43 protein-coding genes (1 of these 43 running past the window's edge) are annotated in these 57,671 nt (G+C 70.5%); 23 read left to right on the top strand and 20 right to left on the bottom strand.

The features are described from left to right. From ABD481_RS37940 to ABD481_RS37925, 4 genes are all read left to right on the top strand, one after another. Nucleotides 1–978 carry the 3' portion of a cytochrome ubiquinol oxidase subunit I gene (locus tag ABD481_RS37940; RefSeq protein WP_344670706.1) on the top strand. 423 nt of this gene lie to the left of the window's left edge, so the window shows 978 of its 1,401 coding nt (coding positions 424–1,401); the start codon falls outside the window, past its left edge; it ends in the stop codon at nucleotides 976–978. Between the two features lie 103 nt (nucleotides 979–1,081). Further along, nucleotides 1,082–2,218: a cytochrome d ubiquinol oxidase subunit II gene (gene cydB, locus ABD481_RS37935; RefSeq protein ID WP_344670705.1), complete on the top strand. Its 1,137-nt coding sequence runs from the start codon at nucleotides 1,082–1,084 to the stop codon at nucleotides 2,216–2,218. Then, on the top strand, nucleotides 2,215–5,586 hold the full coding sequence (gene cydD / locus ABD481_RS37930) for a thiol reductant ABC exporter subunit CydD (RefSeq protein ID WP_344670704.1): 3,372 nt from the start codon (nucleotides 2,215–2,217) through the stop codon (nucleotides 5,584–5,586). Before cydB ends, cydD begins: the two co-directional genes overlap by 4 nt. A gap of 38 nt (nucleotides 5,587–5,624) precedes the next feature. Beyond that, complete coding sequence (locus ABD481_RS37925; RefSeq protein ID WP_344670703.1) at nucleotides 5,625–5,753, top strand: hypothetical protein; 129 nt, start codon at nucleotides 5,625–5,627, stop codon at nucleotides 5,751–5,753. 146 nt (nucleotides 5,754–5,899) lie between these two features. Here ABD481_RS37925 and ABD481_RS37920 read toward each other — a convergent pair whose 3' ends face one another. Then, complete coding sequence (locus ABD481_RS37920) at nucleotides 5,900–7,789, bottom strand: putative Ig domain-containing protein (RefSeq protein ID WP_344670702.1); 1,890 nt, start codon at nucleotides 7,787–7,789, stop codon at nucleotides 5,900–5,902. Nucleotides 7,790–8,322: 533 nt separating this feature from the next. Between ABD481_RS37920 and ABD481_RS37915 the strand changes: the two genes are divergently transcribed. Then, nucleotides 8,323–8,796 (top strand): DoxX family protein, encoded by a 474-nt coding sequence (locus tag ABD481_RS37915; protein ID WP_344670701.1) that lies wholly within the window; start codon nucleotides 8,323–8,325, stop codon nucleotides 8,794–8,796. A gap of 122 nt (nucleotides 8,797–8,918) precedes the next feature. Here ABD481_RS37915 and ABD481_RS37910 read toward each other — a convergent pair whose 3' ends face one another. Continuing rightward, the gene (locus ABD481_RS37910; protein ID WP_344670700.1) at nucleotides 8,919–10,070 is read right to left on the bottom strand and encodes a nucleic acid/nucleotide deaminase domain-containing protein; all 1,152 of its coding nucleotides are present in this window, start codon (nucleotides 10,068–10,070) and stop codon (nucleotides 8,919–8,921) included. On the opposite strand from ABD481_RS37910, the gene ABD481_RS37905 reads away from it, so the two are divergent. The 5 genes from ABD481_RS37905 (at nucleotide 10,053) to ABD481_RS37885 (ending at nucleotide 16,757) form a co-directional block, all read left to right on the top strand. Beyond that, complete coding sequence (locus ABD481_RS37905; RefSeq protein ID WP_344670699.1) at nucleotides 10,053–10,772, top strand: sigma-70 family RNA polymerase sigma factor; 720 nt, start codon at nucleotides 10,053–10,055, stop codon at nucleotides 10,770–10,772. The two genes, ABD481_RS37910 and ABD481_RS37905, sit on opposite strands and share 18 nt — an antisense overlap. A gap of 138 nt (nucleotides 10,773–10,910) precedes the next feature. Beyond that, the gene (locus ABD481_RS37900) at nucleotides 10,911–12,485 is read left to right on the top strand and encodes a DUF4331 domain-containing protein (RefSeq protein ID WP_344670698.1); all 1,575 of its coding nucleotides are present in this window, start codon (nucleotides 10,911–10,913) and stop codon (nucleotides 12,483–12,485) included. Between the two features lie 86 nt (nucleotides 12,486–12,571). Continuing rightward, a complete protein-coding gene (locus tag ABD481_RS37895; protein WP_344670697.1) occupies nucleotides 12,572–13,912 on the top strand; it encodes a tetratricopeptide repeat protein in 1,341 nt (446 codons plus the stop codon). Then, nucleotides 13,912–15,534 carry a HoxN/HupN/NixA family nickel/cobalt transporter gene (locus tag ABD481_RS37890; RefSeq protein WP_344670696.1) on the top strand — a complete coding sequence of 541 codons (1,623 nt, stop codon included), beginning with the start codon at nucleotides 13,912–13,914 and terminating at the stop codon, nucleotides 15,532–15,534. Before ABD481_RS37895 ends, ABD481_RS37890 begins: the two co-directional genes overlap by 1 nt. 56 nt (nucleotides 15,535–15,590) lie before the next feature. Then, nucleotides 15,591–16,757, top strand: coding sequence for a helix-turn-helix domain-containing protein (locus ABD481_RS37885; protein ID WP_344670695.1), 1,167 nt, complete (start codon nucleotides 15,591–15,593; stop codon nucleotides 16,755–16,757). Here ABD481_RS37885 and ABD481_RS37880 read toward each other — a convergent pair whose 3' ends face one another. The 6 genes from ABD481_RS37880 to ABD481_RS37855 all read right to left on the bottom strand — a co-directional run bounded on the left by ABD481_RS37880 (nucleotide 16,758) and on the right by ABD481_RS37855 (nucleotide 24,882). After that, entirely contained in the window at nucleotides 16,758–18,458 is a 1,701-nt protein-coding gene (locus tag ABD481_RS37880; RefSeq protein ID WP_344670694.1) for a caspase family protein, read from the bottom strand. Nucleotides 18,459–18,576: 118 nt separating this feature from the next. Beyond that, nucleotides 18,577–19,146 carry a carboxymuconolactone decarboxylase family protein gene (locus ABD481_RS37875; RefSeq protein ID WP_344670693.1) on the bottom strand — a complete coding sequence of 190 codons (570 nt, stop codon included), beginning with the start codon at nucleotides 19,144–19,146 and terminating at the stop codon, nucleotides 18,577–18,579. A 166-nt stretch (nucleotides 19,147–19,312) separates the two neighbouring features. Then, a complete protein-coding gene (locus ABD481_RS37870; protein WP_344670692.1) occupies nucleotides 19,313–21,721 on the bottom strand; it encodes a glycoside hydrolase family 38 N-terminal domain-containing protein in 2,409 nt (802 codons plus the stop codon). After that, nucleotides 21,718–22,611, bottom strand: coding sequence for a carbohydrate ABC transporter permease (locus ABD481_RS37865; RefSeq protein WP_425559389.1), 894 nt, complete (start codon nucleotides 22,609–22,611; stop codon nucleotides 21,718–21,720). The genes ABD481_RS37870 and ABD481_RS37865 overlap by 4 nt, the downstream gene beginning before the upstream one ends. Then, the gene (locus ABD481_RS37860; protein WP_344670691.1) at nucleotides 22,608–23,498 is read right to left on the bottom strand and encodes a carbohydrate ABC transporter permease; all 891 of its coding nucleotides are present in this window, start codon (nucleotides 23,496–23,498) and stop codon (nucleotides 22,608–22,610) included. Before ABD481_RS37860 ends, ABD481_RS37865 begins: the two co-directional genes overlap by 4 nt. Nucleotides 23,499–23,595: 97 nt before the next feature. Further along, nucleotides 23,596–24,882, bottom strand: a complete 1,287-nt coding sequence (locus tag ABD481_RS37855) for an extracellular solute-binding protein (protein WP_344670690.1) — start codon at nucleotides 24,880–24,882, stop codon at nucleotides 23,596–23,598. A 165-nt stretch (nucleotides 24,883–25,047) separates the two neighbouring features. On the opposite strand from ABD481_RS37855, the gene ABD481_RS37850 reads away from it, so the two are divergent. The 7 genes from ABD481_RS37850 to ABD481_RS37820 all read left to right on the top strand — a co-directional run bounded on the left by ABD481_RS37850 (nucleotide 25,048) and on the right by ABD481_RS37820 (nucleotide 34,442). After that, the gene (locus tag ABD481_RS37850; RefSeq protein ID WP_344670689.1) at nucleotides 25,048–26,103 is read left to right on the top strand and encodes a LacI family DNA-binding transcriptional regulator; all 1,056 of its coding nucleotides are present in this window, start codon (nucleotides 25,048–25,050) and stop codon (nucleotides 26,101–26,103) included. A 230-nt stretch (nucleotides 26,104–26,333) separates the two neighbouring features. Beyond that, complete coding sequence (locus ABD481_RS37845; protein WP_344670688.1) at nucleotides 26,334–29,228, top strand: glycosyl hydrolase family 95 catalytic domain-containing protein; 2,895 nt, start codon at nucleotides 26,334–26,336, stop codon at nucleotides 29,226–29,228. Nucleotides 29,229–29,316: 88 nt separating this feature from the next. Then, a complete protein-coding gene (locus tag ABD481_RS37840) occupies nucleotides 29,317–30,906 on the top strand; it encodes a CocE/NonD family hydrolase (RefSeq protein ID WP_344670687.1) in 1,590 nt (529 codons plus the stop codon). A gap of 54 nt (nucleotides 30,907–30,960) precedes the next feature. Beyond that, nucleotides 30,961–32,697, top strand: coding sequence for a class I mannose-6-phosphate isomerase (locus tag ABD481_RS37835; RefSeq protein WP_425559388.1), 1,737 nt, complete (start codon nucleotides 30,961–30,963; stop codon nucleotides 32,695–32,697). Nucleotides 32,698–32,732: 35 nt separating this feature from the next. Beyond that, on the top strand, nucleotides 32,733–33,692 hold the full coding sequence (locus tag ABD481_RS37830) for an ROK family protein (protein ID WP_344670718.1): 960 nt from the start codon (nucleotides 32,733–32,735) through the stop codon (nucleotides 33,690–33,692). Nucleotides 33,693–33,742: 50 nt separating this feature from the next. After that, nucleotides 33,743–34,048, top strand: a complete 306-nt coding sequence (locus ABD481_RS37825; RefSeq protein WP_344670685.1) for an antibiotic biosynthesis monooxygenase family protein — start codon at nucleotides 33,743–33,745, stop codon at nucleotides 34,046–34,048. 211 nt (nucleotides 34,049–34,259) lie between these two features. Then, a complete protein-coding gene (locus tag ABD481_RS37820) occupies nucleotides 34,260–34,442 on the top strand; it encodes a hypothetical protein (protein ID WP_344670684.1) in 183 nt (60 codons plus the stop codon). A gap of 345 nt (nucleotides 34,443–34,787) precedes the next feature. Here the strand turns inward: ABD481_RS37820 and ABD481_RS37815 are convergent, their stop codons facing one another. The 3 genes from ABD481_RS37815 to metX form a co-directional block, all read right to left on the bottom strand. Further along, nucleotides 34,788–35,267: a CoA-binding protein gene (locus tag ABD481_RS37815; RefSeq protein WP_344670717.1), complete on the bottom strand. Its 480-nt coding sequence runs from the start codon at nucleotides 35,265–35,267 to the stop codon at nucleotides 34,788–34,790. 71 nt (nucleotides 35,268–35,338) lie between these two features. Beyond that, nucleotides 35,339–36,676, bottom strand: a complete 1,338-nt coding sequence (locus tag ABD481_RS37810) for an O-acetylhomoserine aminocarboxypropyltransferase/cysteine synthase family protein (RefSeq protein ID WP_344670683.1) — start codon at nucleotides 36,674–36,676, stop codon at nucleotides 35,339–35,341. Beyond that, nucleotides 36,673–38,037: a homoserine O-acetyltransferase MetX gene (metX, locus tag ABD481_RS37805; RefSeq protein ID WP_344670682.1), complete on the bottom strand. Its 1,365-nt coding sequence runs from the start codon at nucleotides 38,035–38,037 to the stop codon at nucleotides 36,673–36,675. The genes ABD481_RS37810 and metX overlap by 4 nt, the downstream gene beginning before the upstream one ends. Nucleotides 38,038–38,139: 102 nt before the next feature. Here metX and ABD481_RS37800 point away from each other — a divergent pair, with 102 nt between their 5' ends. The 3 genes from ABD481_RS37800 (at nucleotide 38,140) to ABD481_RS37790 (ending at nucleotide 40,561) form a co-directional block, all read left to right on the top strand. Then, nucleotides 38,140–38,688, top strand: coding sequence for an OsmC family protein (locus ABD481_RS37800; RefSeq protein WP_344670681.1), 549 nt, complete (start codon nucleotides 38,140–38,142; stop codon nucleotides 38,686–38,688). Between the two features lie 28 nt (nucleotides 38,689–38,716). Continuing rightward, nucleotides 38,717–40,027, top strand: a complete 1,311-nt coding sequence (locus ABD481_RS37795) for an NAD(P)-binding domain-containing protein (RefSeq protein ID WP_344670680.1) — start codon at nucleotides 38,717–38,719, stop codon at nucleotides 40,025–40,027. A 78-nt stretch (nucleotides 40,028–40,105) separates the two neighbouring features. Then, the gene (locus ABD481_RS37790) at nucleotides 40,106–40,561 is read left to right on the top strand and encodes an RrF2 family transcriptional regulator (protein ID WP_344670679.1); all 456 of its coding nucleotides are present in this window, start codon (nucleotides 40,106–40,108) and stop codon (nucleotides 40,559–40,561) included. Nucleotides 40,562–40,607: 46 nt separating this feature from the next. On the opposite strand, the gene ABD481_RS37785 is transcribed toward ABD481_RS37790, so the two are convergent. Next, a complete protein-coding gene (locus tag ABD481_RS37785; protein ID WP_344670678.1) occupies nucleotides 40,608–41,021 on the bottom strand; it encodes a winged helix-turn-helix transcriptional regulator in 414 nt (137 codons plus the stop codon). Nucleotides 41,022–41,114: 93 nt separating this feature from the next. Between ABD481_RS37785 and ABD481_RS37780 the strand changes: the two genes are divergently transcribed. Beyond that, nucleotides 41,115–41,546 (top strand): nuclear transport factor 2 family protein, encoded by a 432-nt coding sequence (locus ABD481_RS37780; RefSeq protein WP_344670677.1) that lies wholly within the window; start codon nucleotides 41,115–41,117, stop codon nucleotides 41,544–41,546. Between the two features lie 221 nt (nucleotides 41,547–41,767). Beyond that, nucleotides 41,768–43,081 carry an NtaA/DmoA family FMN-dependent monooxygenase gene (locus tag ABD481_RS37775; protein WP_344670676.1) on the top strand — a complete coding sequence of 438 codons (1,314 nt, stop codon included), beginning with the start codon at nucleotides 41,768–41,770 and terminating at the stop codon, nucleotides 43,079–43,081. 128 nt (nucleotides 43,082–43,209) lie between these two features. Here ABD481_RS37775 and ABD481_RS37770 read toward each other — a convergent pair whose 3' ends face one another. The 7 genes from ABD481_RS37770 to ABD481_RS37740 all read right to left on the bottom strand — a co-directional run bounded on the left by ABD481_RS37770 (nucleotide 43,210) and on the right by ABD481_RS37740 (nucleotide 52,328). Next, entirely contained in the window at nucleotides 43,210–44,298 is a 1,089-nt protein-coding gene (locus ABD481_RS37770) for a quinone oxidoreductase family protein (RefSeq protein WP_344670675.1), read from the bottom strand. Between the two features lie 75 nt (nucleotides 44,299–44,373). After that, nucleotides 44,374–45,600 (bottom strand): dipeptidase, encoded by a 1,227-nt coding sequence (locus tag ABD481_RS37765; RefSeq protein ID WP_425559387.1) that lies wholly within the window; start codon nucleotides 45,598–45,600, stop codon nucleotides 44,374–44,376. Between the two features lie 15 nt (nucleotides 45,601–45,615). Beyond that, a complete protein-coding gene (locus ABD481_RS37760; protein WP_344670674.1) occupies nucleotides 45,616–47,424 on the bottom strand; it encodes a dipeptide ABC transporter ATP-binding protein in 1,809 nt (602 codons plus the stop codon). Continuing rightward, nucleotides 47,417–48,535, bottom strand: coding sequence for an ABC transporter permease (locus tag ABD481_RS37755; protein ID WP_344670673.1), 1,119 nt, complete (start codon nucleotides 48,533–48,535; stop codon nucleotides 47,417–47,419). Before ABD481_RS37755 ends, ABD481_RS37760 begins: the two co-directional genes overlap by 8 nt. A gap of 2 nt (nucleotides 48,536–48,537) precedes the next feature. Then, nucleotides 48,538–49,617, bottom strand: a complete 1,080-nt coding sequence (locus ABD481_RS37750) for an ABC transporter permease (protein WP_344670672.1) — start codon at nucleotides 49,615–49,617, stop codon at nucleotides 48,538–48,540. Then, nucleotides 49,614–51,272, bottom strand: coding sequence for an ABC transporter substrate-binding protein (locus ABD481_RS37745; RefSeq protein WP_344670671.1), 1,659 nt, complete (start codon nucleotides 51,270–51,272; stop codon nucleotides 49,614–49,616). The genes ABD481_RS37750 and ABD481_RS37745 overlap by 4 nt, the downstream gene beginning before the upstream one ends. 432 nt (nucleotides 51,273–51,704) lie before the next feature. Beyond that, the gene (locus tag ABD481_RS37740; protein WP_344670670.1) at nucleotides 51,705–52,328 is read right to left on the bottom strand and encodes a TetR/AcrR family transcriptional regulator; all 624 of its coding nucleotides are present in this window, start codon (nucleotides 52,326–52,328) and stop codon (nucleotides 51,705–51,707) included. 309 nt (nucleotides 52,329–52,637) lie between these two features. On the opposite strand from ABD481_RS37740, the gene ABD481_RS37735 reads away from it, so the two are divergent. After that, nucleotides 52,638–53,987, top strand: a complete 1,350-nt coding sequence (locus tag ABD481_RS37735; RefSeq protein WP_344670669.1) for an MFS transporter — start codon at nucleotides 52,638–52,640, stop codon at nucleotides 53,985–53,987. Nucleotides 53,988–54,085: 98 nt separating this feature from the next. On the opposite strand, the gene ABD481_RS37730 is transcribed toward ABD481_RS37735, so the two are convergent. After that, the gene (locus ABD481_RS37730) at nucleotides 54,086–56,962 is read right to left on the bottom strand and encodes a PI-PLC domain-containing protein (protein WP_344670668.1); all 2,877 of its coding nucleotides are present in this window, start codon (nucleotides 56,960–56,962) and stop codon (nucleotides 54,086–54,088) included. Between the last annotated feature and the right edge of the window lie 709 nt (nucleotides 56,963–57,671).

Genomic DNA, 57,671 nt, shown 5'->3' with positions numbered 1-57,671 from the left:
TTCATCCTGGCGGCGAACGCCTGGATGCAGCACCCGGTCGGCTTCGTGCTGGATCCGGCCACCCGCAGCGCCCGGCTGACCAGCATCTGGGCCGTGCTCACCAACTCCACGGCGGTCGTCGCCTTCGCGCACACCATCGCCGGCGCGTTCCTGGCCGCCGGCGCTCTGCTCATCACGGTTTCGGCCTGGCACCTGCGGCGCGGGCGCAACACCGACACACTGCGGCCGACGCTGCGCCTGGGGCTGTGGACGGTCCTGGCCGCCTGCCTGGCCACCGCGGTCACCGGTGACATCGACGGCAAGATCATGACTGCGCAGCAGCCCATGAAGATGGCCGCCGCCGAGGCGCAGTACCACACCTCGCAGCCCGCCTCCTTCTCCCTGTTCACCATCGGCTCGCTGGACGGCGACTCGGAGGTCTGGTCGGTGCGGGTGCCCGGCGTGCTGTCCTTCCTGGCCACCGGGTCCTTCCACGGCAAGGTCGAAGGGATCGACGACGTCCAGGCCGCCGAAGTCGCCAAGTACGGTCCCGGCACCTACATCCCGGTGGTGCCGGTGACGTACTGGTCCTTCCGCCTGATGATCGGGTTCGGGATGCTGGCCGGCGCGGTCGCGGCCGCCGGGCTGTGGTTCACCCGCCGCGGCCGGACGCCGGGGCCGGAGCGGCGCTGGTTCTGGCGGTCGGCGCTCTGGTCGCTGGCGCTGGCGCCGCTGGCCGCGAGCTTCGGCTGGATCTTCACCGAGATGGGACGCCAGCCGTGGTCGGTGTTCGGGGTGCTGGCCACGCGCGACTCGGTGTCGCCGACGGTCGGCGCCGCCACCGTCGCCACCTCGCTGATCGTGCTCACGGCGCTGTACGGGGTGCTGGCCGTCGTCGAGGTCGGGCTGATGCTGCGGGCCGCCAAGCACGGCCCGGAGCAGCCCGGGTCGGAGGGCGCGGCCGCCGAGGGCGAGCCGCAGCTCGGATTCGCGTACTGACATCCGGCCGGTACGGCACTCGCCCGGTACGACACTCGCCCGGTACGGCATCCGCCCTGTTCGACATCGGCCCCCTACAGAACCGCCGAACGAGGAGACGACGATGAGTCTGCAAGATTTCTGGTTCACCCTGATCGCCGTGCTGTGGTGCGGATACTTCCTGCTGGAGGGGTTCGACTTCGGCGTCGGGACGCTGTTGCACGTCGTGGGCCGGAACGAGGGGGAGCGCCGCGTCCTGCTGCGGACCATCGGGCCGGTCTGGGACGGCAACGAGGTCTGGCTGCTGGTCGCCGGCGGCGCCACGTTCGCCGCGTTCCCGCTCTGGTACGCCACCCTGTTCAGCGGCTTCTACCTGGCGCTGCTGCTGATCCTGGTCGCGCTGATCGTCAGGGTGCTGGCCATCGAGTACCGGAACAAGGAGGTCGACCCGGTCTGGCGCCGCCGCTGGGACCAGGTGCACACCGCGTCCGCGGCCGTGCCCGCGCTGCTGTGGGGCGTGGCGTTCGCGAACATCGTGCACGGTGTGCCGATCGACGCCGACCACCACTACACCGGCTCGTTCTTCACCCTGCTCAACCCCTACGCGCTGCTCGGCGGCCTGACCACGCTGAGCGTGTTCACGCTGCACGGCGCGGTGTTCCTGGCCCTGAAGACCACCGGTGAGCTGCGGCAGCGGGCCCGCGCGGTGGCGTTGCGGGTGGGTCCGGCCGCCGCCGTCCTCGCGGTGCTGTTCCTGGTGTGGACGCAGGCTGACAAGGGCACGGCCGCCAGCGCGGCGACGGCGGTCCTCGCGGCCGTGGCACTGTCCGCAGGACTGGTCGCGACGCTCAAGAACCGGGACGGCTGGGCGTTCGTCGGCACCGGCACGGCGATCGTCGCCACCACGGCGACGCTGTTTCTCGCGCTGCACCCGGACGTGATGCCGTCCACGACCTCGCCCGCGTACAGCCTGACCGTGGCCAATGCCTCCTCCAGCCACTACACGCTGACCGTGATGAGCTGGGTGGCGGTCGCGTTCACGCCGCTGGTGCTGCTGTATCAGGGCTGGACGTACTGGGTGTTCCGGGCCCGGATCAGCGGTGGGGACGCGCTGCCGCCGATCCTTCGGACGAAGGGTGATGCGAAGGGCGGTGCGAAAGGTAGTACGAAGGGCGGGCCGGGAAGTGCTTCCGGCGGTGCGCCCGAGGGCGCCGTCGACGGTCCTGCTTCGGGCCCGCAGCCGGGGACGAGCCCGGCATGAAGCCCGTCGACCCCCGCCTGGTGCGCCGCGCCGCGCCGGTCCGCGTGCTGCTGGCCGCGCTGACCGGGCTCGGCGTGGCCGACGCCGCGTTGCTGCTGGTCCAGGCGACGCTGCTGGCCGACCTGGTGTCGCGGCTGGTCCTGGCGCCGCACGCGACGGCATCCTTCGTCGCGCCGGTGGCCGGGCTGATCGCCGCGAGCGCCGGGCGCGCGCTGGTCGCCTGGGTCCGCGAGGTGTGCGCGGCGCGCACCGGCAGCCGGGTCAAGGCCCTGCTCCGGCTGGACCTGCTGCGCCGGCTGGCCGCCGGGCCGGCCCGCGCCGCCGACCGGGAGCGCACCGGCGAACTGGCGACGCTGGCCACCCGCGGGGTCGACGCGCTCGACGGCTACTTCGCCCGCTACCTGCCGCAGCTGGTCCTGGCCTGCGTGGTCCCGGTGGTGGTCGGCGCCCGGATCCTGGCGGCCGATCCGCTCTCGGCGCTCATCGTCGGGGCCACGGTGCCGTTGATCCCGCTGTTCATGGTGCTGGTCGGGCTGAAGACGCGGGACCACATGGCCCGGCGTTGGCAGTCCTTGGAGCGGCTCGGCGGCCACTTCCTGGAGGTCGTCGCCGGTCTTCCGACACTGGTCGCGTTCGGCCGGGCAAAGAAGCAGAGCACTGCGATACGACGCGCGGCAGATGCGCACCGGCGCGCGACGATGCGGACATTGCGCGTCGCGTTCCTGTCCTCGCTGGTGCTGGAGCTTATCGCGATGCTGTCGGTCGCGCTGGTCGCCGTCACCATCGGCCTGCGGCTGGCCGGCGGCCACCTGGACCTGCGCACCGGGTTATTGGTGCTGATCTGCGCGCCGGAGGTGTATCTGCCGCTTCGGCAGGTCGGGGCGCGGTACCACGAGGCGGCCGAGGGGCTCGCGGTGGCGGACCGGCTGCTCGGGGAGGCCCGGCAGGCCGGGGACGCCGGGGCGGTGGAAGCAGTCGGGCTCGGCGCCGAGCTCCGGCTGGAAGACGTGCGCGTCGGCCGCGCCGACGGCCGGAACGGTGTCGCACTCAACCTGGTCGCGGCGCCCGGGAAGGTGACCGGCCTGATCGGACCCAGCGGCGTCGGCAAGAGCACGCTCATCCACGTGCTGCTGGGATTCGACCGCCCGACCAGCGGCCGGGTGACGGTCGGCGGCGTGGACCTGGCCGACGCGGACCTCGACCGCTGGCGGGCCCAGATCGCGTGGCTGCCGCAGCATCCGGTGTTGACCGGCGCCACGGTCGCGGAGGCGATCCGCCTCGGTGCGACCAATGAGAACACTGACATAGAGGAGGCTGCGCGCGCCGCGGGGATCGACTTCCCGCTCGACACGCCGCTGGGGCGGGACGGTACCGCGCTGTCCGGCGGGCAGGCGCGACGGGTCGCGCTGGCCCGGGCGATGCTGCGCGACGCCCCGATCGTGCTGCTCGACGAGCCCACGGAGCACTTGGACCCGGAGAACGAACGGATAGTCACGGCCGCTCTGAGTCGCTGGCTGCCGGGCCGGACGACAGTGTTGATCACCCATCGCCCGACGCTGTTGGAACTCTGTGACACGGTGGTCCGGCTCGAACGCGATTCGACGGCGGCGGAGGCCAAGACTGGTGGCGAGCCCGTCCTCGATGCCAAGCAAAATGTCGGCCTGGCAGCTGACTCAATACCCGACGATGTGAAGGCAAGTCCTGCGGGACACGTCCCCCTCCACCTCCGCCGCCGCATCATCCTCGCCGTCGTCCTCGGCTGCGCCGCCGCCCTGTCCTCCGTCGGCCTGGCCGCCTCCTCCGCCTGGCTGATCTCCGAGGCCGCGCTGCGTCCACCGCTGCTGACCCTCCAGGTCGGCATCGCCGCGGTCCAGGCCTTCGGGTTCGGGCGCGCGACGCTGCGCTACGCCGAGCGCCTCGCCGGGCACGATGCCACCCTGCGCCTGCTCGCCGAGCTGCGGGTCCGTGTCTTCCAGGGCCTGCTGCGGCGCGCGCCGGCCGGGATGTCCGGTGTGCGCGGCGGCGATCTGCTCGCGACGCTCACCGCCGATGTCGACGCCGTCCAGGACCTGTTCCTCAAGGTGCTGCTTCCGGCGGCCGCGGCCGGGCTGACCGTGTCAGGGCTCGTTCTCTTCGATGCGCTCACCATCCCCGCTGCCGCGCTGATCCTCGCGCTCGGCGCCGCCGTCGCCGGGATCGTCGCGCCGCTGCTCACCCGCGCGGCCGCCCGGCAGGCTGAAGCCCGGACCCAGAGTGCCCGCGCGCAGCTGAGCGATGACGTCGTCGACACCTTGGCGGCCCTGCCCGACGTCATCGCGTACGGTGCGGCGCCGCAGCGTCTGGCCGACATCGCCGGCGATGACACGCGCCTCGCCGCCCTCGAACGGCGCGGGGCGCTCGCCGGCGGCCTCGGCGCGGCGCTCGGCACGCTCGCCTCCGGCGTGACGACCGCGCTGCTCGCGGCCGTCGCTCTCGGAGCGGTCGACGCCGGACAGGTCTCCGGCCCGCTCGCGGCGGCCGTGGTGCTGGCCGCGCTGGCGATGTTCGAGACGCTGGCCGTGCTGCCCGACGCGGCGCGCGCCGCCGATCGCGGCCGGGCGGCCTGGGCCCGGTTGCAGGGGATCGCGGACGCGCCGCCGTTGGTGCCGGTGCCGGACGCGCCGGTCCCGGTGCGGTGGGGGCCGGACTCAGTGCTCGCATTCGATCACGTGGACGGCCGCTGGCCCGGCGCGGATCGGCTCGCGGTCCGCGACGTGTCGTTCCGGCTGCGGGCCGGCGAGCACCTTCTGCTGACCGGACCCAGCGGCGCGGGCAAGTCCACGATCGCCGCCCTCGCCGCCCGCGGGCTGGATCCGGTGGCCGGGACGGTTCGCGTCGACGGTGTGGACCTGCGGGCCGCCGACCCGGACCGGGTGCGCGACGTCGTCGTGGTCTGCGATCAGGACGCCCATCTGTTCGACACCACGGTGGCCGAGAACCTGCGCGTCGGCCTGCCCGACGCCTCCGAGGCCGAGCTGTGGCGGGTGCTGACGCTGGTCGGTCTGGACCGGTGGGCCGCCGCGCTCCCGGCGGGGCTGGCGACCCCGGTCGGGCAGCTCGGCGACGCCGTCTCCGGCGGTGAGCGCCGTCGGCTGGCGCTGGCCCGGACGCTGCTCAGTCCGGCGCCGGTGGTCGTCCTCGACGAGCCCACGGCCCATCTGGACGCTGATACGGCCCGCCTCGTCGAAGCGAACCTGGCCCGGGAGCTGCGGCATCGGACGGTGCTGCGGATCGGCCACGACGGCGTACGCCATGACGCGGTGACTCGATTCGTGCCGATATTGCGGGCTTCGACCCCTGACGCAACCAGTCTGCGCGGAGCATCCTGAGTAGGGGAGTAGCTGAAGCGTGAGGGAGGGCGAAAGGGATGAAGCGTGAGGAGTTGTGGCTGGGGTTGCTCATCGCCCTGGTGCTCGTGGGGTGGATGCTGAGAGGACAGGCGCCGAATTCGTCCTCGCCGCCGCCGACCCCGGTTCCGGCGGTGGCGACCCGCTGACCAGCCGTTCGGCGAGCCGTGAGGCGGGCGGTTCGCCGGACTGCCGGCTCCAGGAGGGGCCGACCCCCCGACGGAGGGTCGGCCCCGGTTCAGAGCTTTGTCAGTTCATCTCGCGCTCACGCGGTCTTGCGGCCGCGAAACCGCGCTCACGAGGTAGCGACGTCGTCGTACTTCGTGTACGTGGCGTCGCCGGGGTAGTTGTCGTCCCGGCTGGTCAGCGTCAGCGTGTAGCTGTGGCCGGCCGTGATCGACGAGGTCACCTGCTTCCAGCCCGAGGACGAGACGCAGGTCTTGGCCAGCACGGTCTTGGTGGTGCCGGCCGTGTTGTCCTTCAGCGTCGCGGTGGCCCAGTCGTAGGTCACGGTGTCCGGGCAGGTCACGTTGTACCAGAAGCTCAGGGTGCTGTTGCCCGAGGCGGCGGTGAAGGTCTGGGCGATCGACGAGGTGTTGCTCGGGCTGGTGTTGCCGAGCTGCGCCGCGTCCGAGCCGCTGTGCGGGCCCGAGGTGGTCACCGAGGTGACGCCGGAGGCCGTCCAGCCGGACAGGCTGCCGGTCTCGAAGCCGCCGTTGGTGATGGCGTTGCCGCCGCCCCCGGTGGTGCCGACCGACCACGAGAAGCTGGCCGAGCCCGACGAGGGCGTCGAGTCCGAGGCCGTCACCGTCGCGGTTCCGCTGGCCGAGGCCGACGGGGTGCCGGAGATCAGGCCGGTCGAGCTGTTGATCGACACGCCGGCCGGCAGGCCGGTCGCCGAGTAGGTCAGGGTCAGGCCGGCCGAGGAGCTGGCGGTGACCGGGAGGCTGACTGCCGTGCCGACGGTCCAGCTCTGCGTGGGGATCGGGCTCACGGTCACGGTGTCGGTCGAGCCGCCGTGGTTGATGATCGGATGCGAGATCGCGCAGGCGTTGGTGTCGTTGGACCAGCTGGCCTGCTCCGCGTACGTGCCGAAGGAGCCGAAGGATATGTTGGCCGCGCCGCCGGAGGTGCCGGGGGACAGCCACGCGCACTCGTCGGAGTTCTCCTGGCCGTTGTAGGAGGAGCCGGTGTTGTTGGTCCAGCCGCCGGCCGGGTTCTGGTCGGACATCATCTCGTGCCACTCGTGGCCCATGGTGATGGTCCAGCCGTCCAGGGTGCCGGGGCTGTTGACGAAGCCCACGCCGCAGCCGGCGCCGGAGTCCATGTTGTACGGCTGGTTGGAGAACGCGATGTCCCCGTAGGGGGAGGTGACGGCGCCGCCGGTCAGGGTGCTGTCGCCGTTGTAGTCGTGCCAGGCGCAGTACTGGTTCTGGTACTGGTCCGGGTTGGTGCCGTGCGGGGACAGGATCACGTAGTACGCGTCGCGGTTGGCGGCCGCGGTCGTGTTGCCGAAGTGCGCGGCGGCGTTCACGGCCTCCTGGCCCAGCTGGTGGCCGCTGGCCGCGGACGGCGAGGCGGTCGAGGTGTCCTCCCAGACGCCGGCGAGCACGCCGCCGGACTGGTAGTTGACGTACTGCGAGGCCGGCAGGCCGGTCGGGCAGACGACCGCGCCGGCGGCCACGCCCGGGCCGTCGCACCACTGGGTGAGGTCGGCCGACCACAGCTCGCCGTTGGTGCCGATGCCCTTGAACATCTGCTGCGCGGCGCCGGCGGCGCTGTCCGGGTCGCCGGAGAACTTGGCGTTGCCGTTGGCGTCAGTGGTCTGACTGCCCCACTGGGAACCGTAGAAGACGAGGTAGACCTTGCTCTTTCCGCCGTCCTGAACGCCTATGCCGTCGATGCCGCCGCCGTAGGACAGCGTCTCGGGCCCGGTCGTCGCCGGCCGGGCGTGGGCGTTGTCCCAGGACTGCATCTTCTGGTGCTGCTGGAGCGTGGGGATGACCCCGTGGCGGTACGGGTGGCCGGACGAGGGGTTGTACGGGTTGGCCGTCGCACTGGCGTGCGGGGCCGGCGTCGCCGCGGCGACCGCGGCTGTGCCCGCGATGCCGAGGGCGGCGCAACCCGCGACGGCGAGCGCCGTGCGCAGAGCTCGCCGGGAGGCGGGGGTGTGGGGACGGGACACGTGGTCTCTCCGATCTCGGATGGTGCACTGGCGGTGGGGTGGCGCAGTGGTGCCGAAATCCGACGACTGTTCCGGGCGCGCAGGATTGCCGCCGCTCGGAGCGGTGCGTCAATGTGAGAAGAACCCGATGACACGGGCTGGCCAAGAGCGATCTGTCTTGCCAGATGAGAAAGTAGAGAAGATCTCTGCTGACGTCAACGCCGCGATTCGGCAAATTCTGAGTAAAGGCTGTGAAGCCGGAATCTTGATGCGCGGCGCTGTCGCGGCCAGGCCGCGGGAAGGCGGCCGGGAAGCCGCAGAGAGGGGCGCCGCGGGCCGGCGCGAAGCGCCGCGAGGCCGGCGCCGGACCGGTTCCGGGGTGGCGCGGACCGACCGTTCCGACCTCTTGTTTATCAGAATATTGAGCTGTACGTTTTCACGACCGGCACACCGTTTCCCCGCCAGCGGCATCCCAGTCCGCGGGCGGGTCCTCGCATATCCCTCGCATATCCGCCACCTACCCCGGCGGATCAAGACGGAAGTGGTGATGTCGCATGCCCGAGATCAGGTCCCTGCCCCCTATTGGTCTCTCGCTCTACCGGATCGTCGTCGGCTTCCTCATGGCCTGCCATGGGGCCTCCACCCTGACCGGCTTCCCGGTCAAACCGTATGGCGGGCACACCGCCGCCCTGACCGACTGGCCCGACGGCGTCGCCGGGCTGCTCCAACTGGTCTTCGGCGTTCTGGTCGTCCTCGGCCTGGGCACGCGGATCTCCGCGGTCGTCCTGTCCGGGACCATGGCCTACGCCTACTTCTCCGTGCACCAGAAGACCGGGCTGCTGCCCATCGCCAATGGCGGCGAGCAGGCAGCGCTGTTCTCCTGGTCGTTCCTGGTCATCGCGATCGTCGGGGCCGGTCCGCTGGCCCTCGACACACTGCTGGCGCGTCGGCCGGACGACGTGGTCGGCGCCCGGATCAGCCGCTGGCTGAAGCCCTCCGGCCTGCCGAAAGCCGTCGGCCAGGACTGAGCTCGGCGCGTTTGCCTCGTGCGTTGCTCTGCGCGCTGCCTCGCGTGCTTGCCCGGCGCGTTGCCCGGCGTGTTGCCCGGTCGTTCCGGCACTTCGGTGCCGGGGCGGCCGGGCTCTCGGTTTCAGAACCCTGACGCGTCGGTGAACTCGTCGTACTCGGAGTCCGAGTCCGGCGGGTTGTAGCGCCGTCGCCGCCGCTCGGCCGCGTCGCCGCTGAAGGCGTCGCCCTCCTGGTCGCGCCCGATGGGCATGGCTCCCGGGGTCGTGAGTTCGAGACGCTGGCTGTTGTTCGTGATGAACGCGGCCCCGCTCGCCTCGGCCCGCTCGATGATCCAGTTCCTGGCGGCGGTGTGGTGCGCCAGGAACTCCGGCATGAGCCAGCCCGGGTAGAGCACGTCGTGGGTGCCCGAGGCCTCCACCCGGTAGCCCAGCTCGCTGCCGATGAACAAGTTGGTGGCCTGGAAGCCCCACGCGCAGGCGCGGCAGGCCATCTTCACGCCGCCGATGTCGACGGTCCTCGTACCGCGCCGGCCCTGCCGCCAGCGCGCCACCTCGTCGCTGAGCAGCGTCATCTCGCCGTGCTGGGAGCCGTTGCTGCCCTTGCCGACGAACCAGGCCCAGGTGTCGTCGCCGTGCAGGAGGCTGTCCGCGATGGCGGCCAGCTCCGGGTCGTCGCCGTGGACGCGGCCGTATTCGCCCGAGAGCAGGGCTCTGAGCTTGACCCGGTCCTTCTCGTCCCGCGGGCTCAGGTTCAGGCTGTCCCCGTCCTCGTTGAGGTAGCGGGCGATCATGGCCATCGCCTTGGACTTGTCCTTGTCCTTGATCTTCTTGGCGCCCGAGTTGCCGGCGACGCCGATCCGGCCCTCCGGCAGGAGGATCGCGGCTATGTGCGGGGTCTTGATGGCGCTGATGAGGGCGCGAGTGATGCGGTCCAGCATCCGGCGGACCACGGGGTTCGCCGCGGGCTGTTCCGTGTAGGCGTCCTCGTAGTCGCTGAAATCGCTGTCGTACTCGCGCCGCTCCGGCTCCCGAAGCGAGTAGGACTTGGGGCTGCGTTGGACGACGACGGGCCCGGAGGCGCTCGCGGGGCTCGCCGCGCCGATGTCCTGGAGCGCACGACGCTGTGCGGGAGTCGCGGGAGTCGCGGGAGTCGCGGGAGTCGCCTCGGCGGGCGACCGCGCCGCGGTCCGCGCCGTCGTCCGCCTCGGACCGGTCGCGGCGGCTCGCGCGAGCTCGGGCCGCCTGTCAGCCTGCTGATGAGCGTGCGCATGCATATGCCCAGTATCGGCAGGCGCGCCCGGCCGGTCAGGAGCCGATCGGCGGCACGTTCGGGCCGGGCCGGCGCCCTTCCGGCCGCGATCCCACGATCGGGGGATCGTGTCGAATCGGGCAATCCGCCGCGCCGATGGGTTCGAATCGTTGCTGTGGACGCTACTGACGACGGCTTCGAACCGGCTCCGCCCGGCGGTCTGGAGGACGCCGCGGCGTTCGAGCTGGCGACGCCGCACCTGGCCCGGGTGATGGCGGATCAGGCCTTCCGCCTGCTCGGCGATCGCGGACGCGGCGAGGACGTCGTCCAGGAAGCGCTGTTGCAGATGTGGCAGCATCGCGAGCGCTTCGACCCGCGCCGGGGTTCGGTGACCGCCTGGGCGCTGGCCATCGTCCGGAACCTGTCCGTCGACCGGATCCGCCACGATCAGGCGGCGGCGCGCCGGGAGGAACTGTTCGCCGCGCGGGCGAGGCCGGTTCCCTATGACGAAGTCCTGGACGCCGTCGAATGCGTGCTCGAACACGAGCGCGTGCGCCTGTATCTCAGAAGCCTCACCGATCTGCAACGGCAGGCGGTCCATCTGGTCTACTTCGACCGACTCGGAATCGCCGAAGCCGCTGCCCGTCTCGGCATTCCGGCGCCGACTCTGCGCACCCGCCTGCGCGACGCGCGGACAGCGTTGGAGCAGATGCTTCGGATGGAATGATGAATGCTTCCGAACGGGTGAAGAATGTCTATCTCGGCAAACAGTGGAAAAGGTCTGTCACGTATCACAGTCGAGCGCCCGGCAGGGCTTTCGCTGCATTCCCAAGAACTCGTGCACTGATTCGACAGGAACCTACCCATGGCCCGAGCCAGACGCCTTACCCGGATCCTCCCCGGCATCGCCGGCGCCGCGAGCGTCGCGGTGCTGTCCGCCGGCATGAGCGGCGGAGCCCCCACCGCCGCCGCCTCCAGCCACCGCGAAGCGCCGCTGATCGCCGGCGACCCGCAGGTGGACAACACCGACGTGTACGCCTTCTCCAGCCCGGACCGGCCGGACACGGTGACGTTCATCGCGAACTTCTCCCCGTTCCAGGAGCCGGTCGGCGGCCCGAACTTCTACCCGTGGGCCACCGACGCGCAGTACGACATCCACGTCGACTCGCACGGCACCGGCAAGCCGGACCTGACCTTCCGCTACACCTTCACCAACGAGGACCACCGGGGCACCGACACCTTCCTGTACGACAACGGCCCGGTCGCCTCGCTCGACGACCCGCACCTGCTGTTCCGCCAGCACTACAAGCTGGAGGAGATCAAGGCCGACGGCACCAGCACGGTCCTGGTCGCCGACGGCATCGCCGCCCCGTCCGACACCGGCGCGGCGTCCATGCCGGACTACGGCAAGCTGCGCAACCAGGCCGTCACCGGGTTCACCGGCGGGCAGACCCTGGTCGGCCAGGCCGCCGACCCGTTCTTCCTGGACCTGCGCGTCTTCGACCTGCTCTACGGCAAGAACCTGTCGGAGACCGGCCACAACACGCTCGCCGGCTACAACGTCAACACCATCGTGCTCCAGGTGCCCAAGTCCGAGCTGGCCCTGAACCACGACCCGGCGCGCAACCCGGTCATCGGCACCTGGTCCACGGCGCAGCGCCGCACCATGCAGCTGAGCCCCGGCACGCAGACCGCCGCCGGCGACTGGGTCCAGGTCTCGCGCCTGGGCAACCCGCTGGTCAACGAGGTCGTGGTGCCGGCCGGCCTGAAGGACGCCTTCAACGGCCTGACCCCGGACAAGGACCACACCATCGCCCCGGTGGTGCAGCGGGTCCTGGACCCCGAGGTGCCCAAGCTGATCCAGGGCATCTACGGCATCCCGGCGCCGGCCGCGCCGCGCACCGACCTGGTCGAGATCTTCCTCCAGGGCATCGCCAAGGCCACCGGCGGCCCGATCCAGGCCGACCTCAACTCGCAGCTGCTCAACGCCGACGCCGACCACACCGCCTTCACCCCGGCCGAGGAGCTGCGGCTGAACCTGGGCGTCCCGAGCACCGCCCGCCCCAACCGGCTCGGCGTGCTCGGCGGTGACCTGCAGGGCTTCCCGAACGGCCGCCGCCTGGGCGACGACGTCGTCGACATCGCCGTGCAGGCGATGGAGGGCGCGGCGCGCACCGGCAAGATCGTGGCGCCGCTGGCCAACGGCGACGGCGTCAACCGGCCCGACCGGATGGTCACGAACTGCTTCCCGTACCTGGCGCTGCCCTACAACCAGGCCGTCAACAACGTGCACGGGCAGCGGAACGAGGCGCCGGCGCACCCGCAGCAGCACCAGGGTCCCCAGCACCAGGGTCCCCAGCACCAGGGTCCCCAGCACCAGGGTCCTCAGCATCAGGGCGCTCCGCACCAGGGCGGTCTGCTGGGCGGCCTGCTCGGCTGACCACCGGTGAACTCCCGGGTCGCGGCGGTGGGACTCCTTGTGGCGCCGCGACCCGGGTCCTGCTTTTTTCTCCCTGGAGCACTGTGATGAACACGAAGAGGCTCGCCGTCATCGGGGCCGGCACGCTGGTGATCAGCGTGTCGGTCGTGATCGGGCGGGGCGTCGGCGACCCGTTCGGCGACGCGTCCGGCCGGTCCGGGCCCGCCGTGCTGCCGGCCGCCGCCGCCGCGCCCACCGACCACCGCTCGGCGACGGACGCGATCGCCCAGGCCATCGACACGGCCCAGGCCGCGCTGAAGCAGAGCCCTGACGACGCCGCGCAGTGGGCCGCGCTCGGCAGCGCCTACGTCGAACAGGGCCGCGCCACCGCCGACCCGGCCTACTACCCGAAGGCCGACGGCGCCCTTCACAAATCACTGACACTCCAGCCGGCCGACAACCTCACCGCGATGGTCGGCATGGGCATGCTCGCCAACGCCCGCCACGACTTCGCCACCGCCAAGGACTGGGCCGACAAGGCGCTGGCCTTCGCCGCCGCCAACGCTACCGCCGTGGGCGTGCTCGTCGACGCCGACACCCAGCTCGGCGACTACGCCGGAGCCACCGCGGCCGCTCAGCGCATGCTCGACCTGCGCCCCGGCGTCGCCGCCTTCACCCGGGCCTCCTACGACGCCGAGCAGCACGGCCACGAGGCCATCGCCAAGGAGGCCCTCCAACGGGCCCTGGCCGACGCCACCACCCCGGCGGACACCGCGTTCTGCCACCACTACCTCGGCGAACTCGCCTTCAACAGCGGCGATCCGCACACCGCGCTGACCGAATACCGGCAGGCGCTGCACGACGACGCCACCTACACCCCGGCCCTCGCCTCCGCCGCGAAGGCCGAGGCCGCGCTGGGCGACAACGCCGGCGCGCTGCGGGACTACGAGGACGCGACGGCCCGCTTGCCGCTGCCGCAGTACGTGCTCGAATACGGCGAACTCCTGGAATCGCTCGGGCGCTCCGGCGACGCCAAGACCCAGTACGCGGTGCTGGACGCCGAGCAGAAGCTGTTCGCCGCCAACGGGGTCCTGGACGACCTGACGACGGCCCAGTTCCTCTCCGACCACGGGGACCCGCAGCAGGCGGTCGCCCACGCCCGCGCCGAGTGGGGCCGACGGCACAGCGTCCTCGTGGCCGACGCGCTGGCCTGGGCGCTGCACAAGAACGGCCAGGACTCCGAAGCCATCGACTACGCCCGGCAGGCCGCCGCCCTCGGCTGGCCCAACTCGCTGTTCGCCTACCACCGCGGGGTGATCGAGGCGGCGCTCGGCCGGCCGGCCGCGGCGCGCGCCGATCTCGCCGCCGCGCTGAGTATCAACCCTGATTTCTCGCCGTTGCAGGGCCCGCAGGCCCATGCGCTGCTGGCTCGGTTGGGAGGGTCCTGATGCCGGTCGGCGCGCTGGCGGTACGGCGGTGGCTCAGGGGACTCGCCTTCTCGGTCCTGCCGCTGGCGGGCGTCGTCGCCGTCGCGGCACCCGCCTCGGCGCATCCGCTGGGCAACTTCACGGTGAACCACTACAACGGGATCACGGTGCACGGCGACAGCATCGACGACCTCGCGATCGTCGACAGCGCCGAGATCCCGACGTTGCAGGCACGTCAGGGCCGTGACATGTCCTCGGCCGGCGTGCGGCGCTCCTGCCTAGGCGTCGCGGAGCACGTCCAGCTGCGGGTCGACGACCGGCCGGTCGCGTGGCGCGTCACCGGCGGGACGTTCGATCTGGTGGCGGGCGCGGCGGGACTGCCGACGAGCAGGCTGACGTGCACGCTGACCGCGTCCCGGGCGGGCGGGACCCGGATCGCGCTCGCCGACCGTCAGGACCCTGACCGCATCGGCTGGCACGAGATCACCGCCATCGGCGTCGGCCTCGGCCTGACCGGCTCGACGGTGCCGGAGCGGACGATCAGCGACGAGCTGCGGCACTATCCGAACGACCTGCTGGCCTCGCCGCTGGACGTCCGCGACGCGTCGTTCTCCGTCGGCGCGGCGGCCGGGGCACGATCGGCCGGCGCGCGGGGCACCGGACCGGTCGGCTTCGTCGTCGCCCAGGCCGGTCCCGCCACGCGGGCGCTGGAGCGGCTCAACGGGACGGTCGACCGGCTGATCGGGGTGCACCGGCTGACGATCGGCGTGGTGGCGCTGGCGATCCTGCTCGCGCTGGTGCTCGGGGCTTCGCACGCGATGCTGCCGGGCCACGGCAAGACGGTGATGGCCGCGTATCTGGCGGGGCGGGGCGGTGGGGTTCGCGACGCGGTGACGGTGGGCGCGACGGTGACGGCTACGCACACGGCCGGGGTGATCGTTCTCGGGCTCGTGTTGAGCGTGTCGACGCGGTTCGCGGGTGAGAATTTGCTTGCTTGGTTGGGGGTGGTCAGTGGGTTGCTGATCGTGGGTGTCGGTGGTGGGTTGCTTCGGACGGCGTGGCGGGGCCGGGGGATTGGGTTGCATGGGCATGGCCATAGTCACGGGCACGGGCACGGGCACGGGCACGGGCACAGCCACGGGCACGGGCATGGCCACAGCCACAGTGGCCATGGCCATGATCACGGTCAGGGGCATGGCGGTGATGAGCATGACCATCACCATCACGATCACAGCCCTAACCACAGCCCTGACCAGGGCCCTAACCACAGCCCTGACCACAGTCCCGTCCCTTCGGCGCGTCGCCGCGCGCTGATCGGCATGGGCGTCGCCGGTGGCCTCGTCCCGAGCCCGTCCGCACTGGTGGTGCTGCTCGGCGCGGTCGCCCTGGGACGCACCGCGCTGGGCGTCGCGCTCGTCCTGAGCTACGGCCTGGGCATGGCCGCCAGCCTCACCGCTGCGGGCCTGCTCCTGGTCCACCTCCGCAACCGTGTCAGTTCCGCCGGTTCCGCCGGCCGCGCCGGACAGGGCCGGTTCGCGAGGACCAGTGGCTGGCTCAGCAGACATCTGCCGTTGGGCACCGCCGCCCTCGTGCTCGTCGTCGGCCTCGGTCTCGCTTGGCGGTCGTTCCCGGCCGTGATGTGATGCCGGGTGGGGGCGGTCGTGGGTAACCTCCTCACCGATCCGTCGTTGCCCAGGTTGTGCGGCAATCTCCCACTCCACAGGCGGCTGATTCTCTGGGGATCCGGCTCCAGCAGCTGCGCAGGCAGCGCGGCTGGAGCCAACGGCGGCTCGCCGCCGCCGCGATCCTGTCCCACAGCACCGTCTCGCGCATCGAGTCCGGTGCCCTGTCCGGCCCGACGCTGACCGTCCTGTCCCAGTTGGCCGCCGTCCTCGAAGTGCCGGTCTCCGTGTTCGTCGACGCACCGCGGGACCACCCGCCGTCGGAGCACCCGCCACCCGGCCCGGACGCGACAGTGGCGCGGATGACGGAGGCCATGCAGGGCATCCCGACGCAGCGGGGCCACCCCACCGGCGGCGCACGCTCGGCGGGCCCGGAAGCGGCCGAAGCCCTGCACCGCCACCGGATGAACTGCGACTACCTGGCCGCCGGCAACGCCTTCCCAGCCGCCTTCGCCTGCGCGGCGGGCCACGACAACCCGGCGGTGCGAGTCGGCCTGTTCATCGACGGCGTGTTCACCGCCAAAGGCCTCGGCTCCCCCGCGACCGCCTGGATGGCCGCCACCTGGGCCCGCCACGCCGCCGAACGCTCCGGCCACCCCTGCCTGATCGCCGAAGCAGCCTTCACCACCGCCGTCCTCGCCGTGGCCACCCACCCCGCCGACAGCAAGGACCTGGCCGACGAAGCCCTGCGCTTCGACATCACCACACCAGCCCTGGCCGCCGCCAGCGGCATGCTCCACCTGGTACGAGCACTGGCAAGCATCCGCACCTCGACCGACGACGGCACCCGCGACCTGCACACCGCCCACACCCTGACCGGCCCCGCCACCGGCGCCCCCGACCGCCACGGCCTCGGCTTCGGCCCCTCGAACGTCCTCATCTGGCAACTACAACTGGCGCTGGCGGTCGATGACCTGGACGCAGCCTCCTTCGCCGCCTCCCAGGAACCGACCGGCGTCAGCCCGTCCCGCCGCGCAGGCTGGCACCTGCTCCGCGCAGAACTGGACCTACGCATCCACCGCCCCGACGCAGCAGCACGCGCACTGCGGACAGCCTTCGACATCGCGCCGCTGTACGTCGTGACACGCAACGGATTCGCAGCGTTGGCGCGAGCGACGTTGGAGGCCGGATCGTGGACGGGGCCGGCGGGGGAGCTGAGGAGGTTGCTGGAACCGCATCTCTGACTACAGCAGCGCTCCGTCTTTGATCATCGGGCAGGCTTCGAGGAGGCTGACGAGGTGATCGAACTGACGACGCTTGGCGGCGGTCCAGGATGATTTGTTGTGCTCTGACAATGCGCTGGCCACGGCCCAGACGAAGGGGAGGTGTAGTCCCTCAGGGCTGATCAAAGCTGGGTCCACGTTTCCAGATGTGGCTGAGCCGGTGCCGAGGCTGGTGGGGCAAATAAGGCATTGGATGCCCGCTTGGAACGCGGGGTAAAAGAGCACTTTAAGGCGGCTGCATATCTCGAGTAGGAGCGAGGTTCGCGATTGCGATGACAAACGTTCGGCCAGATCGAACTTTGACAGGACAACAACCAGGCTGGAGAGCCTAGCCTTTTGATCTGAACGATCTAGGCCGAAGCGGCTGACAACGGCTGTCAGCCGGCGGAGTAGACTCGCTCGAACATTAGGGGGATCCTCTAGAATCGTTGTTGTGTCCAGAACTACGAAGATCGAGTCTGCCTGCTCCACTTCGTCGTATGGATTATTGGACCCGGGCTCGAAATCCATAGCCCTTTCCTGTATGCCGCCGCTCCGTGGATCCAAGACATTGACAGCCGCCAACGGTTCCTCATCCAGCGACAGTTCGAAGATGAGGCGCCTTCCGTACAGTCCGGTTGGCTCTGGCACTTCGCCGTGATCGACGAGCCTATTCCATGCACCGGCCCAGATATGGTGTTCCTGGGCAGGCAGACAACAGGCGCGCAAAGAGCCCAATCCTCGGGACAACAGCCCGTAGGCACCCAGGATGAGAACTGATTTCCCGTTGCCGTGAGCACCGATCACAGCGACACGTACAGTTGGCACGCTCCCGTCAGCCGCCTGCGGCCACACCCGCTGCGGCGCACGCAGCGACAGCGCCGTCGAACTCTGGCCGACAGGTTGTGGCGGCGGGCTCGGCGGCTGACGACGATGGCGGTTGGGCACCAGCCCGAGGAGTTCGGCAGTAGCGGTGCCGCGTCGTTGTGGCGGCGGGAGCCCTTCAGCCTGCATTTGGTAGTGCAGAACGCGGTAGATGTCGCTGAGGCTGATCATCTCGTCCGCGTCCGGACTGCCGTTGCGCAGGAGATCCAGCAACCGGCCTGTGAACGCGGTGTGGTCCTCGCCGGGGAGAACCTTCGCTGTACGGTTGGCCGGTGCCGATGTCAGCGTGTAGGTGCCTCTGACCTCGACTTGACTGAGCACTGCTCCACCGGCGTCTGCGAGGTTCTCGCCAATGGCGCGGCCGCTGAAGCAACTGTCCAGGATCACCACTCGGGTCGCGGCGCGGCTTTCGAGGAAGACGTCGCGTACCGCGTCGAACGCGAGTGCGGTGAACGCCAGCTCATCAGGGTGCGTTCCGGCCAGCGTCAGAAAGAGCTCGTTACGTCGCGTGCCGAGCATTCCGTGGCCGCTGTAGTAGAACAACAGCAGTTCCTCCGCCTCGGCGGCGGCTTTCAGCAACAGCTTCCCGACCTGCGACACATTGGCGTCCGGAGGCGCGACCAAACAGTGTGCGGGGTCGAAGCCGCCGAGACGTGGATCAGTGAGGACCGCGGCTAGTTCCGTGATGTTGTTCGCGACTGCCGGCAGGTTCGGCAGCAGTGGATTGGTGCCTTCGTACGTCGAAGCGCCCACAAGCACGATGCGAGACCGCGCCGGGTTCACAGACTGCTGGTTCACCGTGCCACCACCACACCACGCCCCCTGCCCGGCCGCCCTTGACGCACGCGCGATTTCAGTATGCCGGGAACAGTCCGGTGCGGTGCGGTGAGCCAGTAAGCCGACGAGCCGGTAAACCCTACGTGCCAGCAGCGCCCGGCACGAGCCGCATCGCGTACCCACCCGCGACGATCCCCTTCGCCGCCTCCTCGTACTGCTCGGGAGCGTCCAGGGCCAGCGTGCCCAAGCCGTCGACATAGCGGTTCGCCATGCAGAACGCGGCGGTGATCAGTACCGTGTCGTGGATTTCGAGGTCGGTCGCGCCCTCGGTGCGCGCCGCTTCGACCATCTCCGTCGTCACCTCGCGTCCGCTCCGCTGCACCGCGGCCGCTATTCGTAGCAGGGCTCGGAGTTTCGGCGAGATCGGTGCGGTGTCGGGGTCGGCGAGGACCTGGCGGACCAGGGGCAGGCCCGCGTCCAGGTGGGTGGCGGCGATCATGGAGTGCGAGTCGCGGCAGAACGTGCATTCGTTGAGGCCGGAGACGTAGGCGCCGATCAGTTCCCGGTCGCCTGCCGGCAGTGAGTGCGGGGCGTGGAGCAGGAGGTCGGTCAGCTCCCCGATGGGCTTGGCGGTCTCCGGCCGGTATCGCATCAGGCCGGCGATGCCGGGGAACTGCTGCTCGTCGACTCGGAGGTCGATGTGCGCCACGACGGTGTCCTCTCGCGAGCTCGGCTCAGTTGCCCATCACGCTAACCGGGGCGTCCGGTGCGGACCATGGCCCGCACCGGAACCGCGCACGATGGAAGACGTTCGGGCGCACCCGGACCGCCCGGCTCCGCCCGGCTCCGCCCGGCTCAGCTCGGCTCCCCGAGCTTCACAACACCCCCCGCGAAGCCCCCCGCCCTCCCCGCGTCACCGGCCACGTCAGCACCGGGCTCCGCAGCTGCGCCGCCCGCCCCGCCACCTCGTCCAAATCCATCCGCCCCAGCGTCAGCAGCCCGTACCGCAGCCGCACCGGGCCGTTCTGCACCTGCGGGAAGTTCGTGTCCCAGTAGTTGTTCGCGATCCAGCTCAACAACAGCGGATCCGCGCCTCGATCAATGGCCTGCGGCGGGGGACCGAAGTGGAAGTCGCCGAACTGGACCAGTGGCGCGTCCGGCGTCAGCAGCGCCACCGCGCCCCGGTCGTCGCCCATCACCGCCGCCGACTGCGCCGTCACCCAGCCCCGGGACGCGTCCGGCAGCTGGTCGGTGTCGAGCGCGACCATCGTGCCCGCGGTGTCGAACGCCGCCTGCCAGCCCGCGTCCATCGCCAGGGGCAGGGCCAGGTAGACGCCGGCCGGTGCGGTGTCGCCGGCCAGGTCGATGTCGACGGTGACGCGGAGCACCGGGTCGAGGGCGTCGAAGACCAGCCGCTGGTGCAGGCCGCGGGTGCCCGGGGCGGCGAAGCGGCGGTGCAGCACGATCTGTCCGGGGCGTTCCTCCACGGTGCAGGACAGGACCCGGTCGGCGGGTTCGCGCAGCGGGGTCCAGGGCTCCCAGCAGGACTCGTCGAGCAGCTCCCGGTCCAGGTCGCGGCGGTAGAAGGCGCGGCGCGTGGGGTCGGCGAGCGGGTCGGGGCGTTCGCGGACGAAGGACAGCAGGTCCAGGCCGGGCCGCGGGCTCAGGATCTCGCGGCCGCCGACCCGGTCGATCAGGGAGCTGATACGGCCGGAGTCCGGGTCGTAGGTCAGCACGTGGAACGGCGACTCGATGACGCCGGTGGCGGCCCGGCGGTCGACCGCGGTGGCGAAGTTCAGCTCGCGGGCCGAGTGGCGCTGGCGGGTCACCCGGTGCGTCGGCCGCTGCGGGAAGGCCGCCGGCGGCAGCTCCTCCAGGGCGATGACCTGCCAGGACCGGGGCGCCAGCTCGACGGCGCCGAACGAGCGCCGCTCCTGTTCGGGCTCCGGCACGCGCCAGGGCCGGTTCTCGTACGCCATCCGGCTCGCCCGGTAGGTGCGCTCGGTGGCCGGCGTCGGCTCGGCGAACCACTCGGCGGGCAGGTCGAGCGCGACCGTGCGGGGCAGGTCCGTCGGGTTGCAGACCAGGACCCCGGCCAGGCCCTTGTCCGCGACCGGGTTTCCGGCCAGCCGCTCCAGGCCGTCCATGACGGCGAACGCCGCCAGCTCGTGCCCCTGGTGCGCCTCGGCCTGCTTCATCGCCTCGATGGCCTGGGCCTGCGGGTTCGCCGGGTCGGTGTTCCAGTGGCTCCAGGTGTGCTCGTCGAACAGGTCCACGTGCTCGGCCGCCTCGGCGACCAGCGCCGGGTCCGCGCGCAGCGCCTCGGCGGCCGCCAGCAGCGGCTTGGCCTGCTGGTTGGCGGCGGTGGCCACCGGCGTGCTGCCGGCGCCCAGGCTCCAGAAGTCGGTCCAGTCCCCGCGCAGGACCGGGATGTCCGCCTCGGGGACCCGCGCGATGCGCTCGCGCAGGTCGTCGAACGTCGCGTACCGGATCCGCGGCCCGCGCTCCTGCTCGTTCCACCGCCGGACCAGGTCCGGCAGGAACGGGTTGGGCGGCGCGTTGTCCCACATGACCGGCGAGCAGGTCGAGGTCAGGTAGACGAACGGCAGCCGGTAGCCGGTGCCGCGCAGCCGCTCGTGGAAGGCGTCCCAGCCGGCGGCCATCCGGTCCACCGAGTCGTCCCAGCTGTTCAGCAACTGGTCGAACATCGTGTAGTGGCTGCCGTTGAAGACCCGCAGCCGTCGCCCCGACGGGGTCTCCCAGTCGAACAGGCCCGGCCGGGGTGCCACCGGCCGGCCCAGGTGCCGGTTCACCGCCATGACGAACAGGTCGACGCCGGCGTCCAGCAGCTCGTCGGCGATCGGCCACGGGATCCCGTTGACGTCGTGCTGGCAGGCCACCGGGATCGGGCGCCCGACCACGTCCTCCAGCTCGCGCTTCCCGGCCAGCAGGCGCCGGATCCCGGCCCGGTCCACGGTCGCGCTGACGTGCCAGCGCAGCGCGGACAGCCCGATGCGGCCCTGGTCGCACAGGTCCTTGAACCGCACCACCTGCTCCGGTGTGGCGCCGGCCAGCCAGCGCCGCACCGGCTCGGTGGCCTCGCAGGTCCACTTCGGCCGGCAGTCCTGCGGCAGGTCCGCGGTCTCCTCCAGCCAGTCCAGCGCCTGCGTGAGGTACTCGGCCTGGAGCCGCCACAGGATCGGCTGGGAGTGGGTGTAGCCGACGTCGAGGTGGCTGTGGTGCAGGACGAGGATCTCCTCGATCGCGCCGTCGTTCCGGCTCACTTGCTGGCTCCCGTGGTCAATCCGGCGATGAACTGCTTCTGCAGGGCGAGGTAGCCGGCCACCGGGATGACCGCGGCCAGGAACATCACGCCGAACAGCTGCGCGTAGTTGGTGGTGTACTGGCCCAGCGACAGATACAGACCGGTGGTGATGGTCTGGCCGCGCAGCGGGCCGAGGATGAACTGCGGGTTCATGAAGTCGTTCCAGATCCACAGCGACAGGAAGATCGCGACGGTCGCGGTGGCCGGGCGCAGCAGCGGCATGATGATGGTCCACCAGATCCGCAGCGTCCCGGCGCCGTCCAGGGCGGCGGCCTCGACGATCTCCTCGGGGACGGCGCGCAGGAACCCGGAGTACACGAACACCGCGAACGACAGGTAGCCGCCGCCGACGTTGGACAGGATCAGCCCGGCGTAGGTGTGGTCCAGGTGCAGCAGCGTCAGGATCCTGATCGTCGGCAGCAGGATTACCGCCGGCGGGATCATCAGTCCGGCGGCGAAGGCGGCCAGCACGATCCGGCGCAGCCGGGCCGAGCGCCGGCTCAGCCAGAAGCTGAAGGCCGCGCCGAGCGGGATGACCAGCAGCACCGAGGCCGCGACGGTGACCGCGGAGTTGGTCAGGCCGATCTGGATGATCCGGTCCGGCCGGGCCAGCGCGTCGCCGAGGTTGTGCAGCGTCGGCGGGGCCGGCGGCGCCGAGGGGTCGGCGACGATCTGGTCCTGGCTCTTGAAGGCGTTCACGATCGTCAGGTAGATCGGGCTGACGAAGGCCAGCGTCAGCAGCCCGGCCGCGGCCAGGTGCCAGCGCGAGCGCCAGTCCCGGCGCCGCCTCCGGACCGGGGTCGGCGCGGTAGTTGATGCGGTCGTCGATGTGGTCGCCGGAGCGGTCACAGGTCCACCTCCCGGCGGCGGAGCAGGCCGGTCACGGACAGCGCGATGACGGCGGAGAGCACCAGCAGCAGCATCGCCACCGCCGAGGCGTAGCCGAACCGGTCGTCGGTGAAGGCGAGTTTGACGATGTACAAGGCGGTGGACTGCGTGGAGTCGGCCGGACCGCCGGCGGTCAGCGCCGCGATGATGTCGTAGAGCTTCAGCATCGTGATCAGCGAGATGGTGACGCTGATCGTCGTGCCCGGCGCCACCATCGGCAGCGTGATCCGGCGGAACCGCTGCCAGCGCCCGGCCCCGTCGACCGTCGCGGCCTGGTACAGCTCGACCGGGATCGACTGCAGCGCCGCCAGGTGCACCACGGTGGTGAAGCCGCTGAGCACCCAGGCGGCGACCAGCCCGACCGAGAACATCGCCAGGTGCGGGCTGCCCAGCCAGGTGATCGGCCGGTCGACGAGCCCGGAGCCGACCAGCAGATGGTTCAGGATCCCGTCCTGGGCCAGGATGTAGCGCCACACGAAGCCGACGATCACCCCGGAGAGCACCTGCGGCAGGAACGCCACCGTGCGCATCATCCGGAAGCTCAGCGACGTCTTGTTCAGCAGGATCGCGAAGCCGATGCCGGCGGCGTTGGCCGCCACGGTCACGAGCACGGCGGTCATCAGCGTGAAGCCGAGGCTGGCGGCCAGCGCGTCGTCGTGGACCATCTCGGTGTAGTTGTCGATCCCGACGAAGGAGGAGTGCGCCAGCAGCGGGTTCTCGTCGGTCAGGCTTTTCCAGGCGCTCATGCCCACCGGCACGATAATGAACAGGACGTACAGGCCGAGCGCGATCGCGGCCAGCACGCTCAGCGCTGGATCGCCGCGGTGTCGGCGGACACGGGTGGTCATGGGCTTTTTCCTTGCCGGACGGTGGATGGGCAACGAGGCGGCGCCGGACTGGGCTCGTACGGGGTTCGTACCGCGGCGGTCCGGCGTCGGAAGGGGGCTACTTGGTCGCGGCGTCCCAGGCCGAGTCCAGCTTGGCCATCTGGCCGGCGATGTCGTCGGAGGAGAACAGGGCCTGGCTGGCGGCGTAGAAGGCGTCGTTCAGACCCGAGGGCATCGAGTCGTCGTTGGTCGCCCAGCCCAGCGCCGAGACCTTGGTGTTCTGGTCCAGGACGTAGGCATAGGAGTCCTTGAACACCTGGCTGACGTTCACGTTGTAGTCGGCCAGCGCCTTGTTCTTCAGCATCGGGAACGCACCGTCGCCCTCGATCAGGGCCTTGTAGTTGACCGGGTCCAGCGACCACGCCTCGGCGAAGGCCGTGGCCTTGTCCGGCGCCGCCGTCTTGGCGCTGATCGCCATCGAGCCGCCGACCGCGAACGGCACCACCAGCGAGCCGTCGTCGGTGGGCGTCAGGAACGAGCCGAAGTCGTCGGCGTGGTCCTTGGGCACCGAGCCCAGGAACCAGCTGCCCATCATGTACATCGCGGTCTTGCCGGAGGTGAAGTCGGTGATCGAGTCCGCGTACTTCACGCCGAGCGCGCCGTCCTCGAAGTACTTGTTCTTCACCAGCGTCCGGTACTTGGCCACGGCCGCCTGCACGTTCGCGTCACTGAACTTCACCTGGCCGGCGTAACGCTCCTGGAGCCACTTCGGGTCCTTGCCCAGCACGTCCGCCGACAGGATCCCGGACAGCGGCATCGACGCCGAGAACGGGTCCCCGCCGCCGAGCTCGATCGGCGTGGTCCCGGCCGCCTTCAGCTTCGCGCAGACGTCGAGGAACTCCGCCCAGGTCTTCGGCGGCGCGCTGATCCCGGCCTTGGCGAACAGCGTCTTGTTGTAGAAGACCATCGGGATGATCTGCGAGTTCGTCGGCGGGATGTAGACGTTGCCCTTGTAGGCGTTGCCCTGCGGCAGCAGGAAGTTGGTGTTCACCCAGCTCTGGTCGTACGGCTTGAGCAGCCCGGCCTGCACGAACGTCGAGGGCGTGATGGACTGCAGCAGGTCCGGGAACTGGCCGGAGGCCTGCAGCTGCTTGGCGTAGGCGTCCCGGTCCGTGCTCGGCGCCACCAGCTTCTTGACCGTCACCCCGGGCACCGCCTTCTCGGCATTGGCGATCGAGGTGTCCCAGAACGCGGCCGTCAGGCTCGGGGTCTCGAAGGTGAGATAGGTCAGGGTGGCGCCGCCCGACCCGCTCTTGGCGCCGCCGGAGGTCGACGCCGCCGAACATCCGGCGAGCAAGCTGAGCCCCGCGGCCAGACAGGCCGCGAGCAGACGATTGTGCCGCATGGAATTCTCCAGGAAGGGAGGAGGATGATGTGGGGACCCGGCCGGTGGGCGGCTCGACGCCGGAGCACCTTCGGGATAACGTTATCGCGAGGATAGGCGCGCGATGCGGGACCGTGTCAAGAGTCATTCCGATAACGAGGCCCTGACACGATGAGGAGCATGCCGATGAGTCCAGCAGGGGGCGGGAGCGGCGCGGCCGGGCGGCCCAAGCGGCCCACCATGGTCGACGTGGCCCGCGAGGCCGGGGTGGCGCTGCGGACGGTCTCCCGGGTGGTCAACGACGACCCGACGGTCGGACCGGAGTACGTCGCCAAGGTCAAGGCGGCCATCGCCGCGCTCAACTTCCGCCCCGACGAGCGGGCCCGCCAGCTGCGCACCGGCGTCACCGGCACCATCGGCGCGGCCGTGCGCCGGATCGCCGAGATCAACCCGGCGCTGGCCGCCATCGAGCAGACCGCGCGCGCCTCCGGCCTGACCCTGCTGGCCTCCTCGACCGACTTCGACGAGGCCAGGGAGCGCGACATCCTGCTGTCCATGTGCCGCCAGCGCCTGGACGGCATCATCGTGGAGCCGATCGGCGAGAACCACGGCTACCTGGAGGCCGAGCTGGCCGACGGCATGCCGGTGGTGGCGATGGACCGCCCGATGAGCGGGATCTCGGTGGACTGCGTGATGTCCGACAACGCCGCCGGCATAGGCATGGCGTTCCACCACCTGCACCAGCACGGACACCGGCGCGTCGCCTACATCGGCGACAGCGAGCGGGTCTACTCCGGCCGCGAGCGCGCGGCCGCCTTCCGGGCCGCGCTGCTGGCCCACGGCCTGCCGGTCGACGGCCTGGTGCACCCGGGGGAGATCACCGCCGAGCGGGTGGGCGCCGCGCTGGAGTCGGTGCTGAGCGGCCCGGACCCGGCCACGGCGCTGATCACCGGCAACACCGACACCACCCTGGCGGTGCTGCGCCGGCTCGGCCCGGCGGCGGCCTCCCGGCTGGGGATCGTCGGCTTCGACGAGGTGCCGCTGGCCGATCTGCTCCAGCCGGCGCTCACGGTCGTCGCGCAGGACACCGCGAACATCGGCCGCACCGCGGTGGAGCTGCTGCGGGCCCGCATCGCCGACCCTTCCCGGCCTGCTCAGCGCGTGGTCGTCCCGGTGGCGATGCGGGTCCGGGGCTCCGGCGAGGTGGCCGCGCCGGCGGCGTCCGCGGTTAACGCCGGATGACGCGGTCTTGACAGACCACCGGATCATGCGCCACCTTGCGGGATAACGTTATCCCGCCTCGCGCAGCCTCTGGCCCGGCGGCGATGGCGGTTCGCTCCGGCGGTGTCCCCCGCCGGCGCGGACGCGTGCCCCGCCCCCGGCGGGGCGGTTCGGCGGTCCGGTCGCGGGGCCGCACGGCACACCCCTTTTCCGTCACCTTCCTGGCTGTTCCTCCCCGAGAGGTCCGATTCATGAAGCTGCTCAGAGCCCGGCCCCACCCTGTTCGGACCCACCCTGCCCGACCCCACCCCGCCCGACGCGCGGTCGGCGCCCTCGCCGCCACGGCGCTCGCCGGCACCGCGGTGGCCACGACACTGGCCGGTCCGGCCCGGGCCGACACGGTCACGGCGAACCAGGCGTGGCGCGTCGCCCAGCAGTACACCGGCGTCTGGACCAGCCCGCCCACCGTGCTGAGCGGCGGCGGGACGGTCGACGCGCCGCTGCTGGGCAACGGCGACCTCGGCGTCGCGGTCGGCGGGACGATCGCGAACCAGACGCTGTACCTCGGCAAGAACGACTTCTTCTCCGGCTCCAGCCACGCGATCAGGCCGTTGGGCCGGATCGTGCTGTCGGCCCCCGGGCTGACCGGGTCCTCGTACCGCGTCGTCCAGGACATCGCCCACGCCGAGGTGCGCGGGACCTACGCGCTCAACGGCCAGACCCTGAGCACGACCAGCTGGGTGGACGCGAACTCCGGCACCGTCGTCACCTCGTTCGCCCTGGCCGGCGGTGGCGCGCAGAGCATCGGCATCACCCTGCAGAACGGCTCGGGCGGCACGCCGAGCGTCTCCACCACCGGCAACGATCTCGACGCCGATGTGGCCGCCGACACCGGGACCGGCGCCGACCCGCACGCGCGGATCGCGGCCCGCACCATAGGCCAGAGCCAGTCGGTCTCCGGCAACAAGATCACGCTGACGGTGCAGCCGGGCGGCACCGCCACCCTGGTGGCCGGGATCGTCTCCAGCGTCGACAGCGCGAGCTGGCAGTCCGCCGCCGATTCCCTGGTCTCCGGTCTCAGCCAGACCGACGTGGCCAACCACAACGCCGCGCACCGCTCCTGGTGGCAGAACTACTGGTCGCAGTCCTACGTCGAGATCCCGGACAAGGCCGTGGAGAAAAGCTGGTACGGCTCGCTGTATCTGCTGGGCAGCGTCTCCCGGGCCGGCAAGTACGCCCCGGGCCTGTGGGGGAACTGGATCACCGGCGCCATGAACTGGAACGGCGACTACCACACCAACTACAACTACGAGACACCGTTCTACGCGGCCTTGTCGACCAACCACATCGCGCAGACGGCCGCCTACGACCAGCCGGTTCTGGACTGGCAGTCGGCGGGCCAGGCGCTCGCGGCGCAGAACGGCTTCACCGGCGTGCTCTACCCGGTCGGGCTGTCGCCGAAGGGCACCAGCGCGGACATCAACCTGCACAACCAGAAGTCCAACGCGGCCAACCTGGCCAGCAACATGGTGATGCGCTTCGAGTACACCGGTGACACCTCGTACGCGAACACCGTCTATCCGTGGCTCAAGCAGGTCGGCCTGTTCTGGCAGAACTACCTCACGTGGGACGCGGCCAACAACCGCTACGTCATCACCAACGACGCGCCGCACGAGGACCAGAGCTACCCGCAGACCAACAGCGGCATGTCGCTCGGCCTGGTCCACCTGCTGTTCCAGGGCCTGATCGACATGAGCACGGCGCTGAACCAGGACGCCGGCACCCGCGCCACCTGGCAGAACATCGCCTCGCATCTCAGTGCTCTGCCGACGATGACGCTCAACGGCCAGACCGTCCTGCGCGAGACCGAGGTCGGCAGCGACTTCGTCAACGACGGCAACGACATCGACGCCCAGGCCATCTATCCGGGCAGCCTGATCGGTCTGGACAGCGACGCGACGCTCCAGCAGACGGCCCGCAACACGATCGGCGCGCTCACCAACGCCTGGGGCGGCGGCAACGCTCCGGCCACGTTCTACGCCGCGGCCGCCCGCGTCGGCTACAACCCGGCCACCATCCTGGCGAACCTGCACGACGAGGCGACGAACCAGAGCTACGCCAACATGGCGATCCACCACAACGGCGGCGGCATCGAGAACATGAACGTCACCACCTCGGGCCTGGACGAGATGCTGCTCCAGTCGTTCCAGAACGACATCAAGGTGTTCCCGGCCTGGCCCGCGGCCACGAACGCGAAGTTCGGGGACCTGCTGGCCTATGGCAACTTCCTGATCTCCAGCAGCAGGTCCGGCAACGCGGTCCAGTACATCAGGGCCGTGAGCCAGAAAGGCGGGAACCTCGTCGTCACCAATCCCTGGTCCGGCAGCGTCGAGGTCTATCGGAACGGCACCGACACCGGGACGGTGTCCGGCGCCAAGCTCACGATCGCCACGTCCGCAGGGGACACCATCGACCTGGCCCCGGCCGGGACTCCGCTGGCGACGATCCAGAGCCAACTCGCGCAGCCGCTGCAATCGAGCACGGGAAGCAGCGGCAGCTTCAGCTCGGGTTTCGAGGCGACGGACGTCGCGCCGACGTGGAGCGACACCGTCGACACCAGCGGCGGCGGGCTGTCGAACGTGACCGGGATCTGCTGCGGACTTTCCGCTCCCGAGGCCGGGCTTCGCACCGGTGAGACCGCGCATGCGGGTAGCGGATCGCTGATGTACTCGGGCGCGGGTAGCGGGGCCAGCTCCGTGTATGCCTATCTGAAGGTCTTCGACCTCAGCGGCAGCCCGCTGGCGATCGGCAGTGGCAAGACCCTGAGCTATTGGATCTATCCGCAGAGCAACGCCACGACGCCATACGTGTCGGCCGGCTCGACCAACAGCAGCTGCGTCGCCGTCGACCTGGTCTTCGCGGATGGCAGCACCCTGCGGGACTCCGGCGCGGTGGACCAGAACGGCAACCGTGCGCACCCCGCGTACCAGTGCGGCCATCTGACGCTCGACGCCTGGAACCACGTCACCGTCAACCTCGGCACCACCAACGCGAACAAACAGGTCAGCCGGATCCTGGTCGGCTACGACCATCCCAGCTCCACCGGGGGCTACCGAGGATATGTCGACGACCTGAGTATCAGCTGATCCGTCCGAACCGCCATTGATGACAGGAGGTGCCGTCGTGACACGCGATCCGCTCGATGTCCGGGTCGAAACCGGGCTGGAGGCGACGATGCGCGACGGCACCGTCCTGCGCGCTGACGCTTATTGGCCTGCTGAGGACGGCTCGTGGCCGGTGCTGCTGGTCCGCACGCCGTATGGGAAGCAGAACGCTGACGTGCTTGCTCGCCTCGATCCGTGGGGTGCGGCCAGACGCGGTTATCTGGTGGTCGTCCAGGACTGCCGTGGCCGCTTCGCCTCGGACGGCGTGTGGGAACCGTTGCTACACGAAGGCGCGGACGGATACGACACGATCGCTTGGGCGGCGCGGCTGCCGGGCGCCGATGGCCGGGTCGGGACCTACGGGCCCAGCTACCTCGGGTATACGCAGCAGGCTGTGAAAGCCCTACGGCCTCCGCTGCTGGCCGCGACCGCGCCGGGGTTCACTTGGGCCGATCCGGACGATGGGCTGATCAGGCGTGGTGGAGCGTATGAACTCGGGCTGGTCACGCAGTGGACGTTGAGCCTCGGCTACAACGTTCTGGAGCGCCGCTACCGCTCCCGGCCCGCCGAGGCGCGTCGGTACTTGGCCGACGTGGATGCCGCGCTGGAGGAATTCGCGGGGCGGACTGTGTGGGAGCGGCCCACTGATGAGGCATCCACGCTGCGCCGACTGGGTTTGCCGATACCTGTGCCAACTCCCGGATCGCCACAGACCACTGATATACCGACTCTGACCGTCGCTGGCTGGTTCGACTGCTTTCTCCAAGGCAGTCTCGACAACCACGTTGCAGCCTCCGCCGCCGGTGCGGCGACCGCGCTGATCGTGGGGCCGTGGTCTCATGACAATCAGACCAGCCGCGTCGGCGAGGTCGACTTCGGAGCGCTTGCCGACGCTGCGGCGATCGATGGCGGAAGGTCTTTGGCCGATCTCGAACTCGACTTCTTCGACCACTTCCTTGCTGCGGAACGCGGTGGTCAGGCGCCAGAGGGTTCGGCGCTGGTGTTCGTCATGGGGGCCGACGAATGGCGCCGGTTCCCGGCCTGGCCGCCGGTGAGCGCCGAGCAGTCTTGGTATCTGTGTCCCGAGTCCCGCCTTGATCGGTGGCCGTCGTCGGACCCGGGCTCGGTTTCGGGCTCGGACACCTTCGACCACGACCCCGACGACCCGGTCCCCACGGTCGGAGGAGCGTTGCTCATCGGCGCTGGCTTTCCGGCCGGACCGTACGATCAGCGCCTCGTCGAGAAGCGCGACGATGTCCTCGTCTACACCAGCGAACCGCTGGACCATCCGCTGGAGGTTGTTGGCCGGGTCCGGGTGCACCTGGTCGCCGAGTCCACGGCGCAGGGCGCTGATTGGGTTGCCCGGTTATGCGATGTCGATCGCGACGGGGTTTCGCGCAACATCACCGACGGCGTGCTCCGGACAGTGCGGACCGCTGGTTCCGACGGCGGCGCGGATGAGCCCGATGAATACGTGATCGACCTGTGGTCCACCGCCTACGTGTTCCAGCCCGGACACCGGATCCGGCTTCAGATCGCCGCCAGCTGCTTTCCTCGCTGGGATCGCCATCCCGTCGCCACGCGGGCTCGGCAGACCGTGCACCACGGTGCCGGGTTCTCGTCGCGGCTCGTCCTTCCTGTTTTAGAGACCCCTCGATAGACGGAGCCTGCCGGCTCCGCGCACCACGTTCCCTTCAGAAAGGCCAGCACCATCATGTCGCCAGTTCGGGGCTACGAAGCCGAACCCTGCCATGCCATCAGCGGATGCGTCGGCGCCGGATTCCCAGCGGCCGTCGCCGACCTGGCACCGGGAACGGTGCTTGCCGTCGACGGTCCGGCTGCCGTCGACTGGGAGGCGGTCGCGGCCGGGACCGGCGACGCGCTGGCCGCCCGCGGCCTGTCCGCCCAGCAGATCGATATGCGCGAACACTTCGCGACGTGGCCCGAGATCCTGGCGCGCACCGCGTCGGCCGTGCTGAACGACGACCCGGACTTCGCGCCGATGTCGGATGCGAGCTTGGGTGACTTCCTCGGCGGCCTTCCCGAACTGCCGGAAGCAGATTCGGCGGCGGCTGCGGCTGCGGCGGCTGCTCGCGTCGTCACGGTCGTCGTCGGACCCGGGGCGGCGCTCGTCGGCGGGTATGACGTGCTCTGGTACGCGGACCTGCCCAAGCGCTACGCCGAAGCCGCGATCACCGGCGGGACCGGACGGAACCTCGGCCAGCCGGCCAACGCCGGACCGGGGACCACGCGCCGGCTGTTCTACATTGACTGGCCGGTGTTGGACCGGCACCGTGATGCCGTCCTCGGTGACGTGGATCTGTGGCTGGATACTCAGGACTCGGTGACGCCGACGTGGCTCGACAGGAGGACGCTCGGCGCCGCGTTGGCCGACCTCGCGGCGCGGCCGTTCCGGACCAGGCCCACGTTCAATACGACGTCGTGGGGCGGGCATTGGGCGCAGGAGCAACTCGGCTTCAATACTGAGGCGCCCAACACCGCGCTCGGGTACGAGCTCATCGCGCCGGAGAGCGGGATTCTGGTCGGCGAGGCGGACGGGGCGCGGGTTGAACTTCCGCTCCAGGCACTCGTCGCGCGGCATCCTGAGCTGGTGCTCGGTGCGAGTGTGCACGAGGTGTTCGGGACGTCGTTCCCGATTCGGTTCGACTACCTCGACACGGTCGGCGGCGGGAACTTGTCAGTCCACTGCCACCCGCAGCCGGACTACATGCATCGGGTGTTCGGCTGGCCCTACACGCAGCACGAAACGTATTACATGATGGTTGGTGGGACTGATCGGAAGGTGTTTCTCGGCCTGCGACAGGATGCTGACATTGACGCGTTCCATAAGGACGCTGATCAGGCCGTTCATGACGCTACGCCGTTCGACGTCGAGCGCTATGTCCAGACCTTTCCGGCCGAGCCGCATCAGTTGTTCCTCATCCCGGCCGGCACGCCGCACGGCAGCGGCGAGGGGAACGTGGTGCTGGAGATCAGCGCGACGCCGTATCTGTACAGCCTGCGGTTCTACGACTGGCTTCGGAAGGACGCTGCGGGGACGCAGCGGCCGGTGCATGTCGGGCATGCGTTCGAGAACCTCAACGTCGGGCGTGCTGGCGAGGCCGTGGCCAGGGACCTCGTTCAGCAGCCGCGGTGTGTGCGTGCGGGGGAGGGGTGGCGCGAGGACGTTATCGGTGTGCTGCCGGAGATGTTTTTCGAGGTGCGGCGGATCGAGGTGGGCGCGGAGGCCGTGGTTGAGGACTCGGCGGCCGAGCGCTTTCACATTCTGAACGTGGTGGAGGGCGATGGTGTTGTTGTCGAGACGGACGCGGGGCATCGGCATGAGTTGGCGTATGCGGAGACGCTGACGATTCCGGCTGCTGCTGGCGGCTATGCGGTGCGTGCGCTGGGTGCGGGCGGGGCGCGCTATGTCAAGGCCCTGGTTCGGTGACAGGGGTGAATGACGCGGTGAGCGAGGTCGCGGTGATGGATGTCGGGGGAACGCATGTCACCGCTGCGCGGGTGGACGTTCGGGACTGGGTTGTCGGCGGAAGCGACGGTCGGTCGTTCCGAGAGCCCTTGGACGGTGACGGTAGCGCCGAGGAGATCATCGCGACGCTGGTCCGGTGCGCCTCGCGGCTGACGGTTGAAGCGGGAACGCATTGGGCGGTCGCCGTGCCGGGACCGTTCGACTACGAACGCGGGATCGGCCGGTATGCCGGGGTCGGCAAGTTCGACGCGCTGAACGGTGTCGATCTCGGCTCGGCGTTGTTGACGGAGCTGCCCGGCGCTGCCGGGGTGAGCTTCCACAACGACGCGGACGCGTTTCTCGCCGGAGAGTGGAGAGCCGGAGCGGCAAGCGGGCATGCGCGCGCGATGGGCATCACGTTGGGGACCGGTGTGGGTTCGAGCTTTCTTCGAGACGGGACGACGGTTCACGACGGGCCGGGAGTGCCGCCCGAAGGGCGGGTCGACTCGTTGTTGTATGGAGGCCGGCCGATCGAGGAAGTCGTGTCGCGGCGGGCGATCCGGCGGGCGTATGCACGGGCGGGTCATGCGGGCCTGGATCTGGGCGCGAGCGCGGACCCGGGCGTGGGCGCGGGCGTGGACCCGGGCGCGTTGATCGACGTGCGGGAGATCGCCGAGCGGGCCCGGGGCGGCGAACGGCTCGCGGCAGAGGTCTTCGCACACGCCTTCCGCGTCCTGGGCACGGTCCTGGCGCCCTGCGTCGAAGCCTTCGAGCCCACGGTTCTGGTCGTCGGCGGGTCCATCGCGGCTTCTTGGGACCTGGTGGCCGGCCCACTGCGCGAGGGCCTCGCCGCCCACGCACCGAACCCGTCGACAGCAGCCACCCGCGTTCTGCAACCCGCTCGCCACCCGTCCGACGCCCCACTGCTCGGCGCCGCGTATCTGGCCCAGACCGCCGGCCGACCGACCCTGGCATAGTAGGGCCCGTACATCCCCCGAACGCACCACCGTCCACTCGGGAGGAACCGATGATCGCACGCACCTGGCGCGGCTGGGCCCCCACCACGACAGCCGACGCCTACCAGCAGCACTACAACACCGACGTCGCCGAACACCTCCGCCACATCCCCGGCTTCCGCGGCGCGCGCCTCCTACGCCGCGAAGACGGCGAGGAGGTCGAGTTCACCTCGATCACCTTCTTCAACGACCTCGAAGCCATCCGCGCCTTTGCCGGAGACGACTACGAAATCGCAGTCCTCGAAGACACCGCCCGCCGAGCACTGAGCCGCTGGGACGAGCGAGTGAGCCACGCGGAGGTCGCCGTCACGCTCTAGTTCTAGGTCGGCAATGTCTCGGCTTGGGACTACGACCGCCGCGGTCTGATCCGGCTTCACACCCTGATCATCCGCGGCGGCCGTTCCTTCAGACGGCGTTGGCCGTGGTCAGCCTCAGCCGACGATCTCGGCGACGATCGGTGAGGTCTGGGTGGTGACGCCTCCACTGCTCAGGCAGGCCAGCAGGTTGAGGGGCGTGTAGGCCCAGACGATGACGACGGTGTCTCCGACGAACTCTCCGGAGCTGACGGTGCCGGTACCGGTGATCTGTTCGACGCCGGCGACCAGGGCGTCGCTCCAGGACAGGCTCAGGGTGGTGGTCTGGCCGTTGTTCCAGGTGAAGGTGTACGGGGTGCCCTGGAAGGTGCCGATGAAGTCGGTGCAGTCGGCGTAGAAGACACCAGAGGCGTAGTAGAACGAGCCGCTGGTGAGGGTGGAGTCGGTGGAGGTGCACGAGGAGTAGGTGTCGGTGCGCGGTGCGCGGTCGGGATCGCGATTGCGGCGGCGATGAGGATGGGCGCTACGACGGCGCGGGCGATGCGGCGAAGTAGGCCGGTGATGGCTCGACTCCTTTGTCGAGAGTTGGAAGGGGTTTGCCGGAGGCGGTGGCTGTCGCGGCGGCCCAGGGGAAGGGTCGACACGGCGTGACGATGCGCCGGATAGGACGACGCACTAGATAGAGGGAGGCGGGGCGTGAGCGCCGAGTCTGGCCGACCCCACCGAGGCTGTTTACGAGTCCCTACTGCAACCCCGTCCGCACCGACGTGATCCGCTGCGTGTTGAACCCCAGCCAGTGCATCCGTCCGGCGTATCGCGCGTGTTCGATCTTGATGCAGCGGTCCACGATCACGCTCAGGCCGCCGTCCTCCGCGATCTGCGTGCCCTCCGGGCTGATCACGCCGAACTGGCACCACAAGGCAGTGGCGCCGATCTCCACTGCTTCGCGGGCGATGTCCGGCACCGCGTCCGGGGCGCGGAAGACGTTGACCGTGTGGACCGGTTCCGGGATGTCGCGCAGGCTCGGGTAGCAGCGCTCGCCGAGGATCTCGGTTTCGCGGGGGTTCACCGGGATCACGCGGTAGCCGTGGCGTTTGAGGTAATAGCCGACGAAGTAGCTGGCGCGCAGCTCGTTGTTCGACAGGCCGACCACGGCGATGGTGTCCGCGGTGTTGAGCACCCGCTGGATGGTGAGCGGGTCCTGATAGCGCCGGAGGTCGATCTGGCCGGTCTCGGCAGACTCGTTGGCCTGGGTGGTCTGGCCAATCTCAGCAGTCTGGTCAGCCTGCTCGGTCACGCCGTCACCTCTTCCCTCGGCAGCGTCGCGGCGACGCGCGTGAAGGCCTGTTCCAGGTCCCAAAGCAGGTCGTCGACCGACTCCAGGCCGACGGACAAACGCACCGTGCCGGGGCGGACGCCGGCCGCGAGCAGTTCGGCGTCGGAGAGCTGGCGGTGTGTGGTGCTGGCCGGGTGGATGATCAGGCTCTTGGCGTCGCCGACGTTGGCCAGGTGCGACCAGAGGGTCACGGCGCCGATCAGGGCCTGGCCTCCGTCGCGGCCGCCCGCGCAGTCGAAGGAGAACACCGCGCCGGCGCCGCGGGGCAGGTACTTCTCCACGAGCGGGCGGAACCGGCTGTCGGGCAGGCCGGGATGGGTCACGTGCGACGCGAGGCCGTGGCCGGTGAGGAAGGCCGCGACCTGGGCCGCGTTGGTGACGTGGCGTTCCATCCGCAGCGACAGCGTCTCGACGCCTTGCAGGAACAGGAACGCGTTGAAGGGCGACATCGCCGCGCCGAGGTCGCGGAGGGTCTCGGCCCTGAGCTTCATCAGGTAGCCGTAGGCGCCGAAGGTCTCGTGGAACTTCAGGCCGTGGTACGCCGGGGACGGGTCGGCCACGACCGGGAAGCGGCCGTTGGACCAGTCGAAGGTGCCGGCCTCGACCACGACCCCGCCGATGCTGGTGCCGTGGCCGCCGAGGAACTTGGTCGCGGAGTGGACGACGATGTCGGCGCCCCACTCGATCGGCCGGCACAGGTACGGCGTGGCGAAGGTGTTGTCCACGATCAGCGGGATCCCGTGCCGGTGCGCCGTGTCGGCCAGCGCCTGGATGTCCAGCACGTTGCCCGACGGGTTGCCGATGGTCTCGCCGAAGAACGCCTTCGTGGTCGGACGGACCGCGGCCTCCCACGCCTCGGGGTCGTCGGGGTCGGCCCAGGTCAGCTCCACGTTCATCTTGCGGAACAAGTGCTTGAACTGGTTGACGGTGCCGCCGTACAGCGCCGAGGAGGACACGACGTGGTCCCCGGGTTCGAGCAGCGTGAACAGCGCGGCCGCCTGGGCCGCGATGCCGCTGGCGAACGCGACCGCGCCGCAGCCGCCCTCCAGGCTCGCCACGCGCTCCTCGAACGCCGCGACGGTCGGGTTCATGATCCGCGAGTAGGTGTTGCCGTATTCCTGGAGGTTGAAGTACGCCGCGGCGGACTCCGGGTCCTCGAACACGTAGCTGGCGGTCTGGAAGATCGGCACCGCCCGCGCGCCGGTGTTCGGGTCGGGCCGCTGCCCGGCGTGCAGTTGGCGCGTCTCGAACCCGAACTCGCGGGGCTGCTCGGTGCGCGGGCGTTCGCCGGTCATGGACTCCTCGTCGTCTGTTCGGTGGCCGGATGGGCCTCGGTGGTGCCGTCGGTCAGGACCTCGGTGGCGCTCCCAGCCAGAGCCTCAGTGGCGCTCCCGCCCAGGAACCGCCGCACGATCGGGATCTGGCGGCCCTCCTCCAGCAGGAAGCTGTCATGGCCGTACGGCGCCTCGATCAGGTGGTACTCCACGGGCTTGCCGAGCCCGTCGAGCGCCTCGGCGATCTCCTCCGAGGCGGAGGGCGGGTACAGCCAGTCCGAGCTGAACGCGATCAACAGCGTACGGGCCCGCACGCCGCTCAGGGCCCGTTCCAGCGATCCGTCGCCGTGTTGCCGGGCCAGGTCGAAGTAGGTCAGCGCGCGCGACAGGTACAGGTAGGTGTTCGCGTCGAACCGTTTGACGAACGACGAGGCCTGATGGTCCAGGTAGCTCTCGACCGCGTACTCCGGCTCGGTGAGGGTGTGCCGGATGTCGCCGCCGTTCTGGAGCCGCCGGTCGAACTTCGCCCGCAGTGCGGCGGCCGACAGGTAGGTGACGTGGCCGATCATGCGGGCCACGCCCATGCCGGCGTCCGGGGAGCGGCCGGTGCCGTGGTACCGGCCGTCCTGCCAGGCCGGATCGCCCATGATGGCGGCGCGGGCGATCGCGTTCCAGGCCAGGCCCTGCGGGTGCAGCGCGTGGGTGGAGGCGATGACGACGATCGCGTCGACCTGGTCGGGGAACAGGATCGCCCATTGCAGGGCCTGCATCCCGCCGAGCGAGCCGCCGGCCACCGCGGCCAGGCGCTCGATGCCGAGCCCGTCCAGGAACCGGCGCTGGACGCGCACCAGGTCCGCGACGGTGACCACCGGGAAGTCCGGCCCGTAGGGCCGTCCGGTCCCGGGGTCCGTCGACGACGGACCGGTGGTGCCGCGGCAGCCGCCGAGCAGGTTGGTGGACACCACGTGGTAGCGGTCGGTGTCGAAGGCCTTGCCCGGGCCGATCATCCCGTCCCACCAGCCCAGGCCGGCCCCGGCGGTGCCGTCGCGGTCCTCGGCCGCGAAGCCGTCGCGGGTGCCGGCGGCCGGGGCGGTCGCCGAGACGCCGGCGGCGTGCGCGTCGCCGCTGAGGGCGTGGCAGACCAGGATGACGTTGTCGCGCGCGGGGGACAGGCGTCCGTAGGTCTCGTAGGCGACCCGGACCTCGGAGAGTTCGCGGCCGCAGTCCAGTGGCACCGGGCCGGGCAGGTCCAGGAACCGGGTCTCGACGGTGCCCACGGAGCCGGTGCCCGAGCCAGTGTCCACCGGGTCAGTGTGCACCGAACCGGTGCCCAGGGCGCCGACGGCCGCCGCGGATTCATCCGATCCGGCGGCGTTGGGCATGAGGACTATGTTACGCCCGCGCCTCCCGCTATTGTCGAGTAAGTCGAGTAACCAAGTAGGAATGAACACCCAGCTCGCGAGGGCGGAAGGGCGGCTCGGGCCATGACCACGGTCACCAACGGAGTCAACGTGCAGGCGCTGCTGGACGCGCGGGAGGTCCTCAAGGACGCGCCCGAGGCGGCCCAGTTCACGTGGCGGGCCACCTCGACGTGGCGCGACGGCGTGCACAGCACCACGACCGTGCGGGACTTCTTCGGCCTGGGCGAGGAGCGCAGCCACAAGAACGAGTCGGTGTTCGAGGCCGACCACCCCGAGGTGTTCGCCGCCGAGGACAACGGCATCACCCCGATCGAGTACCTGCTCGTCGGCCTGGCCTCCTGCCTGACCGCCGGAGTCGCCTCGGTGGCCCAGAACCGCGGGATCCAGCTGCGCTCGGTCGCCTCGACGGTCGAGGGGCGGCACGACATCCGCGGCATCCTCGGCGCCGACAGCGACGTCCGCAACGGCTTCAACGACATCAAGGTGACCTTCACCATCGACGCCGACGCCACCCCGGAGGAGATCGAGGCGCTGGTGGCCCAGTCGCAGAAGCGCTCGGCGGTGTTCGACGCCCTGACCAACCCGACCGACGTCACCGTCGAAGTCCGCTGAGGGCCGCGCCATCGAGCACACCGACGCGGTGGTGGTCGGCGCCGGGCACGCGGGTCTGGCGGCCAGCCACTTCCTGAGCGCGCGCGGCATCGACCACCTCGTCCTGGAGCGCGGCGAGGTGGCCAACTCCTGGCGCCGCGAACGCTGGGACTCGCTGCGGCTGCTCACCCCCAACTGGCTCACCCGGCTGCCCGGCGGACACCGCTATCAGGGGCCGGATCCGGACGGCTATCTGACGGCCGGCGAGGTGGCGGACTTCATCGACGGCTTCGCCAAGGCCTCGCAGGCGCCGGTCCGGACCGGTGTGGAGGTCCTGGCGGTGCGGCCGGCCGGCGCCGGGACCGGAGCCGGAACTGAGACTGGCACCGGCACCGGCACCGGCACCGGCTCCGGCGCTAGAACCGGGACCGGCTCCGGCACCAGAATCGGTTACCGAGTGCAGACCGACCAAGGCGAGATCCACACCCGGACCGTGGTCATCGCAAGCGGCGCGTGCAACCTGCCGAGCGTGCCGGGCTTCGCCTCCGCCGTTCCGGAGTCCATAAGCCAGCTGACCCCGTTCGACTACGCCGGGCCGGACGCACTGCCGGACGGCGGCGTCCTGGTCGTGGGCGCGTCGGCGACCGGCGTGCAGCTCGCGGCGGAGATCGCGCGGAGCGGCCGGCCGGTGACGCTCTCGGTGGGCGAGCACGTACGGCTGCCGCGGACGTATCGCGGCCGGGATGTCCTGTGGTGGATGCACGCGGCCGGAGTCTGGGACCAGCGGCACGACCAGCTCGACGACCTGGAGCGGGCTCGCGGACTGCCCTCGCCGCAGCTGGCCGGGACGCCCGGACGCTCCGCCGTCGACCTCAATGCCCTGATGGCCTCGGGAGTGGAGCCGGTGGGCCGGTGGGCGGCGATCCGTGACGGCCGCGCGCTGTTCTCCGGCGGCCTGCGCAACGTGTGTTCGCTGGCCGACCTGAAAATGGCGCGGCTGCTGTCCGGGTTCGACGAATGGGCCACGGCCGGGCTGCCGGGTCTCGACCAGCCGGCCGAGGCCCTGGAACCGACCCGGGTGCCGGCCTCTCCCCGCCTCCAGCTCGACCTGCGCGGCGGCGAGATCCGGACCGTGCTGTGGGCCACCGGATTCCGGCCCGACTACCGGTGGCTGGACGTGCCGGTGGTCGACGCCAAGGGCCGCCTGCGGCACGTCGGGGGAGTGGTCGACAGCCCCGGTCTGTATGCGCTGGGACTACCCGTTCTCCGCAGGCGCAAGTCCACCTTCATCCACGGCGCCGAGGACGACGCCCGCGAAGTCGTGGACCACCTGGCGGACTACTTGGCGGGCCGGCACTGACCGTCCGCGGCCCGGTCGGTCGGGATTGGAGCAAACTCGACCGGTTCGGTGGTGTAAACGCACTGTTAGCATGCGGCTGTGCAGATCTCAGCCAAGGCGGACTATGCGGTGCGCGTGATGCTCGAACTGGCGGCCCACGGCCCGGGGCTCGTCAAGTCGGCCGTCCCCATCGAGCACCAGGACCTGCCGCGCAAGTTCGTCGAGACCATCCTGGTCGACCTGCGGCGCGCGGACCTGATCCGCAGCCACCGCGGCGCCGGCGGCGGCCACGTCCTCGCACGCCCGGCGTCGACCATCTCCATCGGGGAGATCGTGCGGGCCATAGACGGCCCGCTGGCCGAGGTGCGCGGCATGCGTCCGCACGAGGCCGAGTACGTCAACGCGGCGGAACACCTGACCGAGGTGTGGGTGGCGGCCCGGGCCGCGCTGCGCAAGATCCTCGACGAGACCAGCCTCGCGCAGGTGCTGTCCGGGAAGCTGCCGGCCCACGTGCGGCGGATGGCCGGCGGGCCGGAGGCTTGGGCTCCGCGCTGAGCCGGTTCCGGCGTCGGCACGCCGATCCGGTTCCAGCGCCTTCGCGCTAGTCCGATTCCTGCTCCGGCTCCGGCTCCTGCGCCTGCGCCTGCCCACGATCGAACTCGGCGCGCGCCGTCGCGACCGTGTCGCGGTGCCGGACCGCCCAATCGGTCAGGCCGCGCAGCGTGTCCAGCAGCTCGGTCGCCGGATCGGTGAGCGTGTACTCCACGCGCGGCGGCACGGTCGGATAGACGGTGCGGTGCAGCAGGCCGTCGCGTTCCAACTGCCGCAGCTTCAACGTGAGCACCCGGCGGCTGATGCCGCGGATGACGCGTTCGAGCTCGGAGAAGCGCACCGGGCCCTGCGCGGCAGCGGTCAGGATCCCCACCGTCCAGCGGCCCGAGATGCTGTCTATGACTTCGGAGACCGGGCACGCGACCGTGACCAGCTCTGGTACATCGATGTGACTGCGGGACAAGAATGTGCCTTCTTCCGTTCTGTTCCGACAGCGGCCCAGTATGAGGTCCGCCGCATATATCGCGGTCGCATTTTCTTGCCGAGGAGCTGACACATGAACGCGCACGCCGATACTTTGGCCGACCGTCTCGCGATCGTCGACACCGTAATCGCCTACGCCACAGCGGTCGATACCCGGGACTGGGGCAAGTTCGAAGCCTTGTTCACCCCGGACGCGGAGTGGGAGTACCGGGCCGGGGGCGAGCACCACACCGGACCGGAGCGGATCACGGCCCGGGTCCGGCCGAGCATCGAGCGGCTCGACGCCACGCAGCACCTCCTGACGAACCACGTGGTGGCCGTCGACGGCGACACGGCGACGCACACCTGCTACTACCTGGCGCAGCACCTGCGCGGCACCGGGCGGTTCCTGGCCGCCGGCCGGTACGTCGACGAACTGCGCCGCGCCGACGGCCGGTGGCTGATCGCGGGCCGGGTGCTGATCAGCACATGGGCCGAGGGCGATCCGTCGATTCTGCGGGACTGAGAAATAGCCACGCATCTCATCTCGCATCGCAGACAAGGCGATCGCCCGGAAATGGACGCCCGTGCCTTTCACCTGCATACCGCCGAATGGTCATTGACGGCCCGCGGGCCCGCTGCACAGACTGATTCCATGATCCGCCGTCCGCGGACCTGCACATCAGCCTTCTGATCCGATTCTCGCCGTCCGGCGACGGGGCGGGGGCTGCGAACCCGGAGTCGAGCATGAACCCTCAGCGACCCAGAACCCTGCGAACCGTGACCGCGGCGGCCGGCAAGCCGGGCGTGTACGAACTGGCCCTGGACCCCGGCCGGTCCACCCTGGACTCGGCGGTCCGGGTCGCCGGGCTGGCCGAGGCGGCCGGTTTCGACGCGCTGTTCGTGCCCGATCTGCTGCGCTTCGGCGCCCAGGGCACGATCGGCGCGCAGGAGCCGCTGCTCACCGTCGCCGCCCTCAGCCAGGTCACGCGGGACATCGGCCTGATCGCCACGGTCTCCACCACCTTCCACCATCCGTTCAACCTGGCCCGGATGTTCGGGACGCTGGACCACATCAGCAACGGCCGGGCCGCGTGGAACCTGGTGACCTCCGCGATCGGTGAGGAGAACTTCTCCGCCGACCCGCTGCCCGACCCCGAGGAGCGCTACGCCCGCGCGGCGGAGACGCTCGACGTCGTGCACGCGCTCTGGGACAGCTGGCAGCCCGGCGCGCTGACCCTGGACCCCGACGGCCGCGCGGTGGTCGACGGCTCCCGCGTCCGGCCGATCGACCACGCCGGCCGCTACTTCACCGTCGCGGGACCGCTCAACATCCCGCCGCTGCCGCAGCGCCGGCCGGTGCTGATCCAGGCCGGCCAGTCCGACGCGGGGATCGAACTCGGCGCGGCCTATGCCGAGATCGTGTTCACCTCGCTGCCCACCTTGGACATAGCCCGCGAGCACACCGCACGCATCCGGGCGCGCGCGGCGGAGCTCGGCCGGGCCGAGGGACTGCCGCTGATCTTCAGCTCCTTCCACGCGACGTTCGGCGCGACCGAGGAGGAAGCCCGCCGCCGGGTGCAAGAGCGCATCGACGCGATCGACTACGAGCGCGGCCGCGCGGCGGTCGAGGACATGCTCGGCGGAGGGGTGGACCTGTCGGGGCAGCCGCTGGACAAGCCGCTGCCGGAGAGCCTGCTGCCGCGCGTGGAGTCCGTCCACCGGCGGCGGGGGCGCGTCGACGTCTTCTCCCGGCGCGCCCGGGACGGGCTGACGCTGCGGCAGCTGATCGTCGAGGCGCAGGACACGGGCCACTGGAGTGCCGCGGGTACGCCCGAGCAGCTGGCCGACGCTGTCGAGGAGCGCTTCCGGGCCGGGGTACTGGACGTGATCTCGGTGCACGGGCTCGACGATCCCCAGGAGCACGACTTCATCGTCAACGGTCTGCTGGCGGAGCTGCGGCGGCGCGGGATCGTGGCCCCGGCGGCGTACGAGGGCGGCACGTTGCGGGAGAACCTCGGGCTGGAACTGCCGCGGGTCGCGGTGCCGGTTCCGGCCTGAGCCGGATCGGCCTGAACAGGCTGAACAGCACACAACGAACAGCACAAGCTTGAAGCGGAAAAGCTGGCGGCGCCGCCCCTCTGTTTTGGGGGACGGCGCCTTCGGCCTTCTCTCTGCGCGACAGGAACTCAGGCGCCGACGCCGAACCCCAGCACCGTCTTGCCCGACCGCGTCCCGGCCTCGAAATCCCGGTGCACCTCGGCGACGTCGGCGACGTCGGTCACCGGCACGACGGTCGGCGGCGTGTACGGGAGTTCACCGGAGGCCAGCGCGGCCAGCGCGGTGGCCAGATGGGCCCCGATCGTGGCCGGCGACCGGCGCGCGACGTCGCCGATGTTGAACCCGGCGATCGTCCGCGTGTTCTTCCACAGCGTGAAGAGGTCCTCGCTCCAGTCGCCGTGCAGACCCTGGTCACCGAACATCACGACCCGGCCGAACGGAGCCAGCAGCTCCAGGCTGGCCTTGCGGACCGGTCCGCCGATCGGGTCGAGCACCAGGTCGACCCCGCGTCCGGCGGTCGCGGAGCGGATCTCGTCGGCGAAGTCGTGGCGCGAGAACAGCGCGTCGTAGCCGTCCGGCTGCTTGGTGGCCGAACCGACGGTGCCGAGCACCTTCCCCGCCCCCAGCAGGCGCGCGATGCGCGCCGTGGCGGTCCCGACGCCGCCGGAGGCCGAGTGGATCAGCACCGTGTCGCCGGCGCGCAGCCGACCGACGTCGGACAGTAGCCCGTAGGCAGTCGGGTAGACACACGGCACGCCGGCGGCGACCTCCAGCGGCAGGGTGCCGACCGGCCGGACGAAGTCGGGGGAGGCGACGGCGAATTCGGCGTACCCGCCGAAGCCCGGCAGGTAGGCCGCGACCTCCTGGCCCACGCTCAGACCGCCCGCGTTGCCCCCGTTTTCCCCGCTGGCCCCGCTGGCCCCGCTGTATCGGTTACCTCCGTCGCCCCCGCTGTCCCGGTCGCCCCCGTCGCCCACCGCGACGATCCGGCCCGAGACCTCCAGCCCTGGCACGTCGTACCCGCCGGCCCCCTCCGGCGCCCCGAACTCCCCCCGCCGATGCTGCACCTCGGCGAAGTTGACGCCCGCGAAGGCGACCTTGATCAGCACCTGCCCGGCGTCCGGCGCCGGAACCGGGAGCTTGATCTCTTCAAAGACCTCAGGACCGCCGTTGTTCCGAAACGCATAAGCGCGCATATTCGACGGCAGATTACCCATGAACAACCTTCCTTGTTGCCGTCGCCCGGGCCTGAGCCCGGGCGCGTTCCCCATTCGGCGCCGGGCCGTACCCGTTCAGCGCAGGGCCGTACCCGGCCACAACGGCTCAGCCGCCGCCTCCTCGGCGGCCCGCAGCACCCGCAGGACGTTGCGGCTGGTCAACGCCTCCAGGTCGGTCCGGGACCAGCCGCGCGCCGCCAGCTCCCGCAGCAGCACCGGATACCCGGCCACGTCCGCGAGCTCGGCCGGCAGACGGTCGACGCCGTCGTAGTCCCCGCCGATCCCGACGTGCTCCACCCCGGCCACGTCGCGGGCGTGCTCGACGTGGTCCGCCACCTCCGCCACGCTGACCTCGGGCCGCGGATTCCGCTCCAGCCACTCCGCCACCCGCGGGTCCGGCGGCGCGCCGGACTCCGCCGCCCGCTCCTTGGCGACCGACGCCGGGTCCTCGCCCGGCCGCGGCGTCCGCGGCCACGACCACGTCTCCCGCCCCAGCCCGAGCCGCTCGCGCTCGGCCGCGAGCTCCGCCGACCACTCGGCGACCGCCGCCGAGATGAACGCCGGAACGAACGTGAGCTGGATGACGCCGCCGTTGTCGCGCAGCCGCTCCAGCACCCGGTCCCCGACGTTGCGCGGATGGTCGTTGAGCGCCCGGGCGCTGGAATGGCTGAAGATCACCGGCGCGGTGCTCGCCGCCAGCGCCGCGAGCTGGGTGCTCTCGGCGGTGTGCGAGAGGTCCACCAGGACCCCGATCCGGTTGAGCTCGGCGACGATCGCCAGTCCGGTGTCGTCCAGGCCGCCGACGCGGGGGGCGTCGGTCGCCGAGTCGGCCCAGGCGGTGTTGTCGTTGTGGGTGAGCGTGACGTACCGGACGCCCAGCCGGGCGAACGCCCGCAGCACGCCCGCCGAACCGGCCAGGCTGTGGCCGCCCTCGATACCGATCAGGGAGGCGATCCGGCCCTGCGCGAACGCGTTCTCCACGTCGTCGGCGGTGTAGGCGATCTGCAACTCGTCCGGATAGCGCGCGACCAGCCGGTACACGATGTCGATCTGCTCCAGCGTCGCCACCGCCGCCTCCGGCTCCGGCAGGCTCGACGCCACGTACACCGACCAGAACTGCGCGCCCACCCGGCCCGCGCGCAGCCGCGGCAGGTCGGTGTGCAGATCGGCCCGGCCCAGGTCCAGGCCCTCCACGCTGGAACCGGAGCCGGCCCGCAGCGCCACCGGGAGATCGTTGTGGCCGTCGAACACGGGACTGGTCTTCAGCACCAGGTCCACCACGTCGTAAGTGTTCATGTCCATTCCTCCGTTCCTTGATCAGTGTGCTGCGGTCGGGGCCTCTATGCGAACCCGGTCCGCCGGCCCGTCCTCGCGCAGCCGCCGCGACTGCCGCACCGGATCGGCGACCGGCAGCGCGGCCACCAGCCGCCGCGTGTACTCCTCGCGCGGCGCGCCCAGGACCGCGGCGGTGTCGCCGGACTCGACGATCCGCCCCCGGTGCAGCACCGCGACCCGGTCGGCGACCTGCTCGACCACCGCCAGGTCGTGGCTGATGAACAGGGCTGCGAACCCCAGCTCCCGGCGCAGCGCGGCGAACAGCTCCAGCACCCCGGCCTGGACCGAGACGTCCAGCGCCGACGTCGGCTCGTCCGCGATCAGCAGCCGCGGCCGCAGCGCCAGCGCCCGGGCCAGGCTGGCCCGCTGGCGCTCGCCGCCGCTGAGCTCGTGCGGATAGCGGTCGCCGTGGCCGCGCGGCAGCCGGACCGCGTCCAGCAGCGCCTCGACCTCGGCCCGGATCGCGCGCCGCCCGAGCTCGGGACGGTGCACCGCCAGCGGCTCCCCGACGCTGTCGGCAATGGTGAGCTGGGGGTTGAAGCTGGTCGCCGGGTCCTGGAAGACGAAGCCGAGATTCCCGGCCCGGCTGCCGGCCGTCGCGCGGCGGCCGGTGCGGTTCCGTCGGCCGCGCGCGGACAGCGGCTCGCCCAGCACGTCGAGCGTTCCGGCGGTCACCCCGGTCAGGCCCGCGACCGCGCGACCGACCGTGGTCTTGCCCGAGCCGCTCTCGCCGACCAGGCCCAGGACCTCGCCGGGCGCGATCTCGAAGTCGACGCCGTCGACGGCGCGGAAGGACCGGCTGCCCAGGCGACCGGGGTATTCGACGACGAGGCCCGCCGCGCGGACTACCGGTTCGGTGGGTGAGTCCGGCTGGGGTTCGGGACGGGGAACCAGGTTCGCGACCCGGATTACGGATTCGTTCGGTGAGTCCGGCTGGGGTTCGCGCCTCGCCTTCGGCGCCGAAGTCGCCTCCCGCGTCTCCTCCGTGCGCCCGAACACCGGCACGGCGGCCAGCAGCTCCCGCGTATAAGGGTGCGTGGGCGCCGCGAACAGCGTTGTGACCGGCGCCTGCTCCACGACGCGACCGTCGCGCATCACCGCCACCCGGTCCGCCAGATCGGCGACCACTCCCATGTTGTGCGTGATCAGCAGGACGGCCGTGCCGAGGTCGGTCCGGCAGCGGTGCAGCAGCTCCAGGATCTCCGCCTGCACCGTGACGTCCAGGGCGGTCGTGGGCTCGTCGGCCACGAGCAGCCGCGTCCCCAGGGCCAGCGCCATCGCGATGACAGCACGCTGCTTCTGCCCGCCGGAGAGCTGGTGCGGGTAGTGGTTCACCCGGACGGCCGGCTCCTGGATGCCGACGCGGTCCAGCAGGTCGACGGCCAGGGCCCGGCGCTCGGCGCGGGTGCCCCGGCCGTGCGCCCGCAGCCCTTCGGCGAGCTGCCAGCCGATGGTGAACACCGGGTTCAGCGCCGTGGACGGCTCCTGGAAGACCATCGCGGCCCGGGTGCCGCGCAGGGCCCGCAGGCGGGAGGGCGAGGCGGTGAGCACGTCCTCGTCCGGCGGCGCGTCGCCGTCGCCGAGCAGCACCCGGCCGCGCGCCGTCGCGGTGCCGGGCAGCAGCCCCAGGACCGACTTGGCGGTCACGGTCTTCCCGCTGCCGCTCTCCCCGACCAGGGCCAGCACCTCGCCGGGCGCCACCGACAGGCTGACACCCCGCACAGCCGGCGCCGCGCCCGCGTCGGTGCTGAAGGAGACATGCAGGTCTTCGATCCGCAGCAGATCAGGCATCTTGCCCACCCTCCTCCACGAGGTCCGGACCCGAGCCGGAATCAGCACCAGGATCAGCACCAGGATCAGTACCGGAACCAGCACCGGAACCCGCGCCCGCCGCCGCCGGACGCCGCCGCAACCGCGGATCGGCCAGATCGGTCAGGCTCTCGCCCAGCAGCGTGGTCCCCAGCACGGTGAGCACGATCGCCAAGCCCGGCGGCACGGCGGTCCACCAGATGCCCGAAGTGACGTCGGCCACCGAGCGGTTGAGGTCGTAGCCCCACTCGGCGGCCGCGTTGGGCTCGACGCCGAAGCCCAGGAACCCGAGCCCGGCGAGGGTGAGGATGGCCTCGGAGGCGTTGAGCGTGAGGATCAGCGGCAGCGTCCGCACCGAGTTGCGCAGCACGTGCCGGGTCATGATCCGCCACGGACCGGTGCCGATCACCCGCGCCGCCTCGACGAAGGGCTCTGCCTTCACCCGGACGGCCTCGGCGCGCACCACCCGGAAGTACTGCGGCACGAACGCCACGGCCACCGCGCAGGCCGCCGCGCCGAGCCCGCCGACCAGGCTGGACTGCCCGCCGCTGATGACGATCGACATGATGATGGCCAGCAGCAGCGAGGGGAACGCGTACATCGCGTCCGCCACGCCGACCAGGACCCGGTCCAGCGCGCCGCCGAGATACCCGGAGACCAGCCCGAGCAGGACACCCGCGACCGCGGACAGCGCGAGCGCCGCGACGATGATCGCGATCGCCGTGCGCGTGCCCCAGATGACGCGGGACAGCACGTCGTACCCGGCGATCGTGGTGCCGAGCAGGTGGGCCCGGCTGGGATGCTGCTGGGAGCCGAACAGCACGTCTCCGCTGTGCATCTGGGCGTGTCCGTAGGGGGCCAGGAGCGGGGCGAACACCGCGGTGAGCAGGAACAACCCGGTGAGGACCGCGCCGGTGAGGAGCATCGCGCGTTGCAGGCCGGTGCCGCGGGCCAGCCGGGCCGGTCGGGTCGGTCGGGTCGGTCGGGCTGGTCGGCCTGGCAGACCCGGCCGGGCCGACCGACCCGCCAGCGTCCACCGGCGCCGTGGCTCCGGACGGACCGGCGGCGTGGGGCGGATCAGGACCTCGTCCATGCTCAGTACCTCACTCGCGGGTCGATCACGGCCGCGACGGCGTCGACCAGGAAGTTGGTCACGGCGACGACGATCGCGAACAAGGCCACGATCCCCTGCACCGCCGGGAAGTCCCGCGCCGACAGATAGTGCGCGAGCTCGTAGCCCAGCCCCTTCCACTCGAAGGTGGTCTCGGTCAGCACCGCTCCGCCGAGCAGCCCGGCGACCTGCAGGCCCAGGACCGTCACCACCGGGATCAGGGCGGGCCGGGTGGCGTGCCGCGTGACCAGCCGGAACCGGCTGACCCCCCGGGAACGCGCCGACTCCACGTAGTCCGCGGACAGCGTCCCGATCAGGTTGGTCCGCACCAGCCGCATCAGGACGCCGGCGACCAGCAGCCCGAGCGTGAGGCCGGGCAGCACGGCGTGTTCGAGCACGTCGACGATCGCCGCGCCGTCGCCGCTGCGCAGCGCGTCGACCAGGTACAGGCCGGTGGTGCTGCTCTGGTTCCGGAGTTCGAGTTGCACGTCGATGCTGGCCCGGCCCGAAGCCGGCAGCCAACCCAGCCAGACCGAGAAGACCAGCTTGAACAGCAGCCCCAGGAAGAAGACCGGCGTGGCGTAGTTGAAGATCGCCAACAGCCGCAGCGCGACGTCGGGCGCCCGGTCCCGATAGACCGCCGCCACCATGCCGAGCGGCACGCCGACGGCCACGGCGACCAGCAGCGCGTACCCGGCCAGCTCGGCCGTCGCCGCGCCGTAGGTCCGCAGCACCGTGGAGACGGCCTGGTCGTCCGTGGCGGTCCGGCCGAAGTCGCCGGTCGCCAGCCCGCGCAGGTACTCCAGGTACTGAGTGAGCAGCGGCCGGTCGTATCCGGCCTGGTGCAGTTTGACCTGGAGCTGCGCGGGGGTCAGCCGGTCACCGAAGGCGATGGTGATCGGGTCGCCGGTCGCGCGCATCAGGAAGAAGACGACGCTGACCAGTGCCAGGACCGTGGGGATGATGAGCAGGAAGCGGATCGCCAGGTAGCGGGCGAACCCGAGGTCCCGGGTGCCGCCGGCCGGACCGACGGCACCCGGGAGGTCCTGGATCAGGACACTCATTGCTTGGACAGCTCCGCCCAGCGGAACTGGTAGGCGCCGTCGAGCGTGGCCGGGACGCCGGTGACGCTGTCGCGGGTGACGATCGCCGTGGAGCCCTGGAGCAGCGGGATCAGGGGCACGTCCGCGGCCACCTTGTCCTGCACCTGCTGGATGAGCGCGGTGCGCTTGGCGGCGTCGGGCTCGGTCTCCTCCTGGGTGATCAGCGCCTGGACCGTCGGGTCGGTGTAGTTGTTGGCGACCCAGCTGCTGGGCGAGTAGAAGGAGGCCAGGTAGTCGTCCGCGTCCAGGTAGTCGGCGTACCAGCCGAGCTGGTAGACCGGGTACTGGTCGGCGACGCGGTCCTTGCCGTACTGGGTCCACGCCGTGGACTGGAGGTTCACCGTGAACAGGCCGGTGGCCTCCAGCTGGGTCTTGATCAGCGCGTATTCGTCCGCTGACGACGAGCCGTAGTGGTCGGTGTTGTACTGGAGGTTCAGGACCACCGGGGTGGGCACGCCGGCCTGCGTCAGCAGCGCGGCGGCCGCCGCCTTGTCCGGACCGCCCTTCTTGTCGCCGTACAGGGCCTTGAGCGACGGGGTGGCGCCGGTGATGCCGTCGGGGACGGAGGAGTACAGCGGCGTGAGCGTCCCCTTGTACACCTGCGTCGCGAGCTGCGCGCGGTCCACCGAGTCGGCCACCGCCTGCCGCACGGCCAGCGCCTTGGCCGCGTCGGGCTGCTTGGTGGCGCTGCCGAAGGGCTGGGTCTTGAGGTCGAAGACTATGTAGCGGATGCCGTTGCCCGACCCGGTGTGGACGGCCACGCCCTTCTTCGTGCGCAGGTCCTCCAGGTCGGCGACGGTCAGCGTGCGGTAGACCGCGTCGATCGTGCCCTGCTGGACGTCGAGCTTGAGGTTGCTGGCGTCGGTGTAGTACTTCAGGTCGACGTCCTTCACCTTCGGCGTGCCGAGCAGGCCCTGGTAGGCGGGGTTCGCGGTGAAGGAGACGAGCGAGTTCTTGTCGTAGGTGCCGACCGCGTACGGTCCGTCCCACGGCTTGCCGGCGATGATCGCGGCGTCGTCGAGGACCTTGTCGGCCGGGAACACCTGCTCGTCGACGACGAAGCCGGCGCCGGTGGACAGCACGCGCGGGAACAGCGCGTCGTTGGCCGACTTCAGGGTGAACACGACGGTCAGCGGGTCCGGCGCGGCGACCGAGGCCAGGTCGTAGAGCAGGGACGAAGGACCGTTCTTGTCGGCGATCTTCAGCTGGCGGTCGAAGCTGAACTTGACGTCGGAGGAGGTGAGGTCGTGCCCGTTCGCGAACTTCAGACCGGGCTTGAGGGTGACGGTGTACTCCTTCGGGCCGGTCAGCTTGATCCCGGCGGCGAGATCCGGCGCCACGTCCGAGGTCCCGCGCGGGGTGTTCAGCAGCGGCGAGTACACCTCGATCTCGATCGTGCCGGAGCCGGCGTCCCAGGACCCCGCCGGATCGAGGCTGGTGACCTGGTCGGTCGTGCCGATGATCAGCGGACGGGCTCCGGCGCCGCCGCTGCTGCTGCCGGCGGCGGCCGAGCCGGCGGGGGAGCGGGTGCTGGTGCACGCGGTCACGGCGGCAAGGGACAGTGCGGCGAGGGAGGCGGCGGCAACGGCGGTGCGGGGCGGTTTGAGGCGTGACACGGCTGGGTCTGCTTTCGGTCATTGGTCATGGGCGGTGGGGCGCGCCGTATAAGGGCACGGGGCGCCTGGAGGAGTGGTGATGGGTACGGCGATCGTGCGTACAGCGATTACGCGTACAGCGACGGACGCGCTCTACCGGCGGTACGGCGAGAACACGGTTACTGACATCGCGCGCTGGACACCAGCAGCAGGTCGATGTGCAGGCGGCGGACCAGAACGCGCGCGGCGTCGACGGGGCTGTGTGCTGCCCCGCCGCTGACCGCCACGACGTCGTTCAAGGTGTCCTCGTCCTCGCTCTGATGCGCGGTGGGGCACCCCGTCCGCGTGTCATAAGGTAACCGCTCCAGGTTAACCGCACAATCCCCATAAGATTCATAGTGATTGCAGGTTGAGACGGCCCTTGGCGAGGGGGTCAGGGTTCGTTGTCGGTTGTCAGGGCGCCTTGACGCCCACCAGCTTCACCAGGAACCGGTCCACCTGGTCCTCCAGCGGCGGCCACGGCAGATCCGGCTGGTTGACGCGGATCGAGACCGCGCCGTGCACCGCCGCGCGCAGGTCCAGCGCCACGACGGCGGCGTCGTCCGCCGGGGCGAGGCCGGCGTCCATGCAGCGCTGGACGGCGGCTCGCGAGAGCCTGCCGAACTCCTCCTTGAAGGCCATCGCGGCGCGGCGGTTCAGCGTGCTCTCGTGCATGACCTTGTACAGGCCGGGGTGGTCGTGGGCCCACCGGCCCAGCACCAGGGTGCGTTCGCGGAGCTGGGCGACGGGATTCCCGGCGGCGGCCTGCTCGACGACGTCGATGGCGGCGACCAGACCGTGGTGGCAGTGCTCAAGAGCGGCCAGGACCAGGGCGTCGCGGTCGGCGAAGTGCAGGTAGACCGACGTGGCGGCGATCCCGATGTCGCGGGCGACGGCGCGCAGGGACAGGGCCTGGTCGTCGGCGAGCTCGTCCAGGAGGCGGCAGGCGGAGTCGACGATCTCCTCGCGGAGGCGTTCGCCCTGGCCGCGGCGATTGCGGCCGCGGGGCTCGGCCTGGGGGGCGGGCGTCGCGGACATGCGGTCATTGTAGACCCGCGCGCGTAGCGCTACAGTCATAGCGCTACAGGTGTTCAGTTATGGCGGCCGGGCTTGGGGGTCCGTGTCGCTCTGCTCCTCGTTTGCCTTTTCCTGGTCAGGAGTCTCTTGATGACGTCCGATTCGATAAGGTCCGCGCTGCCGCGGGAATCAGGGTCCGTGATTGATGGCGCGGCTTGGGCCCCGGTTCCGGTTCCGGCAGTTCCGATACCTGGTTCGACCTCTGCTTCGACCCTTGCTTCGGCACCTGCTCCGACCCCTGATCCCCGCCGCTGGTGGACGCTCGCCGCCGTGGCCACGGCCCAGCTCATGGTGGGTCTGGACCTGACGATCATGAATATCGCGCTGCCTTCGGCGCAGCGTTCTTTGCACATGTCCGATCCCACCCGCCAGTGGGTGATCACTGCGTTCGCCCTCTGCTATGGCAGTCTGCTGCTTCTCGGCGGGCGGTTGTCCAACCTGCTCGGGCGTCGCAATGCCCTGTTGATCGGCACCATCGGTTTCGCTGTGGCCTCGGCGGTCGGCGGAGCGGCGCCCAATTCCGGGACCCTGCTCGGGGCCCGGGCGTTGCAGGGCGTCTTCGGGGCGCTGATGACGCCGTCGGTTCTTGCTTCCCTGGCCGCCGCGTTTCCGACGCCAGCCGAGCGGGGCAAGGCGTTCGGCGTCTATGGCACGGTGATGGGGAGCTCCTCCGGGCTGGGCGTGATGCTCGGAGGCGTCCTGACCGAGTATCTGAACTGGCGCTGGTGCATGTTCGTGAACCTGCCGATCGCGGCGCTGGCGGGAGCCGGGGTGCTCTACGCCGTCCGGACCGCGCCGCGCGTGCCGGGGACGCGGGTCGACGTGGTCGGGGCGGTGCTGGCCACCGCGGGCATGGCGGCTGTCGTGCTCGGCTTCTCGCGGGCGGAGGTCGACGGCTGGGGCGCCGCCGTCACCGTCGGGTCCTTGGTCGGCGGAGCGGTTCTGCTCGCGGTGTTCCTGCTGGTGCAACGCCGAGTCGCGGCGCCGCTGCTTCCGTTGCGGATTCTGCGGGATCGGCGCCGCGCGGCCTCGTATGTCTCGGTACTGAGTCTGGCCGTCGGGATGTTCGCGACGTTGTTCTTCCTGACGTTCTACCTTCAGGACGTGCTGCGGTACTCCCCGGTCAAGGCGGGCATGGCCTTCCTCCCGCTGACCGCCGGGCTGATGGCCGGCGTGCGCACCGTCAGCAAGCTCCTGGCGCGGACACCGGTCCGCGTGCTGCTGGGGCCCGGGCTGCTGACGCTGGCCGTCGGCGTGGGGCTGCTGGGCCTGCTGCACGTCGACAGCGGGTACTGGACGCGGGTCTTCCCGGTGTTCCTGCTCGTCGGCCTCGGCACCGGTTGGGTGCTGATCACGGCCAACAGCACCGCGACGCTCAATGCCGGTGCCGACAGCGCCACGGCTGGTGCGCTGGTGATGACATCTCAGCAGATTGGCGCTTCGCTCGGCACGGCGCTTCTCAGCACTGTCGCTGGAACCGCGGCTGCGAGCTATCACCGTTCGCATCATGCTGCGACGGCTGCGATGGCGACTGTGCACGGGCTGAACGTCGCCAGTATCGGGGCTGCCGGAGGACTCGTGGTGGCGGCGCTGGGAGTGATGGTGCTGGCGGGACAGTAATTGTGAAGGCTGACAAGCCCCGAAGTCGCTCTTGCGGCCTTCGGGGCTTGTCCCAGTAGTCTGACTCGCTCTACATGCGTCTCAGCAGTCTGTGAGCGTCACCAGCCCACGCCGCCTCCGGTGCAGTAGACGGGATGGAAGTAGCCGGATCCGAGTTGTTCCAGGAACCACACCTGGCCGCTCCCGGGCCGGTAGATCCCCAGGTGGTCCGGGGAGCCGGTGCGCTTGAAGTCGTAGCCGAAGATGACGTCGGCGCCGGAGTGCAGGTCCCAGCCGGCGATGCCGTTGCCGGGGGCGCCCTCGAAGTAGACGGCCTTGAAGCCGCCCTTGCCGTCGTGCTCGTTCTGGAGGATCGCGACCGCGCCCTGGCCTGGACGGTACACGACCAGGTCGGTGGCGTGGCCGCTGTCGCTGTAGTCGAACGGCGCGATGCTGTCCGAGCTGGTCACACCGTAGCCGGCGACGCTGCTCAGGCTGGCCACCACGGTGAAGCGGCTCGCTCCTGCGGACGGTCCCTTGTTGGCCAGGATGGTGAACGTGTTCTGGCCCCAGCACAGCAGGTGCTGGGCGTGTCCGGTGCCGGTGTAGTCGTAGGGGATGACGCGGCCGAGCTGCGGGACGTTCGGCAGGCCGCTGTGGCTGCGGTTGGCGTCGGTGAAGCCGCCGGCACCCTGGCGCTTCAGGAACCCGATCTCGGCTGTGCCGCTGCGGTAGGCGATGAGGTGGTTCTCGGCGCCGGTGAGGTCGTAGTCGTAGGCGGTCAGGTAGTCGCTGCCCGACTTCAGGTCGAAGTCGGCGATGCCGGTGCTGGACTGGAACACCGGCGTGTAGGTGCCGTCGTGGTTGTTCTGCATCACCCAGCAGATGCCGCCGACGCGCCAGGCGACCAGGTCCGTGGTCTTGCCGCTGCTCGCGGCGTCGAACGGCACGACCCGGTCGTCGCCGCCGCCCCGCAGGTCGTAGCTGCCGCCGCCGCGGACCGGGATGCCGGTCGGGCCGGACATCCGGGGGTGGAACAGTCCGCCGCCGGCGTTCTCCAGGACCCAGAACTGGCCGTTGCCGCTGTCGGTGCTGCTGCGGCGGCAGACGATGTGGTCGGCGTTGCCGGTGGCGCGGTAGTCGTAGGGGAACAGCACGTCCAGCGACGAGGCGTCGTCGTAGTGGCGGACGCCGTCGCCGACGCCGCCGGGCGCCGACCAGAACTTGACGCCGTAGTCGGCGGTGGGGCGGGCGGCGCGGTTGCCGATGGCCGCGAACATCCTGGACCCGGGGCGGTAGACGGCGAAGTGGTCCCGGCTGCCGGTGCTCTGGAAGTCGAAGGAGACGACCTGGTCCGGCAGGGAGGTGGCGTAGGTGTCCAGGCAGTCCAGCCAGGCCCGGCCGCCGGACTGCGGGGTGAAGGAGGAGGCCGCCGGGTTCGCCTTGACCGCCTGGAGGTAGGGCTGGCCGGTCCAGCGGTAGCACAGCAGGCTGTCGAGGTGGCCGCTGCCGGTGGCGTCGAAGGGGACGACGCGGTCGGAGACGTCGGTGAGCGGGAACGCGCCGGGGACGCCGGCGGTGGACTTGACCACGGTGACGAAGGCCGTGCCGGTCCACTTGAAGACGGCGAAGCGGCCGGTGCCGGGCCGGTAGCAGACGAGGTGGTCCCGATGGCCGGTGCCCTGGTAGTCCAGCGTGAAGGCCATGTCGCGGGAATCGGAGAAGTCGAAGTCGGGCGAGACGCCGCCGGTCTCGACGTGGAAGGCGGAGTTCCACGTCCGGTCGTTCCAGCCGGTGGCGGGATGGCGCAGCACCGCCACCTTGCCGGTGCCGGGGCGGTAGCAGAACAGCGTCGCGGCGGTCGAGGACCCGTCGCCGGGCGAGTACAGGCTCTCGATGCGGTCGGCGTTGCTGGCCAGGTCGTAGCCGCCGAGTCCGGTGGTGCTGTTCTGGTTCAGCCAGAAGAGGCCGTCGCTGGCCTGGGAGCCCAGGATCCACACGGTGCCGGTGCCGGGGCGGTAGAGGAGGATGAAGAACATCGCGCCGCCGGTCTGCAACGGGACGATCAGGTCGCGCGCGTCGGCGAGGTCGTAGCCGCCGACCCCGTTGAAGGACTGGTAGACGCTCTCGAACCGGCCGCCGACGCTGCGCATGACCCAGAACACGCGGCCGCCGGGCCGATAGCAGATCAGATGGTCGGCGTGGCCGGTGCCGAGGTAGTCGATGGGCAGGATCTTGTCGTCGCCGGAGGCGAGGTCGTAGCCGACGGGGCCGGGCGACTCCACCAGCTTGTTGCGCTGGTAGATCGCCTCGATGTAGCCGCCGGTGTCGTTGGGGAAGTCGCCGCAGATGGTGCCGACGGTCCGCTGGTTCTCGTTCGCGGTGACCGCCACCTCCTGGACGGCGCCGAGCGCGATCTGGTTGTAGCCGATGCTCACCGGCCACGGTTCGAGCAGATCGCCGAGCGCGAAGGCCCGCGAGGAGGGAACCCCGTCCGCACGCCCGGTACCGGTCTTGTACCACTGGTGCGCGTCGGAGTTGAAGGCCGCACCGCGGATGGTGTTCACGATGTTGTTGGCCTCGACCGCGCGATCCGAGCCGCCGTACTTGTCGTCGTAGGTGCCCTGGTAGTGGAAGGTGACCAGGGAGCCGGGACCGTGGCTGGACAGCCCGAAGTCGGCCAGCGCGGGATCGGCGAGGAACGACGTGTTCTGGGTGCTGCCGCACTGATCGGTGAGGAACCCGGTGAGATCGATACCGGTGACCTTGGCCGTGCTGCTGAACGAGTTGTTGGCGATGACGGCCTTGCCCCGCACCATGCCGAGCGTGGGCACCGTACTCCGCGCGGCGAAGAAGCGATTCGCGGCCGTGCCGGCGTCGGTGTACAAACCACCGTTCGCGACGAGGTAGTTGTACAGGACGACGTCCCACTTGGTGCCATCGGGCGCGTCACCATTGTTGGTGACCTCCAGCACGACGCACTCACTGGGATGCACCGTCAGGAAACTGATGACGGGCGCCAACACGGCGGACCGGAACTCCGTGTTCGGAATCTCCGGCCCATGCACCCCGACTAACTCAGAACTCGAAGTGGCCTTGAGCCGCAGATCGAACCACCGAATACCAGCGTTCAACTGTGCCGCGACATCCCACCCCGAGTCCTGATCCTGAGCGACAGGGGTGGCATTGTAGGTGAGCGAGTCGTGCGTCCCGGGAATCGAGAGCTGCGAGAGATGAAGCTTGCCGTCGACTTCCCGCATCCAGGAGGTGGGCCACATGATGGATTCCTTTCGCTGACCGGAATCCGCCCTGCCGCAGGCAGGGGGGTGTGTTCGGCGGCGGCGGGGAGTGCCGCACAGGCGCCAGTCTGGTGCGCGGGGGGTGGGTGTCAACGGGGATGAGGGGTTAGCGCGGCGACGTGGCATCACCTCTTGACGATGGGGGTGGTGATGGGCGGCAGGGTTATCAGAGTGCTGAATCAGTGGATAGACTCGCAAACCGGTTGGGGGCGGCGGTACGGCCGTCAGTCGTGATGAGGCTATCCCTGGGGGAACGATGGCGCGTCCGTCTGGTTGGGGCATTCTGGGGTTGGATGGGGATCCGACTCCGGGTGTGGTGGAGTCGGTGCAGGCGTTGGCCAAGGAGTTCGGGGATTTCGCTCATGATGTGGAGTCGGCGTATCGGAATTTGAGCAGCTTTGGTGGT

Source organism: Catenulispora yoronensis, from assembly GCF_039531695.1.
In the GTDB taxonomy this organism is placed as follows: Bacteria; Actinomycetota; Actinomycetes; order Streptomycetales; family Catenulisporaceae; genus Catenulispora; species Catenulispora yoronensis.
This window is presented reverse-complemented; position numbering and strand designations above follow the sequence as displayed.

What these genes read in the sequence shown, in the direction of transcription:
- ABD481_RS37835 (WP_425559388.1), top strand. Translation starts at nt 30,961, where the DNA reads ATGTCGCCAGTTCGGGGCTACGAAGCCGAACCCTGCCATGCCATCAGC.
- ABD481_RS37760 (WP_344670674.1), bottom strand. Translation starts at nt 47,424, where the DNA reads ATGCCTGATCTGCTGCGGATCGAAGACCTGCATGTCTCCTTCAGCACC.
- ABD481_RS37900 (WP_344670698.1), top strand. Translation starts at nt 10,911, where the DNA reads ATGGCCCGAGCCAGACGCCTTACCCGGATCCTCCCCGGCATCGCCGGC.
- ABD481_RS37895 (WP_344670697.1), top strand. Translation starts at nt 12,572, where the DNA reads ATGAACACGAAGAGGCTCGCCGTCATCGGGGCCGGCACGCTGGTGATC.
- ABD481_RS37890 (WP_344670696.1), top strand. Translation starts at nt 13,912, where the DNA reads ATGCCGGTCGGCGCGCTGGCGGTACGGCGGTGGCTCAGGGGACTCGCC.
- ABD481_RS37830 (WP_344670718.1), top strand. Translation starts at nt 32,733, where the DNA reads ATGGATGTCGGGGGAACGCATGTCACCGCTGCGCGGGTGGACGTTCGG.
- ABD481_RS37840 (WP_344670687.1), top strand. Translation starts at nt 29,317, where the DNA reads ATGCGCGACGGCACCGTCCTGCGCGCTGACGCTTATTGGCCTGCTGAG.
- cydB (WP_344670705.1), top strand. Translation starts at nt 1,082, where the DNA reads ATGAGTCTGCAAGATTTCTGGTTCACCCTGATCGCCGTGCTGTGGTGC.
- ABD481_RS37845 (WP_344670688.1), top strand. Translation starts at nt 26,334, where the DNA reads ATGAAGCTGCTCAGAGCCCGGCCCCACCCTGTTCGGACCCACCCTGCC.
- ABD481_RS37860 (WP_344670691.1), bottom strand. Translation starts at nt 23,498, where the DNA reads ATGACCACCCGTGTCCGCCGACACCGCGGCGATCCAGCGCTGAGCGTG.
- ABD481_RS37810 (WP_344670683.1), bottom strand. Translation starts at nt 36,676, where the DNA reads ATGACCGGCGAACGCCCGCGCACCGAGCAGCCCCGCGAGTTCGGGTTC.
- ABD481_RS37765 (WP_425559387.1), bottom strand. Translation starts at nt 45,600, where the DNA reads ATGGACATGAACACTTACGACGTGGTGGACCTGGTGCTGAAGACCAGT.
- ABD481_RS37850 (WP_344670689.1), top strand. Translation starts at nt 25,048, where the DNA reads ATGAGTCCAGCAGGGGGCGGGAGCGGCGCGGCCGGGCGGCCCAAGCGG.
- ABD481_RS37780 (WP_344670677.1), top strand. Translation starts at nt 41,115, where the DNA reads ATGAACGCGCACGCCGATACTTTGGCCGACCGTCTCGCGATCGTCGAC.
- ABD481_RS37775 (WP_344670676.1), top strand. Translation starts at nt 41,768, where the DNA reads ATGAACCCTCAGCGACCCAGAACCCTGCGAACCGTGACCGCGGCGGCC.
- ABD481_RS37770 (WP_344670675.1), bottom strand. Translation starts at nt 44,298, where the DNA reads ATGGGTAATCTGCCGTCGAATATGCGCGCTTATGCGTTTCGGAACAAC.
- metX (WP_344670682.1), bottom strand. Translation starts at nt 38,037, where the DNA reads ATGCCCAACGCCGCCGGATCGGATGAATCCGCGGCGGCCGTCGGCGCC.
- ABD481_RS37905 (WP_344670699.1), top strand. Translation starts at nt 10,053, where the DNA reads ATGAGCGTGCGCATGCATATGCCCAGTATCGGCAGGCGCGCCCGGCCG.
- ABD481_RS37740 (WP_344670670.1), bottom strand. Translation starts at nt 52,328, where the DNA reads ATGTCCGCGACGCCCGCCCCCCAGGCCGAGCCCCGCGGCCGCAATCGC.
- ABD481_RS37910 (WP_344670700.1), bottom strand. Translation starts at nt 10,070, where the DNA reads ATGCATGCGCACGCTCATCAGCAGGCTGACAGGCGGCCCGAGCTCGCG.
- ABD481_RS37820 (WP_344670684.1), top strand. Translation starts at nt 34,260, where the DNA reads ATGACGACGGTGTCTCCGACGAACTCTCCGGAGCTGACGGTGCCGGTA.
- ABD481_RS37755 (WP_344670673.1), bottom strand. Translation starts at nt 48,535, where the DNA reads ATGGACGAGGTCCTGATCCGCCCCACGCCGCCGGTCCGTCCGGAGCCA.
- ABD481_RS37825 (WP_344670685.1), top strand. Translation starts at nt 33,743, where the DNA reads ATGATCGCACGCACCTGGCGCGGCTGGGCCCCCACCACGACAGCCGAC.
- ABD481_RS37855 (WP_344670690.1), bottom strand. Translation starts at nt 24,882, where the DNA reads ATGCGGCACAATCGTCTGCTCGCGGCCTGTCTGGCCGCGGGGCTCAGC.
- cydD (WP_344670704.1), top strand. Translation starts at nt 2,215, where the DNA reads ATGAAGCCCGTCGACCCCCGCCTGGTGCGCCGCGCCGCGCCGGTCCGC.
- ABD481_RS37925 (WP_344670703.1), top strand. Translation starts at nt 5,625, where the DNA reads ATGAAGCGTGAGGAGTTGTGGCTGGGGTTGCTCATCGCCCTGGTGCTC.
- ABD481_RS37915 (WP_344670701.1), top strand. Translation starts at nt 8,323, where the DNA reads ATGCCCGAGATCAGGTCCCTGCCCCCTATTGGTCTCTCGCTCTACCGG.
- ABD481_RS37800 (WP_344670681.1), top strand. Translation starts at nt 38,140, where the DNA reads ATGACCACGGTCACCAACGGAGTCAACGTGCAGGCGCTGCTGGACGCG.
- ABD481_RS37750 (WP_344670672.1), bottom strand. Translation starts at nt 49,617, where the DNA reads ATGAGTGTCCTGATCCAGGACCTCCCGGGTGCCGTCGGTCCGGCCGGC.